Origin of the sequence: Streptomyces sp. NPDC046862 (assembly GCF_040704615.1) — a bacterium.
Classification (GTDB): Bacteria; Actinomycetota; Actinomycetes; order Streptomycetales; family Streptomycetaceae; genus Streptomyces.
On record NZ_JBEYXP010000018.1, the window covers coordinates 1 to 57671 of the forward strand.

Genomic DNA, 57671 nt, shown 5'->3' on the forward strand with positions numbered 1-57671 from the left:
CCAGGTCACGGCTTTACCGACGTGTGCTCTCCCGATCTGTCGGGGGGGGCCCCCCCCAGGGACAGGATGGGACGGGTAGGGGCGGCGGGGGCGAAACAACCCCGCCCTCCACCCACCCCCATACCGCGACCGCAGTACACTGCAACGCCCCCATACCTCTGTGGGAGGTAGACCACTTCCGCCCGGGGGCTGCCCCGGGCACAGACGGGCACCCGTACCGTTGACGCATGGATCTTCGACTGCCCGCATTGCGAGGCCCGAGGCGCTGGGCGGCGACGGCTGCGGCCGCCGCCGTCGTCGTGCTCGCCGGCACCGGCGTGTGGACGGCCGCCGCCTCGGACGACGCCCCGCAGGTGCACAGGGCCGACAGAGTCATGGCCATGGGCGGCGGAGTGAGGATCGACACCTCGTACTTCACCGCGGACTCGGGCGGCGGCCGCCGCCCCGCCGTACTGCTCTCGCACGGCTTCGGAGACAACAAGGACTCCGTACGCCAGCAGGCGGAGGACCTCGCCCGCGACGGCTACGCGGTCATGACGTGGTCGGCACGCGGCTTCGGCAGGTCGACCGGAAAGATCGGGCTCAACGACCCGAAGGGCGAGGTCGCCGACGTCTCCCGGCTCATCGACTGGCTGGCCAAGCGGCCCGAGGTCGAGCTCGACAAGACCGGCGACCCGCGCGTGGGCATCGCCGGCCCCTCGTACGGCGGCGCGATCTCGCTGCTGACCGCCGGATACGACGACCGGGTCGACGCGATCGCCCCGGCCATCACGTACTGGAACCTGGCGGACGCCCTGTTCCCGAACGGCGTCTTCAAGAAGCTGTGGGCCGGCATCTTCGTCAACACCGGTGGCGGCTGCGCGAAGTTCGAGGCCCAGCTCTGCGCGATGTACGACCGGGTCGCCGAGTCGGGGAAGCCGGACGCCCAGGCGGTGAAGCTGCTTGAGGAGCGCAGCCCCAGCGCCGTGGGCGACCGCATCAAGGTGCCCACACTGCTGCTGCAGGGCCAGACCGACTCGCTCTTCCCGCTCGGCCAGGCGGACGCCGCGGCCAAGGCGATCCGCGCCAACGGCGCCCCCGTGGACGTCGACTGGATCGCCGGCGGGCACGACGGCGGCGACATGGAGGTCGACCGGGTGCAGGCCCGGGTCGAGTCGTGGTTCGACCGCTACCTGAAGGACGAGTCCGGAGCCGACACCGGCCCCGCCTTCCGTGTCTCGCGCCAGGCCGGCCAGGCCGACAACGACGGCACGGTGCGGCTGACCGGCGCGGACTCGGACACGTACCCCGGCCTGTCGGACGCGATGCGCCCGGTCGCCCTGGCCGGCCGCGAGCAGACCTTCGAGAACCCCGCCGGAGCGAACCCGCCCGCCATCTCGGCCCTGCCCGGCCTCGGCGACGCCGGCGGCCTGGCCCAGCTGTCCTCGCTCGGTGTCGGCGTGTCCTTCGACTTCCCCGGCCAGTTCGCCGCGTTCGACTCGAAGCCGTTCGCGGAGGACCTGCAGATCACCGGCTCACCGTCGGTGACGGTCCACGTGAAGTCGACCAGCGAGGACGCCGTGTTCTTCGCGAAGGTCTACGACGTCGGACCGGGCGGCAGCCAGCCACTGCTGCCCTCCCAACTGGTCACGCCCGTCCGGGTGGAGGGCGCCAAGGCCGGCAAGGACGTGACGATCACGCTCCCGGCGATCGACCACGAGGTGGACGACGGCCACCGGCTGCGCCTGGTCCTCGCCTCGACGGACCTCGCCTACGCCTCCCCGACCACCCCGGCGACGTACACGGCCTCCGTGAAGGGCGACCTGCGGGTGCCGGCGCCCCTCGGCGAGGACACCGCGGCGGCACCGCTGCCCTCGTGGGTCTGGTGGCTGCCGCTCGCCGGAGCGGTGGTGGCGCTCGCGCTGGTGCTGACGGGCCGCCGACGGACCGCCACGCCCGCGCCCGACCCGGAGCTGGCCGACGTCCCGCTCCAGATCACCGGCCTGAGCAAGCGATACGCGAAGTCGGCGGACCGGTACGCGGTGCGGGATGTGTCCTTCCGGGTCGAGAAGGGCCAGGTGCTCGGCCTCCTCGGTCCGAACGGCGCGGGCAAGACGACCACCCTGCGCATGCTGATGGGCCTGATCAAGCCGGACGGCGGCGAGATCCGCGTCTTCGGCCACGCGATCCGGCCCGGCTCGCCGGTGCTGTCCCGCGTCGGTTCCTTCGTCGAGGGCGCGGGCTTCCTGCCGCACCTCTCCGGCCGCGAGAACCTGGAGCTGTACTGGAAGGCCACGGGCCGCCCGCCCGAGGACGCCCACATGGACGAGGCCCTTCAGATCGCGGGCCTCGGCGACGCCCTGTCCCGCGCGGTCCGCACCTACTCCCAGGGCATGCGCCAGCGCCTCGCCATCGCGCAGGCGATGCTCGGCCTGCCCGACCTGCTGATCCTGGACGAGCCGACCAACGGCCTCGACCCGCCACAGATCCGTGAGATGCGCGAGGTCGTCATCCGCTACGCGGCGGCCGGCCGCACGGTCATCGTCTCCAGCCACCTGCTGGCCGAGGTCGAGCAGTCCTGCACGCATCTGGTGGTCATGGACAAGGGCCGGCTGGTCCGGTCGGGCCCCGTCGGCGACATCATCGGCGGCGGCGACACCCTGCTCGTCGGTCTGGCCTCCGACATCTCCGACCCGGTCGTGGAGAAGGTGGCGGACCTGCCGGACGTGGAGTCGGCGGTACGGACGGAGGGCGGACTGCTGGTACGGCTGGCGCCGCCGGCGCCACCCACTGTGGGCTCCACTGTGGGCTCCGCGGCGGCCGAGGCTTCCGGTCCGGGGGCTACCGGCCCGCGGGCCTCCGGAGCCACAGCGAACGCGGGCGAACCCGGCGGCGTGACCGAATCCGGCGGCGTGACCGAACCGGGCGGCGTCACCGACCGGAGCGCCTCCCTCCTCGTCGAACTCGTACGACTGGAAGTCCCCGTCGCCTCCCTCGGCCCCCACCGCCGCCTGGAGGACGCCTTCCTCACCCTGATCGGAGGTTCCTGATGAGCACGCTCGCCCAGCCGCGCGAGGTGGCCTCCGGCTACCGGGCGGGGCGGACCCTGCCGCTGCGCGTCGAACTCGTGCGGCAGCTGAAGCGGCGCCGCACGATGGTCATGTTCGGCATCCTGGCCGCCCTGCCGGTCGTCCTGCTCGTCGCCTTCCAGGTCGGCGGCCAACCCGGCCAGGGCGGCAACCGGGTGAACCTGATGGACACGGCCACGGCGTCGGGCGCCAACTTCGCCGCGGTGAACCTCTTCGCCTCCGCGGGCTTCCTCCTGGTGATCCCGGTGGCGCTGTTCTGCGGGGACACGGTCGCCTCGGAGGCGAACTGGTCGTCGCTGCGCTATCTGCTCGCGGCGCCCGTGCCCCGCGCCCGCCTGCTGTGGTCCAAGCTCGTCGTCGGGCTCACCCTCAGCCTGGGCGCGCTCGTGCTGATGCCGGTCATCGCGCTCGCCGTCGGCACCGCCGCCTACGGCTGGGGGCCGCTCCAGCTCCCCGTGGGCGGCACGATGCCGACCGGTACGGCCACGGAGCGCCTGCTGATCGTCGTGGCGTACATCTTCGTGTCCCAACTGGTCACGGCGGGGCTGGCGTTCTGGCTCTCCACCCGGACGGACGCCCCACTGGGCGCGGTCGGCGGCGCGGTCGGCCTGACCATCATCGGCAACGTCCTGGACGAGGTGACGGCCCTCGGCGACTGGCGTCACTTCGTTCCCGCGCACTGGCAGTACGCCTGGCTGGACGCCGTCCAGCCGCAGTTGCAGTGGAACGACATGATCCAGGGCGTGTCCGTCTCGATAACGTACGCCCTCGTGCTGTTCGCCCTGGCCTTCCGCGGTTTCGCCCGGAAGGACGTCGTCTCCTAGGTCAACGGAGGATCACCCACCGGTCTCGACGGACCCCCGCCGTGGCCGCTTCGCAATCCATCCGCAACACCCCGTGCCGCACGTTCCGGCCCCCTCCCGCGTCACAGTCGCAGACGTCGACGTCGACGGACCAGTCAACGGACCAAGGGGGCACGGATGCTGGAGCGGTACCGAACACGACGCCTGCGCGCCGGACTGCTGGCGCTCACCGCGGCGGGCGGCCTGCTGCTCACGGGGTGCAGCGGAAGCGAGGGAGGCGCCGGCTACTCGTCGGACGGCGCGAACAAGAGCCGCGGCCAGGCCCCGGCCCCCGCCCCCGCCTACAGCCAGGGCACGGGAGAACAGCGCGACGGCGAGAACGAGGGCGAGAACGAGGGCGAGACCGACGGTGACCGCGAGAGGACCTCGTCCCCCGACTACCTCTCCACGTTCGCGCTCGACGTCGACACCGCCTCGTACGGCTACGCGCGCCGCACCCTCGCCGAGGGCGGCAGGCCCGACCCGTCGACGATCCGCCCCGAGGAGTTCGTCAACAGCTTCCGCCAGGACTACCGCCGTCCCGACGGCAACGGCTTCTCCGTGACCGTCGACGGCGCCCGCACGGCCGGCCCCGACAGCGGGGACTGGTCCCTGCTGCGGGTCGGCCTCGCCACCCGGCCCGAGGAGGACGAGGACGAACGCCCGCCGGCCGCGCTCACGTTCGTCATCGACGTCTCCGGTTCCATGGGCGAACCGGGCCGTCTCGACCTGGTCCGGGACGCCCTCGACGTGATGACGGGGCGGCTGCGCGACGACGACTCGGTGGCCATCGTGACGTTCAGCGACGAGGCCGAGACCGTCCTGCCGATGACCCGCCTCGGCGGGCACCGCGACCGGGTCCACGACGCCGTCGACGAACTGGAGCCCACGGACTCCACCAACCTCGGCGCGGGCGTCGAGACCGGGTACGCCACGGCCGTGGAGGGCCTGCGCGAGGGCGCGACCAACCGGGTCGTCCTTCTCTCCGACGCGCTCGCCAACACCGGCGACACCGACGCCGACACGATCCTCGAACGCATCGCCGACTCCCGCCGCGAGCACGGCATCACGCTCTTCGGCGTCGGCGTGGGCAGCGACTACGGCGACGCCCTGATGGAGCGCCTCGCCGACAAGGGCGACGGCCACACGACGTACGTCTCCTCGAAGTCCGAGGCCCGCACCCTCTTCTGCGAGCAACTCCCGCGCAACATCGACCTCACGGCCCGGGACGCCAAGGCCCAGGTGGCGTTCGACCCGGAGACGGTCTCCGAGTTCCGCCTCATCGGCTACGACAACCGGCAGGTCGCCGACGAGGACTTCCGCGACGACCGTGTGGACGGCGGCGAGGTCGGCCCCGGCCACACCGTCACCGCCCTCTACGCCGTCCGCACCCGGCCCGGCGCCTTGGGCCACCTGGCGACGGCGACCGTCCGCTGGCTCGACCCGGACACCCGGACCCCGCACGAGGAGTCGGCCCGACTGGAGGCCCGGTCCTTCCACGACGACCTGTGGACCTCACCCGAGGGCCTCCAGGTGGCCGCCGTCGCCGCGTACTTCGCCGACGCCCTCCGCGGCGGCGACGACCGCTCGACCTCCCTCCCCGGCCGCCCGTCACTGCGACAACTCTCCGGGTATGCCGAGAAGTTGGCGAAGGACCGGGAGGACAAGGACCTGCACGGCCTCGCGCAGGCGATCGAGACGGCGGACCGGGGCGCACCCAGGTGATCATCGTTTGGGAAGAATGAGCGAAACCCATTGAATTTCCCCTACGCGCCGGTAAGTTGACTCCCCGGTAAGCACAGCGAGTACGGAGCGAGTACGTACGGCAGCACGTCAGCGCAGCCGCGACCGGGAGCCGTCATGGGCGTACGCAGGGACTTGAAGCAGGCGAAGAAGCGCGGTGACCTGGCGGACCGCACCACGGTCGAGGTCGTCCGCGACGGCGACGGCACCGTCCGCGAGGCCCGTACGCCGGCCCTCGCCCGCCCGCCGGCGACCGGCAGCATCGCCGACCTCCCGTTCACCAACGCGGCCGAGGCGCCCGACGCCGTCGTCCTGCGCCGCAAGGAGCAGGACGCCTGGCGCCGGGTCTCGGCCGCCGAGTTCGCCCGTGAGGTCACCGCGACCGCGAAGGGACTCATCGCGGCCGGCCTGGAGGCGGGCGACCGCATCGCGGTGATGTCCCGCACCCGCTACGAGTGGACGGTCCTCGACTTCGCCATCTGGGCGGCCGGCGGCCAGACCGTCCCCATCTACGCCACGTCGTCGTCCGACCAGATCGAGTGGATCGTCCGGGACTCCGGCGCCCGCTTCGTGATCGCGGAGACCGCCGAGAACGCGGAGGCCGTGCGCACGGGCACCGCCGAGCACCCCGAGACCCCGCGCTGCCGGCAGCTCGACGAGGGCGCCATGGCCGAACTCGCCGCCCTCGGCCGGGAGATCCCCGACGAGGAGGTCACCAAGCGCCGGGAGGCCCTCACCCCCGACACGGTCGCGACCGTCTGCTACACCTCCGGCACCACCGGCCGCCCCAAGGGCTGTGTGCTCACCCACGCCAACCTCCACGCGGAGGCCGCCAACACGGTCGAGCTGCTCCACCCCCTCTTCAAGGAGGTCACCGGGGAGGTCGCCTCGACCCTGCTGTTCCTCCCGCTCGCCCACATCCTGGGCCGGACGATCCAGATCGCCTGCGTCATGGCCCGGATCGAGCTGGGCCACTGCCCGAGCATCAAGCCCGACGAACTGCGGCCCGCCCTCAAGGAGTTCCAGCCCACCTTCCTGGTGGGCGTGCCGTACCTCTTCGAGAAGATCCACAACACCGGCCGCGCCACCGCCGAGCGCATCGGCCGCGGCGCCTCCTTCGACCGCGCGCACCGCATCGCGGTGCGCTTCGGCGAGGCACACATGGACAAGTTCCTCGGCCGGGGCAAGGGCCCGGGGCCGGGGCTGTACGCCGCCTGGGCCCTGTACGACCTGCTGGTCTACCGTCGCGTCCGACGCGAGCTCGGCGGCCGCATGCGCTACGCCATCAGCGGCGGCTCCCCGCTCGACCGCGACCTCAACCTGTTCTTCTACGCCGCCGGGATCATCATCTACGAGGGGTACGGCCTTACGGAGACCACCGCCGCCGCCACCATCGTCCCGCCCCTGCGCCCCCGCCCGGGCACGGTCGGCCGGCCGGTCCCCGGCACCGCGATCCGCATCGCCGACGACGGTGAGGTGCTCATCAAGGGCGGCATCGTCTTCGGCACCTACTTCAACGACGAGGCGTCCACCGACGCCGTGCTCACCGACGGCTGGTTCGCCACCGGAGACCTCGGCTCCCTCGACGAGGACGGCTACCTCACCATCACCGGCCGCAAGAAGGACGTCCTCATCACCTCCGGCGGCAAGAACGTTTCCCCCGCCGTCCTGGAGGACCGGCTCCGCAGCCGCCCGCCCGTGGGCCAGTGCGTCGTCGTAGGCGACAACCGCCCCTACGTCGCCGCCCTGATCACCCTCGACCCCGAGGACGTCGCCCACTGGCTCTACGTCCGCGGGATGCCCGCCGACACCCCGCTGTCCGAGCTGGCCTCCGACCCCCGGATGCGCGCCGACGTCCAGAAGGCCGTGGACTACGCGAACCAGGCGGTCTCCCGCGCCGAGTCCATCCGCGAGTTCCGGCTCGTGGAGGGCGAGTTCAGCGAGGACAACGGCCTGCTCACCCCGTCCCTCAAGATCCGCCGCCACGCGGTGACGGCGGCGTACGCAGCCGAGATCGAGGCCCTGTACAGGGGCTGAGGGGCACGCCGGTCCCTGCGCGGCAGGAGACCCGCCGTTGATCCGACAGCGGATCCGACCGCTGATCCGACCGCTGATCCGGCCAGTTGATTTTGGCGCGGCATTCGGGTGAATCCCCGAGTGCCCGCGCGTTCCGTGGTTTCTTCCTTCGCCCATCCCTCGTTTACAGCGCGCAGGCCATGGTTCGAGTCGTTCACGCTGTGCCGGCTCGTTTTCATCCGTCATGGGCGCATGACCGCAAGGAGGAAAACACGGTGTAGCGCGTCAGCCGCCCGGCTGTTTTCCGGCCGGCCTTGGACCGTCTTTTCGGCCGGGGTCGGCCTTTCCCCCTTCTACGAGCAGGAAGAAAACAAGATTGTGCGACAGACCCTGAGCAAGGGAATGGTTGCGGCGGCGGCCGCGACGGGCATCCTGTCCCTGTACAACCCCGCGGCACTCGCGGACTCGAACGCCGAAGGCGTCGCCAAGGACTCGCCCGGCGCTCTGTCCGGCAACACCGTCCAGGTTCCCGTGGAGGTGCCCATCAACCTGTGCGGCAACACCGTCGGGATCGTCGGCGTCGGCAACTCGGCCCTGCGCAACTCCTGCGCCAACGAGTCGGGTTCGGACAAGTCCCACGATGCCTCCCGCCGCGGTTCCTCCGGGCACGACGACGGGAAGGGATCGGGCGGTTCGGAGGGGTCCGGCTCCTCCAACGGCCCCTCGGGAACGCGCGGTTCCGGGGACGAGCGCGGTTCTTCGAGTGAGCGCGGTTCTTCGGACGAGCACGGTTCCTCGGGCGCCTCGGCGCACGCCGTGGCCAAGGACTCGCCCGGGGTGGGTTCCGGCAACGTCGTCCAGGCACCGGTGGACATCCCGATCAACGCGTGCGGCAACACGCTGGACGTGGTCGGCGTGTTCGACGACGTGTTCGGCAACAAGTGCGTCAACGACGAGTCCTCGAAGGGCCGCGAGGACGTGCCCGAGGACCACGAGGACACCCCCTGGACCCCGGGCACCCCGGAGAACCCTGACACCCCGGACACGCCGGACACGCCCCGGCACCAGCCGCCGAAGTCGCCGCGGGCGACCCCGCCCGCCAAGCCGTCCACGAACGAACCGCGCCAGCACACCGCCACTTCGTCCACCATGGCGGAGACCGGCGCCGAGGGCGTCCTCGGGGCCTCGGCCGCAGGCGTCGCGCTGATCGCGGGCGGGGCCGTTCTGTACCGGCGGAGCCGAGCGGCCTCCCGCCGGTGACGCCTCGGGTGCCGGACGCGACGCGTCCGGCACCCGATGTCACACCCGGCCCGTCACCGGCTCCGGCTGACGGCCCCGGTCCGAGCCGTCCGGGACCCGGCCCCGGGCCTCGGAATCCGCCGGCCCGGCACCCCCGAGTACAGCCGTCGCCGTACGCCCCGCACCAGCGTCCCCCCGGTGAACCCCGCGCCGAGCACGAAGCGCATCGCGGGACCGAACCCGGAGGCCGTCGTCAGGCCCGCGAAGAACAGCCCGGGCACCGACGACTCGAAGTCCCGCCCGACCGCGGGCGAACCGTCGGACACGGCCGCCAGACCCCCGCGTACGTCCTCCGCCAGCAGACTCAGCCGGTCGCAGGTGGCCTTGAACCCCGTGGCCGCGATGACGTGGTCGGTCTCCACGATCGCCGGCTCACCACCGCGGCCCACCGTCTCCAGCCGTACCCGGCCGCCCGACTCGTGCGCGGCCGTCACCCGCTGACCCAGCCCCACCTCGACGACCGGCTCGACCCGGTCGCGCACCCACCAGGCGCCCGCCGGTCCGAGGGCGGTCGCCGCGATGTGCGTGCGCTTCGCCTCCGGGAGACGGTGGAACCAGGCCGGCCGCTCGGAGTAGAACCAGTTGCGCCAGCCGATGCCCAGACCGCTCTGCGGTGAGCGGAACGACTGCCAGGGCGAGCGCTCCAACGGCGTGGGCAGGCCGTTCCAGTACAGACGCGGGGCGCGGACCAGCACCCGGGCCCGCGTGCCCTGCTCGGCGAGCAGCGCGGCCGTCTCCAGCGCCGCCTGACCGCCGCCGACCACCGTGACGTCCCGGCCCCGGAAGCGGTCGAGGTCACTGTGGTCACTGCTGTGCGTGACGTACTGCGGCCCCAAGGACCGCAGCGCGGACGGCACTTCGATGAACGGCATGACGCCGACAGCCAGTGCCACCGTCTTCGCGCGCAGCGTCTCACCGTCCTCCAGGACGGCCTCGAAGCCGCCCGGGCAGAACTGAAGGCCCTTCACCATCCGTTCGTCGACGGGCGGTACGGCGTGCTGGGCGAACCACAGGCCGTACGACGCGAACGTCTCGACCGGAATCGGCTCACCGTGCCGGGCCGTCATGCCCAGTTCCGCGCAGTACGCGTCCAGGCTCCACTTGCCGTCCGGGTCCGAGAGGTTGGACGCCCACGGCTCCGACTTCAGGAACATGCCGCGCGGCATGTGGTCCCGCCAGGACGCCATGGGCCGCCCGACGACGCGCAGGCTCAGTCCCGCGGCCGCGGCATGGGCCGCGATGGACAGTCCGTAGGGGCCGGCGCCCACCACCAACAGGTCGTACATCAGAAGTTGCTCGCTCTCTCGTCATCGTTCTGGTAAGTCGGGGCGCCCGTCTGGCGTACGATCCGCACCTCGGGAGCGGGTCTGCGTTCCGACAGGCGACGCACCGCGTGCCGGCACCACAGCGCCCACAGCGCCAGGCCCGGCACGAGGTCGTCCCGGGCGTGCCAGGCCAGTTCGCGCCGGCGGCGCGGACGCAGCGCGGTCAGCGGGGCGTAGTTCTCCACGACGAAGTCCCGGCCGGGCAGGGGTTGGCCGTCCGGGACCGCGCGGTGCGTCAGATCCAGGTGCAGGGCGCGGACGACGTCCACGCCGGCCGTGTCCGCGAAGAGCCGGAACTGGGCGCCCGGGCGCGGATTGAAGTCGAGCAGGTGGTACGCGCCCGCGCCGTCCAGACGGAAGTCGAGGTCGAACACCCCCCGGTAGCCGAGCGTGCTCACCAGCCGCTCGGCCAGCTCCTGCACCTTCGGGTTCGGCGTCCAGCGGCCCACGGTGGTCAGGCCCGCGCCCTGCGGCCAGGCACGCTTCTTGCGGCCGGGGCCGCCGCCGCGCACCACACCGTCCCGGCCGGCGTACCCGTGGAAGAACCAGTCACGGTCCTGGCCGGGTGGCAGGAACGCCTGGAGCAGCAGTCGGCTGCCGCCCTCCTCGCTCCGCCGGAACAGCGCCTGCGCCTCGTCGGCCGTACGCACCACCTGCGTGCTGCGCAGGCCGGTCCCGGCGGGCACCCGCCAGGGCCGGCTCCACTTCGCCACCACCGGCAGCCCCAGCTGCCAGGCGAAGGCGGCCGCCTGGGCCGCGTTCTCCGGGATCAGCGTCACCGGGTGGGGGATGCCCAGGCGTTCGCACACGGCGGCCAGCTCCGCCTTGTCGGCCACCCGCTCGGCGAGGTCGGCCGGCTGGTCAGGGAGCAGGAAGTCGTCCGAGAGCTCGGCGCGCAGCCGGCACACCGCGAGGGCGCTCGCGTCGTCCATGGGGATCAGGACGGCGGGCCGGCCGACCCGGGCCGCCACCGTGTGCAGGACGGCGGCGAACTCGGCGAGGGACGCCCCCGGCGGCGGCGGGGAGTGCGTGGCCGCCACGAAGCGCGACCTGGCGTGCGGGCCGGCGGAATCGGCGACCACGTGCACCTCCACACCGGCCCGGCCGAGGGAGCGCACGGCTCCGAGCGTCCCGTGGTGGAAGGGGTTCCGGTCGGTCCGCAGCAGAACGGCGGGGACGAGGGGATCGAGAAGCGGCACGGGCCACTTCCTTTCTGGGCGTCTGATCGTCTGGGCGTTTGGGCGTCTGGTCGTTCGGGAGGGATCACCGGGAGGGATCACCCGGGCGGGCGAGGGGACCACCCGAAGGCCGGAGCCTCGGCTGGCGGGGTTCGTATTCATATGACTGGGTGTCAATAGGAGAGCTGTGAGAACGAAGCGGCTGAAGCGAACAGCAGCGGGCGACAGCGCAGGAGCTGCGGAGAGGAGCGTGCATGCGTCCACAGCGACGGCGATCCCGAAACGGACGGCTGGCGTGCGTCGCCGGTGTGGCCGCATCGGTCGTGTTCGTCTCGGGACCAGGGAGCGCCATGGGCGACGGAGCCGTGCCGGGCGGCGGCCCTCCGGTACCCCTCCCGGGCGTGCCGGCGGCCCCGAAGGCTCCCAAGGCCCCGAAGAAGCCGGCCAGGAAGGCGCACCCGGCGCGGGTGTCACCCACACCGCTCGCCCCGAAGACGCAGGGCATCCCCGACCAGCGGGCCCCGGCCTTCGGCGCCTACCTCGACTACGGTCCCCAGGGCGTGGACCGTATCGCCCGGCTCAGCGAGTGGCTGGGAGGGACCGAGCTGCGCGTGGCGCACACGTACCTGGCGGGCGACCGGTGGAGCAGCATCGAGGGGCCGCAGGGGTTCCTCGACGCGTGGGCGCGGTGGCGCGGGCAGGACGCCGACCGGATGTTCGTCCTGAACGTGCCGATGATGGAGCGCAACGAGGCGGGCGTCCCCGACGACGAGGTCCGTGCGCTGCTGCGGCGCGGGGTGGCCGGAGAGTTCGACCACCACTTCCGCAGGCTGGCCGAACGGCTCGTCGAGCTGAAGGTGCCGGACACCGTCATCGTGCTCGGCTGGGAAATGAACGGCATGACGTACACCCATCGCTGCGGGCCGGACCCGGAGAACTGGAAGCGGTACTGGAAGCGGATCGTCAGGACCATGCGGGCGGTGCCGGGGCAGAGGTTCCGGTTCGACTGGACGCCGAACCGCGGCCGGGACGCCATTCCCTGGACCGCGTGCTATCCCGGGGACGACACGGTCGACATCATCGGCATGGACTCGTACGACCAGCCGCGCGGCCTGTCGTTCGACGAGCAGGTGAAGGAGCCGTACGGGCTCCAGGCCCATGTGGACTTCGCCAAGGCCCACGGCAAGCCCGTCTCGTATCCGGAATGGGGGCTCTTCCGCAACGGCGACAACGTGGAGTTCATGAAGGGCATGCTCGACTGGATGGACCGGCACCAGCCGCTGTACCACACGATCACCGACTACTGCCCGCACGGCGTGTGGCAGTGCGGGGCCAACCCGAAGGCATCCCAGCTCTACCGCTCGGTGCTCTCCGGCCGCCTCGACCCCACGCCCGTGAATCCCACCCCCGTGAACCCCACGCCCGTGATTCCCACACCCGTGAACCCGCCCGACTGCACGCCGCTGAACCTGGGCGACTGGATCGAGGACTGGCTCGGCGAGAAGCTCTGCCTGCCCACCAACTGGTGGTAGCGCGACCGACGACGCGGGCACGGCGGGCCGGTCACGCCCCGCCGCCGCCCGCTCCACGCGCCGGCGGACCAGCTTCTTGCCCCGGTCGCGGGCGGCCACGTCGCAGACGACCGCCGACAGCAGGGGTGCCGTACGCCGCCGGGCGAGGAGGAGCCGCTGGTTGACCACGGTCTCCGGGCGCCAGTGGAGCTTGTACGCCTCGGTGCCGCGCAACAGGCTCAGCACCTGGTGGCCGCCGACGCTCGCGCGCTCGGCGCAGGCGCGCAGCAGCATGGTGGCGACGTCCGCCTTCCGTTCCCGCAGCCGGGGATGGACGCCGTACAGATAGCCGCACGTCAGCTTCCGCGACAGCAGGCTCACGTCGACGGCCAGGACGTCACCGTCGACCCGGAACTCGGTCACCGCGGCCTCCCCGGCCCTGACCATCGAGCCGACCGAGCGGACCAGGTGCTCGTGGAACCGGGGCCGGACGTGCTCGGGGGTCACCGCGCGGCCCTGCCACTGCAGCCGGTGGAGGTCCAGCATCGTGCGCAGGGCCGTGCCCACCTCGTCCTGCGGTACGGTCCGCGGCTCGACGCCGAGGCCGCCGAGCTTGCGGATCTTGGCCCGGACGCGCTGGGCCCGGGCGGCCGGCAGCCGCGTCAGCAGCTCGTCCAACGGCCGGGCGGGCAGCTCCAGGCACACCGAGTCGGCGACCCGGTGCCGGGGACCGCGCCACAGGTCGTACACACGCTCCACGGCGGCGCCGGGCCGCACCTCGCGGAAGTCGATCAACGCGGTGCGGGCCAGCGTGAACAGCGCCGAGGTCAGCACCACGGCCGCGCGCTCGGCCCGCTCGTCGTCGATGAGGACATCCGCGTAGTCGGAGATCGCGCCGCCCAGGGGGACCAGGGCGGGCAGCGGCGAGCGCACGAGCGTGAGGGGAGCGGCGGCGAGCAGTTCCCCGCCCTCGCGCACCAGCACGATCCGCAGCTGCCCGCGCCTGCCGTACGACAGCCACCACGAGTGCAGCCAGGCATGGCTCTGGAACGGCGTGGCGGCGGAACACCGCCGGTGGAGGCGGGCCCAGGCGGGGCCGAGCCCGGCGAACTCGTGCTCGTCGGTGCAGAGTTCGGCGTACAGGGTGCCGCGAGGGCCACCGGTGCCGTCGGCGGCGTCGTCCACGGCCCGGAGTGTGCCGGTCACAGCTTTCGCTGCGCGTCCGCCGCGGTGGCCGGGCCCGGCACGGACGCGGCCGGGCCGGCGTCGGCGTCGCGCCGGGGGCGGACCAGCAGGAGCAGGCCCCCGAGCAGCCCACCCGCGCTGGCACCCACCAGACCGGTCACCGCCGGCGAGGCCGAGGACGTCTCGGTGGGCGGAGTGGCACGCGCGAACTGGTGGAGCTTGACGTGCGTGCTGCCCTCGGCGTGGTTCGCGTGCCGCGTCAGGGAACGCGAGACGGCGTTGGCCATGTCGGCGGCCACGTCGGCGTGCGAGGAGGTGGCCGAGACGGCGACCATGGGCGCGTCCGGCGAGGTCGCCGTCCGCACGCTGTCCCGCAGCGTCCCGACCGGCACCCCGGCCCACACCTGCGCGTCCCCGAGCACCGCGAGCTGCGTGGCCACACGCCCGTAGGCCTGCGCGAAGCCCAGCGCGGACTGGGTGTCCGACCCCTTGGCGGGCACGGCGACGACATAGTTCGTGGCCGTGTACGTCGCGGGTTTGACGGCGCCGTACGTGCTCCCGGCCACCCCGCCGAGCACGACCCCGGCCACCAGGAGGCACCAGGCGGGCAGGGCCTTCACACGGGCGAGGGCGGCGGTCGCCTGGGAGGCGCCGGGCGTACGGTCGGTCTTGTCGACGATGTCGGTCATGCGGAACTCACTCCCAAAGACGGGCTTCCGGAAGGCGTACTGGAGACGGCGGCGGCGTACACGTCCATGAGCTGGGCGGCGCTGCGGGTGATGCAGTAGTGGTGTGCGGCGGCGGGGACGGCCCGGGACCCCGAGCCCTCGGCGCGGGTGTCGAGCAGGGCGCGTACGAAGGAGTCCGCGCTCCCCGGCACCCGCTTGGCGCCGGGTGCCGTGTCCGGCGCCAGGTCCTCGACCGCGGGGCACGCGACGTAGAGCACGGGCAGCCCGGCCGCCAGGGCCTCCACGACGGCGAGACCGAAGGCCTCCTCGCTGCTGGGTGAGGCGAGGACGTCCATGGCGGCCAGCAGCGAGGGCAGATCGGCGCCCGGCGATCCGCCGGCCGGCCGCTCGCCGGTCAGCAGCACCCGGTCGGCGGTCCCCGCCTGATGGGCGGCCCGCCGCAGCACGCTCTCCTCCGGGCCGCCACCGACCAGCAACAGCCAGACGTCGTGAGGGAGTTGGGCCAGCGCCCGGACGAGGACGTCGAACCGCTTGCCCGCCGTAAGCCGTCCCACGCCCCCGACGACGTACGCCCCCTCCGGCAGCCCGAGCCGTCTGCGGGTGCGCTCGCGCAGCGCGGGGTCGAAGCGGAAGCGGGCCAGATCGATGCCGTTCGGCACGACCTCGATGCGCGGGCCGGGAACGCCCCAGCTCCTCAGCCGTTCGGCGACCGTGGGGGAGACGGCGACCGTGGCGCTGCCCAGGCGCTCGCTGGCCAGGTACAGCGCGCGGACCCCGGCGGAGAGCCGGCGGCCCTCCATCTGCGAGGCGCCCAGGGAGTGTTCGGTGGCGACGACCGCCCGTACACCGGCGAGGCGGGCGGCGACCCGGCCGTACACGCAGGCCCGGTACAGGTGCGTGTGCACGAGGTCGTAGCGGCCCGCGCGGATCAGCCGCACGAGGCGGGGCAGGGCCGTCAGGTCGCGGTTGCCGCTCATGCCGACATGGGTGACGCGCACACCGTCGGTGGTGAGGCCGTCCGCGACCGGACCGGGCGTGGTGAGCGTCACCACGTCGCACTCGACCGGCAGATGGCGCAGCAGCAGCCGGAGTTGCTGCTCCGCACCACCGACGCCGAGGCCGGTGATGATGTGCAGGGCCTTCACGTCGTCAGGCCCCCTCGACGGGGCGACGGCGCAGCCGGTGCAGCCGGTGCTTGAGGAACAGGCGTACGGAGGTGTCGTTCTCCCCGATGTGGACGCGGGGCAGGGCGTGGACGCCGTCCAGCGGGCCGGGGTCGACGGCACAGGCGTAGGCGTACCCGGCGTCGCGCACGGCGTCCATGACCCGCTGGTCGAGGTACCCGTACGGATAGCAGAAGCCCTGGACCTCGGCGCCGGTCAACTCCGAGAGCAGCGCCCTGCTGTCGGCGACCTCGGCGCGCAGCGTCGCGGTGTCCGCCTTGGTGAGGTCGACGTGCGTGAGCCCGTGCGAGCCGATCTCGATGCCCTCCACCGCGGCGGCCGCCAGGATGCCCCGCCGGCCCAGCAGGCGCTTGCGCGGGCCGAGCGGGTCCCAGGCGTTCTCGCCGTCCAGCCGCCCGGGGAGGACGAAGACAGTGGCCCCGCAGCCGTGTTCGCGCAGCAGCGGAATGGCGACGTCGACGAAGTCCGTGTACCCGTCGTCGAAGGTGAGACCCACCAGGTTCCGTCCCTGCCCACGGGCCCGGGCGGCGAGCAGCTCGGCCATGCTCACCCCGCGCAGCCCCCGGCGGCGCAGCCAGCGCAACTGGCGGGCGAGGCGGCCGGGGGAGACGGTGAGGCGGTAGGGGTCGTCGGAGGTGTCGCCCACCGAGTGGTACATCGCCACCCACAGACACGTGCCGAAGGCGGGTCTGGTGCGGGCGGTCGGGTCGGTCGGCTCAGCGGTTACGGACATGTGGAAGCCTTCGTGTGACGGAACGGAGTACGGGGACGGCGCCGGCACCGGTCCATGCCAGCGCGACGAAGACGAGGGACACGACGGCCAGCCCCAGGGCGAGCCCGAGCACGGCTGAGTCCACGCCGCTCGCGCAGAACAGCCCCGCCGCGCAGGCCAGCACGGCCGCCCGCACGGGCCTGCCCATGTCGGCCACCACCTGCCGGACGCGGATCGGCACCCCGCGGCCACCGACGCCGTGCAGCAGGAGCAGCGCCGTGACGGTGATCCCGGCGGCGTTGGCGGCGGCGATCCCGCGCACGCCCCAGGTACCGGCGGTGACGGCGCCGATCAGGGAGGTCACGAAGATCCCGGCGGCCATCGCGGCGAGCGGATACCAGGTCGGCCGCCGGGACGAGAAGTATGAGCGGATGAGCGCGCCCACCAGCGAGTGGCCCAGCAGCCCGAGGGCGTACACCCGCATCACGGAGGCCGTGGCGGCGGTGTCCTGGGCGGTGAACGCACCGCGCTGGAAGAGCAGTTCGGTCATCTGGGGCGCGCACGCGACGATCGCGGCAGCGCCCAGCAGCACGATCGACGCCACCAGGACCAGGTCCTTCTCCACCCGCTTGCGCGCCCGCTCGGTGTCGCCCTCGGCCAGCGCCTGCGCCACCACCGGGAAGGTGACGGTGCACAGCATCAGCGAGAACGTCATCGGGATCTGGGCCACCTTCTGCGCGTAGTTGAGGTGCGAGATGGCCCCGGCCGGAAGCGTCGAGCCGATGAAGCGCTCGATGAGCACCTGGGCCTGACGGCACAGCGCGAAGAGGAGGACCGTGCTGACGAGGACGAGGCTCATCGGGCGCTCCGGCTCCGCCGTTCCCACGGAGGCCGCCGACTTGCGCCGGAGCTCCCTCAAGAGCGACGGAAGCTGGGCCAGGATCATCAGCGCGCCGCCCACCGCGACCCCGACCGCCGCCGCCCGCACGCCCCAGGCCCCGCCGAGGACGAACATCGCCGCGATGATCGCCGCGTTGTACGCCACGTAGATCGCCGCGGGCGCCGTGAACCGCCGGTGGGCCCGCAGCGCGGCGCTGCAGTACCCGGCGAGCCCGAAGGTGAACACACAGGTGGCGGTCAGCCGGGTGCAGTACACGGCGAGCCCGGGATCGGACAGCCCGGGCGCGAGCACCCCCACCACGTACGGCGCTCCGGCCATCAGCACGGCGGCCACCGCCGCGAACGCCAGCGAGAGCCGGGGCAGCGTGGTGGCGACCAGCGAGCGCACCGGATCGCCGGGGGCGCCCTGCGCCCGGCGGGCCACGGCCACGCTGAGCATGGGCACCAGGACGATGGCCATCCCGTCCTCGATGAGCAGGGTGGCCGCGAACTCCGGGATGGTCCAGGCGACCAGGAAGGCGTCCGTCTCGGACCCGGCTCCGAACAGGTACGACAGCGCCTGGTCGCGTCCGAGGCCCAGCAGCGACCCGATGGCCGTGAGCACCGCGGTGACGAGGGTCGCCCGGGCGAGGAACTTGCGCGTCGGCGGGGCGGCCTCGGTGGACTCGGCGGTGGTCCGGGCGGCGGGCACCACGGACCCGGACCCGGGCTCGGGCGCCGCCGCGGCACTGTCGGTCACGGGGGGAGGTGTCGCGGTCATGACGCTGCGGCCTCCTCCGGCTCGGTGGCACCGGCCGGTTGCTGCTCGGAGGGGCGGGGGGAGACGGCCGTGTCGGTGAGGGCCCACCAGGCGGCGAGCCCCAGGGCCACGCCGGTCAGGACGGTCGAGGGCCCGCCGATGTCGGCGTACACGAAGTCGACGAGCTGCCACACGATCAGTCCGCACGCGACGAGCCCGCAGTCGAGGCCGCCGGACCGGCCCGGGGGACCGCTGCCCGGGGGACCGCCGTCCGCGCGCCGTGCCCGGGCCAGCTCCCGCAGCCCGCACACCAGCAGCGCCAGCCAGCTGCCCCCCAGTGCCAGCAGGCCGATGATCCCCTGCTCGCTCAGCACGAGGAGGTACATGTTGTGCGGCGACAGCAGCGGTTGCTTGCGGAAGGTGACCCCGGCGCCCGCGATGTCGGCCCCGGAGGAGAGCGCCAGCGAGGCGCGCCCGTCCCGGTGCTCGGGGAAGCCCTTCAGCCCCACGCCGGTCAGCGGCTGTTCGCGCCACATGTCGACGGCCGCCGACCACATCGTGTACCGGTCGGTGACCGAGTGGTCCGGGGCGTCGGCGACCTGCGTGATGCTGTTGATCCGCTCCTGGAGCAGCGCCGAGCCGATGCCGAGCCCGCCCACGAGGATCACCCCGACGGCGGCCAACGCCGTGAACACCCCGACCGCCCGCCTGAGCCCCGCCAGCGCCACCTGGAGCGCGCACGTGACCGCCGTGGCGATCCACGCTCCCCGGCTGAACGACACCGTGAGCGGCGCCACCAGCGCCACCGCGCACAGCGCTGCGGCCGCCCGATGCCCGGCAGGCGCCGTTCTCGACACGGGCCCCAGCGCCAGCCCGACCGCGCACACCAGACCGAACGAGACGACCGTGGCCATTCCCATGACGTCCGTGGGCCCGAAGGTGCCCACCGCCCGGATGTCCTCGCCCGCGTAGGAGGCCCCGGTCCCGGTGGCGTACTGGTGTACGCCGACGGCCCCCTGCCACAGCGCCAGCCCCACGAACGCCCAGGCCAGCAGCCGGAAGTCCGCCCGGCCCCGCACGCTCAGCAGGACCGCCGCCGGCACCAGCACGAAGATCTGCAGGTACCGGGCGAGCCCGGTGACCCAGGACCCGAGCGGAGCCGCCCCGGCCACCGCCAGCGCGAGCCCCAGGAGGGGCAGCCCCAGCACCACGGCGGCCGTCCGGGACAGCGGGCGCCGGCGGTCCCGTACGAGACGGATCCCGCACCACAGCACCAGCAGCCCGGACACGACGTCGGCCGCGTTGGCCCCGCCCCCGCCGCCGGGGGCGACGGGCAGCGCCAGCATGGCGATCACCGCCACCACCGGCAGGACGGGCAACGCGGCACGAGGGGCGTACCACCCTGCCCGGCCGGGGCCGAGCACCTGGGGGAGGGCCACGGCTCAGCTCCCCGTGGGACGGACGAGCGCGACCGCCGTGCGCAGCAGGATGCAGACGTCCTGCCACAGGGACCAGTCGTCGATGTAGGCGTTGTCGAACCGCGCGCGGTCCTCGATGGAGGTGTCGCCGCGCAGCCCCTTGACCTGGGCGAGGCCCGTGATGCCGGTCCGCATGCGGTGGCGCTCCGCGTAACCCGGGTGGGTCTCGCTGAACTGGCCGACGAAGTAGGGGCGTTCGGGGCGCGGCCCGACCAGGCTCATGTCCCCTCTGAGGACGTTCCACAACTGGAGCAGCTCGTCCAGGGAACTCCTGCGCAGGAAGCGGCAGAACCAGCGCATCTGGTGCTCGTTCGCCACGCTCCACCGGGTCGCCGCCTCGTGCGCGTCGACCGGGCGGTGCGTGCGGAACTTCAGCAGCGTGAACGGCCGCCCGCCCTTGCCGATCCGCTCCTGCCGGAACACCACCCCGGGCCCCTCGGTCAGTCGCAGCACCACGGCGGTGACGAGCAACAGCGGGCTCACCAGAAGCAGCAGGGTCCCGGAGACGGCGACGTCCAGCGCCCTTTTGCCCAGGCCCTCATGACGTTCCGTCAACTCAAGTCGCCGACAGGTGAATCCGGCGAGCCGTTCACCTCCGCGGTCGTACGACGGCGATTCGGCGTCCACCTGCCACAGCGCGCACCCCGCCGCCGCCAGGGCCGCCGGCAACGGCCCGTGTTCGGAGCGGGGCCCCACGAGGAGGGCGGCCTGGACGCTGTTCTGGACGATCGCCCGCCGCACCTCCTCGTCGGTGGTGAGCACCGGCAGTCCTTCCTCCCCGGCCGGCTGGCCGGAGACCACGCCCACGGGCCGCAGCCCGCAGCCGGGATGGCGCAGGAACGCGGCGGCCACGCGTTGCGCGGTCGCCGCGGGGCCGATCACCAGAGCCGCACCGGGCCTGCGCAGCAGTGCCCGGCGCCGTTGCCAGTGCACGGCGCCGCGGCCCGCGCAGCTCGCCGCCGACTGCAGGGCACAGCCGAGGGCGAGGGTGCCCGCGGTCAGCACGTGGTCCGGGGAGTACGCCGCCACAGCCGCCGCGAGCACGGCCCAGCCGACGGCGATCCGCGCGCAGACGGCGGGCAGTTCGTCCAGCACCGCGGGCACGGCGGGCGGCCGGTACAGCAGCGCCCGCGCGTTCAGGCACACGACGGCCAGCAGCATCCCGGCCACCAGCAGCGGACGCCACGGAGTCCGGGCGTCGGTGAGCGCGAGGGCGACCAGGAGCGCGGCGCCGGCGTCCACCGTGAGCAGCGCCAGCCGCGCGACGTGCCGGTGAGGTCCGGGGCGTCGAGCGGCCGGGAACCGGGAGCCGTCGGTGGCCCCGCGCGGAGGAATGACCGAGACAGTCGAGGATCCGTACTCCCGTGGCTCTGCGCCGGGGGAGGGGACGGTACTTTCCGCAGTCACGAGTGGATTGACTCCCTGTACTCGGTGGTTTCCCCGCACGGGGTGTGCTCGACGAACGCGGAGTGCGGCCTCCGTGTCGAGCCGTGCAGCAGTTCGAGGTAGACGTCCGTCACGGCACCGGCGGTGTGCCGTACGTCGTGGTGGGCCAGGACGTGACGGCGACCCAGTTGGCCGAGGGACTCCCGCAGCCGTGGATCGAGCAGCAGCCGGGTCATGGTGCGGGCCAGCGCCTCGGGGTCCTCGGCGGGCACGGGTTCCTGACCCGCCGGCAGACTCTCGCGGGCCCCGTCCACATCCGTGATCACGACGGGCCGGCCGCACGCCATGGCCTCCAGCGGCGCCAGCGCCATGCCCTCCCAGCGGGACGGCAGGACGACGAGATCGGCGGCCTGGTACCAGGGCGCGGCATCGGGGGCGGCCCCGGCGAACAGCACACCCTCGGGCGCGAGCTCCCGCAGCGCAGACGCGTCCGGCCCGTCGCCGACCAGCACGAGCCGGGCTCCGGGCACCTGCCGGATCACCGCCCGCCACGCCGCCAGCAGGATGTCCTGCCCCTTCTGCCGGCACAGCCGCCCCACGCACACGACCAGCGGAGTGTCCGCACCGAGGCCGGCGAGCAGCGGCATCCCGGACCGTGCGGCGCTGAGGGCCGCGGGACGGAAGCGCCCCGGATCGACTCCGTTCGCGATCACCCGCCAGCGGGCCCGTACCCCGGCCCGTTCGCCGGTGACCCGCTCGGCCTCACTCACGCACACCACCCGGTCGGCCCAGCGGGCGCCCCACCGTTCCCACTTCAGGGCGAGTGAGGCGGTGGCCCCGTTCACCGCCTCGAAGGACCAGGCGTGCGGCTGGAAGACGGTCGGGATCCGTCCGCGTACGGCGAGCCGCGCGGCCAGCCCGGCCTTGGCGCTGTGCGCGTGCACCAGGTCGGGTCGTACGTCGGCGAGGACGCGGCGCAGGTGCCGTACCTCCCGTGCGAGCGTGCGCCCCGGCGAACGCGTGGCGTGCCAGTGCCGTACGTCGGCGCCGAGGGCCTTCAGGGCGGGGGCGAGGCCACCGCCGGGGCAGGCGACCGTGACGTGCAGTCCGTCGGCGAGCTGAGCCCGCATCAGGTCCGTCACGACCCGGGCCACACCGCCTTCCACGGGCTGGGTGATGTGCAGGATGCGCGAGGGAGGGGCCGACGGTGACAGGTTCACGGGTGTTCCTTGTTCATGGACCCGGAGTGGGGCGGAGTGCCTCACGGCCTGGCGTCCACGGCCACGAAGAGGGCTCCGACCCAGGCGGGGTCCCGCCGTGAGGCGATCCGGAACGCCAGCTGGTCCCCGCCGCGCCGGATCCCCTCGCGCAGATCGAGGACGTCGGAGTCGTAGCCGAAGGTGTTCGGGTGGTCGGGCGCGCGGTCCGGCCCGGTCCCGCCGAACTCGCTGATCGTCGAGTTCAGTCCGTCGTCCTGGGGGTTGGCCGCGTCGCCCAGCGCGATCGTGTCCTGGCCGCCGGTGGACACGCTGAACGTGTCGCCCGGTGAGCCGCGGTCCCCGTTGTAGGCGACCAGGCCGACCCGCCCGCCCGCGCCCTCCGGGAACGGCATCCCCGAGATGCGGACCTCCTGGTCCCGTTCGGCCGTCAGGGCGCCGAAACCGTCCCACATCGCCAGGTGCCGCAGCGGCTCCGACTCGTGCTCGTACGCGACGACCAGCGTCCAGCCGCCCCAGGTGCCGACGGGGGAGCGGCCGCCGGCCACGTTGATCTGCGCCACGGTGTAGAGCCCCGCACCGCTGGACTGCACCAGCGACGTGACGTCCGCGGTGGCCTGGAAGGCGTCCGCACCGTGCGCCACCTGGTGCCCGACCACCGAGTCCGCGAGCACCTCCTTGTACGCGCCGCCGGCCTCGGCGACGAGCACCCGCCCGTTGTCCTCCGGTGGCTTCTGCTCGCCGACCCGCAGGTTGCCGCCCCAGTACAGGCGCGCGTACGTCACTCGCGCTCCCTTGGGCAGACGCACCTCGCCGTGGCTGGAGTTGTAGGTGTTCGGGTCGCTGTCCACGTCGACGTACGTCATGTCGAAGTCGCCGTTCGCCCCCGCACGGCCCTCTCGGGCGCCGTTGCACGACGACGCGGCCGTGTTGCAGGTGACGGACGAGTTGGCCGCACGCACGATCCCCCCGCGCTGCACCGCGCGGTACCGCTGGGCGAACGAGAGGCTGTACGCCTCCGGTGCGGGCGGCGCGGCCGGGGCTGCTGCCGGGGAACTGCCGGGCGCACACATCGCCGCGAGGGCGAGGACGCCCGCGGCCGCACGGGGAAGCAGCGGACCCAGGGAATGGCGCATGACCGTCGGTGCCCTTTCAGAACGGGGGGCGGTGGCAGCGGCGACACGAGTGCGATGTGCCCGCGCTGAGGAGTGCGTTGGGAGGTTCGCAACTCTAGTCACCAACCGGACAAAGACGGTGATATTCGATGAAAACCGATAAGTGTGTCGGAATAGTTAAACCCGACCATCTCCGGAGCGCCACCGCAGCGGCGCGACCGGTGCTGTGCGTCCGAACGGGGGCCGGTGCGCGGGACATCTGACATATCGTCTGATCAGGCAGGACTCGGCGACCGAGGGACGCGCGGGATCACGAGCGGCGCATGATCGGTTGCGGGAAGCCGTGGGCGCTCTCACGGTGGGCTCAAGACTCAGCGCCCGCCGAAGGGAATGCCCATGCCTGCTCTTTCCGCACGGCACATCGCGTCCAGCGCGCTGTGCGCCGCCCTCCTGGTCGGTGTCACCGGCCCAGCCGCCATGGCGGTCGACACCGCGCGCGAGCGCAGCCATGCGGCGTCGGCCGATGCCCGGCTCCCCCGCGCGGACGCGATCCTGAAGAAACTCAGAAAGGTCAACGGAGGTGAACTCACCCCGGTCGCCGACCTCCTGCTCGCCGTGCTCGAGGCGGACGACGGCCGGCTGCCCGCCGACGAGGCGAGGAAACTGGGGGCCGCCGCGAAGCGCGCCCTGGCCAAGGCGTCCGTCAGGACTTCGACGACCTCGGGCCCGGCGACCTCGGACCCGGCGACCGACCTGATGTCGCCGGCTTCCTCCGGGGCGGCCGTCGGCCTCGCGGACGACGACGACCTGGACGACCTGCTCGATGGCCTGTTCGAAGGCGTGGCGGAGGACCTGCTGGAGGATGTCGGGGAGGCCGTCGACCGTCTCCTGGAGGCCATCACGCACAGCGTGCGCGACGTTCTCCCGGAGGTCGACGACCTGATGAGCGTGCTGGAGGACCTCACCGACGCACTGGCCGACGAAGGCCTGATGGAGACGACCTCGTCCGACGTGAAGGTGTCCAGCACGCAGACGCAGACATCGACCGTGACGCGTCCGGACTCGGACTCGGCCGTCGGCCTCCCCCTGCTCACGCCTCTGACGCAGGTACTGCTGTCAATTCTGTGAGCGTCATACGGTACGGCTAATTGCCCGTCCAGTCCGTCCAGTCGTGGTGTCTTCCCGGCCTCCGGGGCGGCACCACGACTGCTCTCATATGAGGAATTCGCAATTTTCGGCGTTCTGGTTTCCGCCCAGGCCAGGGCTCGTTAGGCACGGCGACAGAATTCCCTTCCGGCGACGAGCGTTGCCGTAAGAAAGGAACACGATGAAGTCTCTGAAGGCCGCCGCCGTGGTCGCCGGGTCCCTGATCGCCGCCGGTTCCGCCACACCCGCGTTCGCCCACGACGCCGCCGCCCAGGCGCCGACCGGCTACAGCGCCCCCGATCAGGCGCCCACCGGTTACAGCGCTCCGGCTCAGGCGCCGACCTACAGCGCTCCGGCCCAGAGTGCTCCGGTTCAGGCCCCGGCCCAGGCTCCGGCTCAGAGTGCTCCGGTTCAGGCCCCGGCCTACAGCGCACCGGCTCAGGCTCCGGCCCAGGCTCCGGTGCAGGCGCCGACTTACAGTGCTCCGGCCCAGGCTCCGGCTCAGAGTGTTCCGGCCCAGGCCCCGGCCTACAGCGCTCCGGCCCAGGCGCCTGCTGTCCAGAGTGCTCCGGCCCAGGCGCCCGCCGTCCAGAACGCTCCGGCTCAGGCCGCTGTCCAGACTGCTCCGGCCCAGGCGCCCGCCGCTGAGAGTGCTCCGGCTCAGGCACCCACCAGCCTCGTTGCCCGCGACCTGGCGACCACCGACCTCAGCGGCGGCATGACCACCAGGATTCCCAGCGGTCTGACCGGCACGGGCCAGGGCGCGCTGATCCCCACGGCGAAGGAGGCCGCGAGCGCGCTGAACGAGGCCAAGCCGGTGCACGGCAACCTGTGGATGTAGGGCTGAGCCCGTTGTACGGAGGCGGCCCCCGGTGAATTCCGGGGGCCGCTCCTCCGTGTGTACGGCCATGCGCCGGTGCCGGCGAACTCGGTGGGCGACGGGCCGTACCAGGTGTACCAGGACTGAACGCGCACGAACTGAGCGATGCGGCCCATGTCATGGGGAAAGCCCCGGCACTCGATGTGCCGGGGCTCTCGGGTTGTGACGACAGGCGTCAGTGGCCCTGGCGGTGGGCCTTCTTCGCGTTCTTCTTGTCGTCCTTCTTGTGGTTCTTCTCGTCCTCGCCGTTCTTGCAGACGTTGCCCGAGGCCTTGTTGAGGCCGCCGATCACGGTGACGGTGTTACCGCACACGTTGATCGGAATGTGGATCGGGACCTGGACCACATTGCCGGACAGGAAGCCGGGCGAGCCGATCGCCGCGGCCTTGGCGTCGGCGTCCGCCGTGGCGAGACCCGCCCCGCTGAGCACCACGGCGCCCGTACCGAGAGCAACAGCGCCAACCTTCGCGATGCGAGACATCACGTTCTCCTTATGGGTTCGATGAGTGCGGCAGCAGTACGCGCGACCGCACTGCCCGTTCAACGCGACGACTCCGTACGAGTCACGACGATCGTCCCGGGATCACCCTTTTGTACAAGCTGTTCGCCGACCCCGAGTCGTCGTGGGCGTTTCATCCGATAAAAGACATAAACGTCCCCTACAGTGACGACTGTAAGTGATCAGCTCACTACGAGCTGTGTCCACTTGAGAAACGGAGAGGTAATGCGCAAGTACCAGAAGGCCGCAGTCGTCGTGGCCATGCTCGGCAGTGTCAGCTTCCTGGGCGCCGGGGTCGGCCACGCCGACGGCGGCGGGAAGTTCAAGATCGACAACAAGCAGAACCAGTCGTGCGAGCAGAACGACTTCACGCAGGGGCTCGTCAACGTCGACGACGTCAACGTCAACGTCGGCCTCCTTCTCGGCCTCGGCAACCAGGACAACAGCGAGAAGGAGATCCTGAGCTGCGTCCAGTCCGCCGGCTAGTGGTCACTGGTCAGGTGGTCTAGCGCCGCATCGGGGAACTTCCTGCCCTGTGGTGACATGACGCGCCGTTCGGATGCCCATCCGGACGGCGCGCTGTCGTGTGCGCGCCCTGGCGGCGGGGGCGTCGAAAGGTCGTCACCCGAGGGGCGGTTGGCGGGGTGCGGCTGTCGGTTCGGCCATCCGGCGTATGCGCGGCCGCGCCGCGCCATGCATTTTTTGGGGGAAAGTTGCGCGACTGGGCGTTTCGCCTGTCAAAAGCCGCATACCTGACTTACTTTAGCGGCTGTCAGTGACCAACCCATCACGGGCTGTGTCCACTTGAGAAACGGAGAAGTAATGCGCAAGTACCAGAAGGCCGCAGTCGTCGTGGCCATGCTCGGCAGCGTCAGCTTCCTGGGCGCCGGGGTCGGCCACGCCGGGGACGACCACGGAAAGGTCAAGATCAACAACAAGCAGAACCAGTCCTGCGAGCAGAACGACTCGGTGCAGGGGCTCATCAACATCGACGACGTCAACATCAACGCTGGCGCCCTGCTCGGCCTGGCCACCCAGGACAACAGCGAGCGTGAGGCGCTGACCTGCACGCAGAACTTCTCCCTCGGTAAGTGATCACTGCTCAGGTGATCTAGGCAGGACTTCGGGGCCCGGACCAGGTGTCCGGGCCCCGATTCCTGTCGTGTGGCTTTTCGCCGGTCCACGTGTCCGGAACGACTCCGCCGTTCAGTCGCGGGGGGTCGACCGTAAAGGAAAAAGGTAGATGTTCAACTCGAAGAAGATCGCGGCGGCAGCGGCAGCGGGAGTCCTGGGGGGCTTCGCTCTGGTCGGCGTCGGAACGGCTCAGGCCTTCGCCGCCGACGGTTCCGGCCAGTGCGTCGACGACGGCAAGGGCCAGGTTCGCTGCGTGGGTGTGCACAAGCGGGAGTTCGTCACCGAATCGCTCGGAAACGTCCTTCTCGTCAACGAATCGGCGCAGTCCTGCCCGACTTCACGCAGTCAGGTCAACTGCGTCAGTGACGTCGTCGTGCCCGGCAAGAAGGCCTGATGTCCTCGGCGGCCGGCGCGGGGTCGGGCGCGGTGTCGTTCGGCTCGTGGGCGCGCGTACGGCCGCCTGTGGTGACGGTGTGCGGGAGGGGCGATCGGGCTGGAGTGCCGCTGAACTGCGGTGGCCCCAAGGGGGGTTGGCGGGGCGCGCTGGTCGATGGCTGCCGCTCGACGCCTGCTCCGAAATGTCGCGATAATACCTTTTTCTCGGAAACTCCCATGTCTGGGCGTTTCGCCTGTCAATAGCCATCGGTGTCGCCTACGGTAAGCGACTGTCAGTGACCACCCATCACGGGCTGTGTCCACTTGAGAAACGGAGCAGTAATGCGCAAGTACCAGAAGGCCGCAGTCGTCGTGGCCATGCTCGGCAGCGTCAGCTTCCTGGGTGCCGGTGTCGGCAACGCCCACGACGATGGCGGCAAGTTCAAGGTCGACAACAAGCAGAACCAGTCGTGCGAGCAGAACGACTCGCAGCAGGGCCTGATCAACGTCGACGACATCAACGTCAACCTCGCCATCCTGGGCCTGGCCAACCAGGACAACAGCGAGCGTGAGGCGCTGACCTGCACGCAGAACTTCTCCCTCGGCAAGTGATCACTGCTCAGGTGATCTAGGCAGGACTCGGGGCTCGGACCAGGTGTTCGAGCCCCGGGGCCTGCCATCTGGCTTTTTGCCGGTCCAAGTGTCCGGAACGACTCCACCGTTGAGTCGCGGGGTCGACCGCAAAGGAATAGATAGATGTTCAACTCGAAGAAGATCGCGGCGGCAGCGGCAGCGGGAGTCCTGGGGGGCTTCGCTCTGGTCGGCGTCGGAACGGCCCAGGCCTTCGCAGCCGACGGCCCCGGCAAGTGCGTCGACGACGGCCAGGGCCACGTGCGCTGCGAGCAGACGAGCAGGTACAAGCTCACCACCGACAAGGCCGGCAACGTCCAGGTCACCCACAACGCGACGCAGACCTGCCCGACTTCGCAGAGCGAGGTCACCTGCGTCAACAGCGTCGTCATCCCCGGCGGCAAGAACTGACGTCCGGCCGAGGCGGCCGGGACGCCCTTCTGCGCGTCGGCACCGTCACGTAAGCCCCCCACAGCGAGGATGGCCGGGCCCCTGTCACAGGGTCCCGGCCATCCTCGTTGGTGTCTGTGGTGTCTGTGGTGTCTGTGGTGTCTGTGGTGTCTGTGGTGTCTGTCGCGGGGAACTGAACGCCCAACGCCCCCTGCGCCAGGACATGGTCGTGGGCTCGGAGACACGCCTCCGAGCCCACGACCATGCGAGACTGCGAGACCGCGGTCAGCCGACGGACACCGGCTCAGGCTTCCGTTCGGCCAGCCGCTGCTCGCGGGCCACCGAGACGATGACGTCCCTCAACCGCTCCGCGTACCGGCTCATGTTCTTGTACGCGATGTCGGTGTCGGGGTAGCGGCAGGCGAACCACACGCCCTCGTGGAGCCGGTTGAGCCACACGCAGGCCTGGTCGCCGTACGACACCCTCATCAGCCCGTAGACCGACAGCTCGGCCCAGCGCTCCGAGCCCGGCAGGCCGCGGGCGTCGACGTAGGAGACGATCGAGTACAGGTCGGGTGAGGTCGGGCGGAAGTCGGCGCCCAGCAGTCGCAGCACGCGGGCCAGGGGAACGCGCGCCAGGGACCGGTTGGCCCGCAACTCGCCCTGCACGGCCCGCAGGGCGCTCGGGAAGTCGGCCGCCCGGGCGAGGGGAACCTCAAGGGGCGCGCCGCCGACGTACCAGCCCACCGAGTCCGACCACCGGGACTTCACCCGGGTGTGGAACGGCACGACCGTGCGGTAGACGGACTGGCCGCCCAGCTGGTGGGCGATGAGACTCGTGGCGGCCAGGACGCCGACCGCGCCTCCGCCGAAGGGCCGGCAGTACGCCTCGAAGGCGGCGGCGTCGTCCGCGCCCACGAGCATCTCGTTCATGAGCCGTTGGGTGGGGAGCTTGCCACCGGGGACCAGGCCGAGGTCGAGCGGGAAGTGCGGCAGTTTCCCGTCACAGCGGCGGATGAAGTCCCGCCAGCGGGCGACGACTTCGTGAGTGGCGTCGATCCGGTCCGCGTCCGCGCGCTCGATCTCGCAGAAGTCGACGTAACTGCCGGGCGACGTCTGCTCCACGCGGCGGCCCTCGACCGCCGCCGTGTACAGCTCGTGGACGTCGGCCGGGAGGCGCTGGATGGAGTACGAGTCGACGTTGCTGTGGTCGAAGGCCAGGTACACGCTGGTGGAGTCGTCCCGGACGACCGCCGCGTAGAGGAAGTTCGGCCAGCACAGCGCGTCCGCCGTGACGTCGAAGCGGTCCTGGAGGTGCTGGGTGAGTTCCGCCGGGTCGGAGAAGTCGCCGACGACCTCGCGGTGCAGGAACACGGCATCGGCGTCGAGTGTGAACCGGCGCATCTCGTCACCGGATTCGCCGCTCCAGCGGAAGCCGCTGCGCAGCGTCTCGTGCCGGAGCGTCCAACTGCGCAGGGCGTCCTGCAAGGTGTCGAGATCGACCCGGCCCGGGATGTCGAACGCCGCCCCCACCCAGGTCGGCACGAACAGGCCGCCCTCCCGCACCGAGCGGACCGTTCTGATGTGCGACTCCTGGATGTAGGCCGGTGGCCGGGAGTCCTCCGGCAGGCGCGCCGCCGCCTCGACGGTCGCCGGACTGAGCGTCCACTCGACGAGCCGTCCAGGTCGGACCTCGCAGCGCTGCATGTCGGTGATTCGCACGGGTTTCTCCGTTCACGGGTGGGGCAGATCCGGTCAACCGGATCAATCAAGGGAATGCCTGACCCACGACCGAAGGGCACCGACACGTGCGGTATCCCGGCATTTCAATGGATCGGGTGGCATGTCGAACAACGATGCCCAGCGGTCTTCGTTTCCCGCGGGCCGATCATTGCGGCGAACGGGTGACACCGCGTGACCGCCCGCGACCGATGTTCTTACCGCCCGTGTCGGCCGGTGTCCGTGCTGCTCGCGCCGACCGGTGTTCGTACCGCCCGCGGCGGTCCGGCGGGGAAATTCGGTTCGGTTCCGGGAACGGTGAGGCTAGCCTCCGCACCATGGCTACCGACCAACTGATCCGTCTGTTCACCGATGAGAACAGGGCCCGCGCCTTCGCCGCCGTCGCCCTCGGAGCCGACACCCCAGCCAAGGTCGGCGAGAGGGCCGGGCTGTCCCCCAAGGACGCCGCCGTGGCGCTGCGCAGGCTCCAGGACGAGGACGTGATCTCGACGGGAGACGACGGGCTGAGCGTCGCGTACGGGCACTTCAGGGAGCGCGTACGGCAGGAGCGCGTCGCCCGGGACGGCGGTGAGGGCGCCGAGGGCCACGGCTCCGAGGGCCCCGGCTCCGGGGACGAGCGGACCGAGGCGGTGCTGCGGACCTTCGTACGCGACGGACGCCTGGTGCGGCTGCCCGCCCAGTGGCAGCGCAAGGTGGTCGTGATCCGCCACATCGCCGAGCGCACCTTCGAGCCCGGCGTCGAGTACCCGGAGCGGGCGGTCAACGAGAAGCTGCAGGTCTGGTGCGAGGACGCGCCGGTCGACCATGTGACGCTGCGGCGGTACCTGGTGGACCTCGGACACCTGCGACGGCAGTTCGGCTTCTACTGGCGGGCGGCCCAGGCCTGAGACACCCGGGCAACGGGGTCCTGGCCCGCCGGGCCCTGACCCACGGGACGGCGGCCACGCAGGTTTCTCCGGCGCGGCACGCGCGTGGCTCCGCCGGTGCTCTGGGCCGCGTAACAACGCCTCGCCTCAGCTCACTCTGAGCGTGAGGGGAAGCGATCTGGTCACAAGGTCATTAGTTGGGCGCAGAGGAGTTCGAGATGCCTGGCACGGCCACCCGTCACCTCTATCTCGTTCGGCATGGCGAGGCATCGCCGGACGAGAACGGGCTGGCAGAGGGCGGCCGTCGTCAGGCCACGCTGCTCGGTGAGCGCCTGCGGGACATCCCCTTCGCAGCCATACACCACGGTCCACTGCCCCGGGCGGAGCAGACCGCACGCCTGATTGGCGACCAGCTGAACAACGTCCCGCTGCACGTCTCGGAACTTGCCGGTGACTACGTGCCCTACACGCCGGGAAAGGAGGAACTTCCGGCGGAATCAGCAGACTTCTATCTCCGCTTTCTCGATGGTGCCACCGACGAGGAGCGGATGCAGGGACCAGAGTTGGCCCGCAAGGCGCTGGATCTGTTCGCCGGGCCGGTGGAGGGCGAAGAGGACCGGCACGAACTCGTCGTCACCCACAACTTCCTGGTCGCCTGGATTGTTCGGGATGCCATGCATGCGCCGAAGTGGCGTTGGCTCGGCCTCCACTACTGCAACGCGGCACTTACCGTCATCCGATACGCGCCCAGCCGACCGGCGTCCGTCCTCATCTCCAACGACATGCGCCATCTGCCGGCCGAGCTGCGCTGGACGGGCTTTCCCTCCGAGTCGCACGTCTGAGTGCGCCCGCGACGCCAATACCTTGGTGATCGCGTCAGACGATGGTCGACAGACGTGTCCCTTCAGCGCGTTGGTCGGGTGACCGGATGTGTCTCGGTTGCACGGCACCGGCGCGCGTGGCCCCGCTCCTGATCCATGCGTCGCTCTGAGGGCCGGTGACCGGGCGCCCGTTCCGTCGGCAGCCCCGGCGATGGCGGCGCAGATTCTGCCGTGGATGCGGGCCGCCTCCGCGTCGAAGGGGATGGGATCGAATTCGTTTTCGGCGCGCGCTGCAGGACGTCCATCGGCTGTGGTCGTGGTGGTTGCTGTACTCCGCCGCTGTACAGCAACCCGCGCCGAGTGCACCGTTCCTCGATCGAGGCGGCAGCACGCTGGTCGCATGCGGTTCGGCTATTTGGCCAACGAAACGAGATGCCGTGCGGGCGTCGAGAGCGCCAAAGGACTTCGACCTGTGATCATGGGGCGTTCATTGAAAGTGATCGACGAGAAGTTCCTGGTCGCGGGGGCCGAAGCGTCGCCGCCGTGGGGCGCGGGCGGAAACACGCTGTAGGTGATCTGATGAACTGGTTGACCTCGTTGCCGGCGGTGGTGCTGGTTGTGGGCGGGCTTTTTCTCGCCCTCCTGGTCGCGGCTGCGGCGCGCATCGGCGTCCGGATACTCGTACCCGTTGGGGAACGGGATCGGGTGCCGCAGATCGCCACACCTCTCATGCCGACACTCGGTGCTGCCTTCGCGATCTTTGCGGCACTCTCACTTTCCAGCGAGGCCGGCTACCTGCGTGCAGCCGAGGGGTTGGTGAGCGACGAGGCGGCCGCGGCCTCCCGCCTGGCATGGGCGGCGACAAGTCCGCGAGTCCAGTCGGAGCCGATCCATGCGGCACTTCTGGACTACCTGCAGACCACGCGTGCCAGGGAGTGGGGAGGCGCAGCAGCGGCGTCCGGTAATGACCCGGCCACCGCTCGCGCGATCGCACGGATGGAGCGGAGTGTTCGCGCCGAGGCGGCCCGGCCCGAGGTGGGAAGTGCGGCAGGGACGGAGTTGCTGTCTTCCCTGGACGGTGTCACCACTAGTCGTCGCGCCCGCGTCGCGGCCGCCTCGCGTGATGTTCCGTCGCTTTACATCGTCACGCTTGTGGTCAGCGGACTGGCCTTGATCGTGAACTCCGGCGCCCTGGTCTTCCGCAGCAGCCTGCGAACGTCGCTGCTCATCGTAGGCGTGGCGAGTGTGGTCGGGCTGAGCCTGGCGTTGCTCTTCGCACTCAGCGCGCCATGGGGCGGACCGTTCATCGTGAGTGGGCATCCACTCGACGCCGTCATGGGGGACCTGAAGTCCGGCTTCTTCGAGGGGCGATAGGCGGCGGGCGCGATCGTACGCCGACAACGCACCCATCGATCCCACAGACCCTGACCTGGTACCTCACTGCCGGGCCGGCGGGATCGAACCCACGACCGGGCTGCCCTGGACACGCTGGGAGGCCTGCCGGCCGTCGAGTGACGCGGTCGTTGCCGTCAGCGCTGGCGTCAGAGACGCGAAACGCCCTGGAGGGGATGACCCCTCTGGGGCGTTTGTGCTGGTAGAAGTGGGCGCCGAGAAATTGTCAATACTTGTGGATGGCTCATCGGCAACGGCAGGTGGTGAGTGACGAGGCATACTGTCAGTCGTGACGAGGTATGACCGCATCGGTGTGACCTACAATCACACGCGACGCCCCGACCACCGGATCGCTGTCAAGATCCGCGAGGCGCTCGGCCAAGCCGGCACTGTCATCAATGTCGGTGCTGGCGCCGGCTCCTACGAACCACCGCAAACCGTGCTGGCAGTTGAACCCAGTGCAGTGATGATCGCCCAACGGCCCGCTGGATCGGCGCGGGCCCTGCAGGCATCCGCAGAATCGATCCCCATCGCCGACGAGTCGGCCGACGCGGCGATGGCCATCCTGACTGTGCACCACTGGACGAACCTTGAAGCCGGTATCGGGGAAGTCCTTCGGATCGCCCGGCAGCGCGTCGTCATCTTCACTTGGGACCAGGCCATTTTCCGCAGGTTTTGGCTGCTGGACGAGTACCTGCCCGAGGTAGCCGCGTTCACCGAAACGCAGACCGTCCCCATCGATCGGCTGATTGCGCTGCTGGGAGACGCCCGCGTCGAGACGGTCCCGATTCCGCACGACTGCACCGACGGATTTGGCGCCGCCTTCTGGCGCCGACCTGAGGCATACCTCGATCCGAACGTGCGAGCCGGCATCTCGATGCTCGCCCAGACCGGCGAGGAGGTTCTCCGCCCGGGTCTGACCCGGCTGTCCAGCGACCTGTCCTCCGGCCTTTGGCACGAACGCCACGCTGACCTGCTCGACTGCGAGACACTAGACGTCGGCTACCGGCTTCTCGTAGCGGACCTTTAGACACAGGCGGGCGGCCCGGCTCAACATCAGGCAGATCTCTACTCTGCAATGGGACGTGTTCACGCCGCGAGGGTCTTGGGTCGTTCGACGTGGTGGCCGCGTTCGAATCGGGCCCCGGCGCGGACAAGAGCAACGAGGTGGGGAGCGTTCACCGTCCGCCAGCGTGCCTGGGCGGATTCGACGAGCTTGAAGACCATGGCGAGGGCGGCGGCCGCGCTGCCGGCGCCCCGGGTGACCTTGGTTCGCAGCCGGACGGTGGCGAAGGTCGACTCGATCGGGTTCGTGGTCCGCAGATGAATCCAGTGCTCGGCGGGGAAGTCGTAGAACGCCAGCAGCTCGTCCACGTCGTCGGTGATCTTCTTGACGGCCTTGGGGAACTTCGCGCCGCACACCTTCTCGAACGCGGTGACGGCCTTGAGCGCGTGGTCGCGGTCCTCGGCGTTGTAGATCTCTTGCAGGGCCTTCTTCGCGCCGGGCTGGGCGCACTGCGGTAGGGCGTTCGCGGCATTGGCGATCTTGTGAACCCAGCACCGCTGATGACGGGTCTCGGGGAACACCTCCGCCAGGGCCTTCCAGAAGCCCAGAGCGCCATCGCCGACTGCGAGGGCGGGAGCCCGCATGCCCCGACGTGTGCAGTCCCGCAGCAAGTCGGCCCAGGAATCGGCGGATTCGCGGTAACCATCTGCCATCGCGATCAGTTCTTCGGTGCCGTCCGCGCGCACCCCCATCAGCACCAGGACGCACGACTTCGCCTGGGCGGCATCCTCGCGGGCTCCGTCATCCGCCGGGCCTGGCGCAGTGCTCGCCGGGGCGGTCCTGGCTCCGCACGTCTTCGAGTCGCCGACAGGGAAGCGCGTGTACGACAACCGGCACACCCGCCTGACCAAGTGGCTCAACGGCGGGATCCCACCTGCTCAGGTGGCCGAGTGGGCCGGAAACGGCGTGCCTGTGTTGCTCGCCACTTACGCCCGGTGCGTTGACGGGCAGCTACCGGACCTGAAGAGGCGGCTCGAAGCTGCCGGGGATCTCCCCGAACTCGGGGCCGGGGCTTTGTCGAGCCGGGCGATACCCGCTCTGAACAGCAAAAACGCCCTCCCGAAGGAGGGCAAAGAGTGGGCGCCCCCGGCAGGACTCGAACCTGCGGCCAAGCGCTTAGAAGGCGCCTGCTCTATCCACTGAGCTACGGGGGCCGGTGTGGTGGCCTGTGTCGTGGTGCCCTGGTGTGGGCTGATCCGTGACGTTGCCGGAGACAAGGATAGGGCTCTCTGGTCCTTGTCCCTGTTGCTTCGCCTCCGTGGCTCAATGTGGAGGTTCGGTGAAGCGGTCCTGATAATCGCAGGCAGGTACGAATCGTGCATCGCTTTTGGCGTCTCGCGCATCGGGTGTTGTGCACTCGTTATGCCTGCGTCCCAGTAGTCCCTTCCGTCCCTTGTGTTCTGTCGGCGCGCTGACATGCTCATATGCTTCAGAATGACCGTAAAATTGGGCATTCTTCGCATGTGGTGACCTTGGACGTACGGCCTCAGCTGCTCGACGCACTCTCCGCGCTGCGCGATCGTGTCGCCGCCGTGCGCTTTCCGTTGCCCCTGGCGGGGGCCCCACGCGCGCGTGCCAACCGCGACGAACTGCTCGCTCAGCTCGACGACTACTTGGTGCCCCGTCTGAGGGAGCCCGAAGCGCCGTTGCTGGCCGTCGTGGGGGGCTCCACGGGGGCCGGCAAGTCGACCCTCGTCAACTCGCTGGTGGGCCGGCGGGTGAGCGAGGCGGGGGTACTGCGGCCCACGACGCGCAACCCCGTGCTGGTGTGTCACCCAGAGGACCACCACTGGTTCACCGGGATGCGCGTGCTTCCCAACCTCAAGCGCGCGTGGGTGCCCCATCAGGAGTCGGGGGGCGAGTCCGTCCCCTCCAGCAGGAACTTCCCGACCAGCAGGGACGACGAGCTGGTTCTGCGGATCGAGACCTCCGAGACCCTCCCGCCCGGGCTCGCGCTCCTCGACGCGCCCGACGTCGACTCCCTGGTCGCCGACAGCCGCAACCTGGCCGCCGAGCTGATCTCCGCGGCCGACATCTGGGTCATGGTCACCACGGCCGCCCGTTACGCCGACGCGGTGCCGTGGCACCTGCTGCGTACCGCCAAGGAACACAAGGCGACCATCGTGACCGTTCTCGACCGGGTGCCCCACCAGGTGGTGTCCGAGGTCTCACGGCAGTACGGCGCGCTGCTCGCCAAGGCCGGGCTCGGCGAGGTGCCCCGGTTCACCGTCCCCGAGCTGCCCGAGTCCGCGTGGGGCGGCGGACTCCTGCCGGCCACCGCCGTCGCACCGCTGCGCACCTGGCTCATCCACCAGGTGACCGACCCCGGAGCCCGGCACCAGGCGATGGCCCGCACGGCCCACGGAGTCCTCGACTCGCTGAGGGCGCGCATGCCCGAGCTGGCCAGTGCGGCCGCCGCCCAGTACGCCGCCGCCCTCCGGCTCACCGCGGCCGTCGACGCGGCGTACGACAGCGAGCACGCGCGCGTGAGGACGCGCCTGCAGTCCGGGGCGGTGCTCGCCGGGGACGCGCTCAAGCGGTGGCGCAGCTATCCGCTCGACTGCACCGCCGGTGAACTCCTCGACGCCCTCGTGGAGAGCCTCTGCGCGCTGCTCCTGTGCGCCGTCACGGCCGCCGACGAGCGCGTCGACGAGGTCTGGCGGCGCGAACCGGCCGCGACGGCGCCAGGGCTGGCCGGTCACGACGCGACGCCCGACAGCGCGGAGCACCGCATCGGGATGGCCGTACGGCGCTGGCGGCGCGTCCTGGAGGAGTACGCCGAGGAGGAGGTGCGCGACCTCGACCGGAGCATCGCGCCGGAAGCCGAGGCCGTGGCCGCGCTCGTGGCCACCGTCCTCCTGGGCGGCCGCCGGGCACGGTCCGCGGGCGAGGGCCTCGCCGAGCGGGTCGGCGCCCACCGGGCGCTCCGGCTGCGCGACCGGGGCGGGCGGCTGCTCACCGAGTACCTCGACAAGGCGCTGCACACCGAGCGCGAACGGCGCCTCGCCCCGCTCGACGCGCTCGACGTGCACCCGGAGCCCCAGGCCGAACTCATCGCCGCGCTGTCCGTACTGCAGAAGGAGAGGTGACCGCGGTGACTGCCGTCACTGACCGCACGGATCACGCCGACCACACGGGGGGCGAGGGCTCCAAGGGGGACGCCGGCAAGTCCTCCGGCAAGTCCTCCGGCAAGTCCTCCGGCAAGTCTCCCAGTGAGTCTTCCCGCGAGTCCTCCGTCGAGTCCTCGGGCAGAGGCTCCGAAGAAGCCTCCCAGAGGGCTCCTGAGCGGCCCTCCAGGGATGGCGAACCCGAAAACGCCCTCCCCGGAGAGAGCCCTTCGGAAAACGGGCTCCCCGTGGAGGGCGCCTCCAACGGCCGGCGGCCAGGGAAGGACGCCCGTGAGAACGCAGGTACTGAAGGCAGGGATCCAGGTTCTGAAGACAACAATGCAGGCCCTGGGGACGGCGCAGGCCCTGAGGACGACGAGCACGCGGCCCACGCGCGCGTGCGGGACGACGACTCGGACTCGCCCGCGTCCGAGGACGACTCCTCCGTGCTCGAGAGGTTCCGCAGGAAGGTCCGCGCGAGAGCCCGTACCGAGCCCCCCACGGATGCCCGCCCACCCGCCTCCGCGGACCGCGAGGCCGAGCCCGCGGGTGACGACTGGGACGACGGCCTGATCGCCCGGCGCGTGTCCGAGGAGGACGCCGCCGAGCAGGCCGCGGCCGTGGAAACGAGGACCTCCGGTTCGCAGGCGGTGCTCCCTCTCGCGTACGACGGGCCGCTGCGGTCGCGGCTCGACGCGCTGCGCGAGCTGGTGGGGCTCTCCCGTACGAGGCTGGACAGCCGGACGCTCGCCGAGGCGGGCCGGGTCCTGGACGAGGCGGCGGCGCGGCGCAAGCTCTCCGGGCAGCACACCGTCGTCGCCATCGCGGGCGCCACCGGCAGCGGCAAGTCGATGCTCTTCAACGCGCTCGCCGGAGTGACCATCTCGGAGACCGGCGTCCGCAGGCCCACGACGGCCGCGCCCATCGCGTGCAGCTGGAGTGACGGCGCGGCCACGCTCATCGACCGGCTCGGCATCCCGGGACGGCTGCGCAGGCGTCCGATCCAGAGTCCGGACAGCGAGTCGCTGCGCGGGCTGGTCCTGGTCGACCTGCCCGATCACGACTCAGCGGCCGTGCAGCACCGCGAGCAGGTGGACCGCGTCCTGGCGCTCGTGGACGCGGTCATCTGGGTCGTCGACCCGGAGAAGTACGCCGACGCCATCCTCCACGAGCGCTACCTGCGACCCATGGCGGGGCACGCCGAGGTCATGTTCGTCGTCCTCAACCAGGTGGACCGGCTCCCCGGGGAGGCCGCCCACCAGGTCCTCGACGACCTGCGCAGACTGCTCGACGAGGACGGGATCGCGCTCGGGGAGTACGGCGAGACGGGCACGACCGTGCTCGCGCTGTCCGCGCTCACCGGCGACGGCGTCGGGGAGCTGCGCGAGACGCTGGGCCAGTTCGTGTCCGAGCGGGGCGCCGCGGCCCGCCGCATCTCCGCCGACCTGGACGCGGCCGCGTGGCGCCTGCGGTCCGTGTACGCGACCGGGCTGCGCACCGGGCTCAGTGAGGAGGCCCGCGACGAGTTCGCCGACCGGCTCGCGGACGCCGTGGGCGCCACCGCGGCGGGTGAGGCGGCCGAGCGCGCGTGGCTGCGCAACGCGAACCGCGCGTGCGGGACGCCCTGGCTGCGGCTGTGGCGGTGGTTCCAGGACCGCTACGACACCCCGACCGGGCGGTTGCCGCTGCGCACGCCGGTGGACGAGGAGGCCACCGCGCGACAGCGCGTCGAACAGGCGGTGCGCACGGTGTCCGAACGGGCCGTCTCCGGGCTGCCCGCGCCCTGGGCGCAGGCCGTGCGCGAGGCGGCCGTACGCGGCGCCCAGGGGCTGCCCGAGGCCCTGGACGAGCTGGCGGCACGCGCAGGGACGCCGCAGGGGAGGCCGCCCAGGCCGGGCTGGTGGCCGGTCGCCGTGCTCGCCCAGGCGTCCATGACGATCCTCCAGGTCATCGGCGGGCTCTGGCTGGTGGGGCAGATCATCGGCGTCATGTCGCCCAACATCGGCGTGCCGGTGCTGCTGATGTCGATGGGCATCGTCGGCGGTCCGGCCGTCGAGTGGAGCAGCAGGCTGGCGGCGCGCGGTCCGGCACGGCGGTACGGGCTCGAAGCGGAACGGAGGCTGCGCGAAGCGGCCGCCGGGTGCGGGCGGGCGCGGGTGCTGGATCCGGTGGCGGCGGAACTGCTGCGGTACCAGGAGGTGCGCGAGCAGTACAGCCGGGTCCTGGGGACCGCCTCGGCCGTGCGGTGAGGGTCCTTGCCGCTGAGGGGTGAGGGAAAGGCGGGCCAGGCAAGGAGAGTTCACCCATTCGGGTGGCGGAGTTGTCCACAAGTCAGGGGTTGTGCACAGCGCTCGGCGGGCCCGGCCGGACGGAGGCAGTCTGATCCCGCGGCGACCGCATCGGACGCGGTCACCGCGGCAGACGCAGCCGTACGGGAGGGGCCCGTACGCGTGTCCACCCGGCGTGGGTGCCGGGCGAAGGAGGGGCTCGCGATGAACGAGACGACGCTGTGCGTGGTGGGGAACGTGGCCACCCAGCCGGTGTGCAAGGAGACGGCCACGGGCACCTCGGCCCGGTTCCGGCTGGCGGTGACGTCGCGGTACCTGGACCGGGAGAAGAACGAGTGGACGGACGGCCACACCAACTTCTTCACGGTGTGGGCCAGGCGGACCCTCTCGGCCAACGTGGCCTCGTCCGTGTCGCTGGGCGATCCGGTCGTCGTGCAGGGGCGGCTGAGGGTACGGACCGAGCGTACGGAGCAGGGCGAGAGCCGCACCTGGGCGGACATCGACGCGGTGGCGATCGGCCACGATCTCGCGCGGGGCACGTCGGCGTTCCGCCGCGCGTCGAGGGGAGAGGCGGGGGCGTCGGCCCCGACGTCCGCCCGGCCCGAGCCCAACTGGGAGACACCACCCGCGAGCGTGCCAGAGACCGTAGCCCAACTACAGCCGGAGCCCGCAGGGGTGACGTGACGTCAGTCGGGAAAAGACCGACCTGGCCGGACTGTGGCTTATCGACGACTGTGTTGCGAACACTCCCGGAGGAAATGTGGATAAGCGCAGCTCAAAGACTGTGTGAGCGATAACGATTCCGAGTCGGATCGGTTATCCGACGAGATGACAGGGAAGCGCGCCGCGCCACGTCCCTAGGATGCCGGGATAGCTCACGGGGCTGATGATGCTGATGTGGGACCCCACCCCCACACGCCAACGGGTCCTGCTCGAAGGGGAATTCTGTGTTTTCTGTGTTCTCTGCGTTGTCCGCTCGCAGGCGAACAGGCAGGCGGCCAGGGGCCGCTCGCCTCGCCGCCGCGACACTGACGGGCGGGATCGTCATGGCGGGTGTGCTCGCCGGCGCGGGCACCGCCGTCGCCGAGGACACTCCGCAGAGCCCCGGCGGCGCGACCGCGACGATAACCGGCCTGAAGACCTACGGAACCGCTGTGATCCGCGAGAACGGCGAGGAACAGCAGGTCTCCGCGGGCCTGTTCGAGATGTCCGTCGAGGGCGGCGGCATGCTGCAGACCTACTGTGTCGACCTGAACAACCCGACACAGCGGGACGCCAGGTACCACGAGACCTCGTGGAGCGGCACGTCGCTGCAGGGCAACAAGGACGCGGGCAGGATCCGCTGGATCCTCCAGAACTCCTACCCGCAGGTCAACGATCTCGCGGCGCTCGCCAAGAAGGCCGGAGCGGCCGGCCTCACCGAGCAGGACGCCGCGGCCGGCACACAGGTGGCCATCTGGCGCTACTCGGACGGCGTCGACGTGGAGGCCACCGACTCCCAGGCGGAGAAGCTCGCGGACTACCTCCAGAAGAGCGCGCGGAACCTGGCGGAGCCCGAGGCCTCGCTGAGCCTCGACCCGCCGGCGGTCTCCGGACACACCGGCGAGAGGCTCGGTCCGGTCACCGTGCGCACCAACGCGGACTCCGTGACGCTCACACCTCCCGCGGCGGCGACGGCGGACGGGGTGAAGGTCGTCGATGACAGCGGCAAGGCCGTGACCTCCGCGGCCAACGGCAGCAGGCTGTACTTCGACGTGCCCGAGAAAGCCGCGGCGGGCTCGGCCGAACTGACCCTGGAGGCCTCCACCACCGTGCCGGTCGGCCGCGCGTTCGCCTCCGAGACGCGCAGCCAGACGCAGATCCTCGCGGGTTCCAGTGAGTCGACGGTCTCCGCCGTGGCGAGCGCGAACTGGGCGGAGAAGGGCGCGATACCCGCGCTGTCCGCCAAGGAGAACTGCGCCGTCGGGGGCGTCGACATCAAGGCGTCCAACGAAGGGGACGAGCCCTTCACCTTCGAGCTCATGGGCATCAAGCACACGATCGACGCCGGGACGACCGAGACGGTGACGGTGCCGCTGCAGGAGGACCAGCCGTACGACTTCACGATCAGAGGACCGAACGGCTTCGAGGAGCAGATCAAGGGCGTGCTCGACTGCGCGACCGAAACCGAGGCGGCCGAATTCGGCGACTCGGTCCAGACGCTCAGCGAGCCGAGCCCCGCGACGGCGGGTGCCGCGTCCGCCTCGGGCACCGACCTCGCCGAGACGGGCAGCTCCGACGCGACCCTGGTGATCGCGGGCGTGGCGATCGCCCTGCTCGTCGTCGGCGGCGGGGCGATGCTCCTGGTCCGCAAGAAGAAGGCGCCCACGCAGGAGTGAGGAACACCTCACACGGCCGAGGGATGCCTGAGCAGGGTTGATGAGAAGCATCGATGACCAGACCCGATGAGCAGGACTGATCCTTGGCAACTCAACAGTGAGTGACCGCGTGGTGACCCACGCGGTCGACGCGGCCCCGGTACGCCTCCCAGGCGCCCGGGGCCGCGTCGTTCGCCGGGAGCGGGCGTCCTCGGGGGCCCCACCATTCGGTTTCCGTCGAGGGCTGGCCGTGCGGCAAGATGGGTGGTACTGCCCACTGCCAGATTTCAAGCTGCCGGACGGTTTCTCTTGGCTGAGTACATCTACACCATGCGCAAGACGCGCAAGGCGCACGGCGACAAGGTGATCCTTGACGACGTCTCGCTGAACTTCCTGCCCGGCGCGAAGATCGGTGTGCTCGGTCCGAACGGCGCCGGTAAGTCCACCGTCCTCAAGATCATGGCCGGCCTCGAGCAGCCGTCGAACGGTGACGCGTTCCTCTCGCCCGGTTACAGCGTCGGCATCCTGCTGCAGGAGCCCCCGCTGAACGAGGCGAAGAACGTCCTGGAGAACGTGCAGGAGGGTGTCGCCGAGATCAAGGGCAAGCTCGACCGGTTCAACGAGATCGCCGAGCAGATGGCGACCGACTACTCGGACGCGCTGCTGGAGGAGATGGGCAAGCTCCAGGAGGAGCTGGACCACGCGGAGGCGTGGGACCTGGACGCCCAGCTGGAGCAGGCCATGGACGCCCTGGGCTGCCCGCCCGGCGACTGGCCCGTCACCACCCTCTCCGGTGGCGAGAAGCGCCGTGTCGCGCTCTGCAAGCTGCTCCTCGAAGCACCTGACCTGCTGCTCCTCGACGAGCCCACCAACCACCTCGACGCCGAGTCGGTGAACTGGCTGGAGCAGCACCTCGCCCAGTACAAGGGCACCGTTGTGGCCATCACCCACGACCGGTACTTCCTCGACAACGTGGCCGGATGGATCCTGGAGCTCGACCGCGGCCGCGCCATCGGCTACGAGGGCAACTACTCCACGTACCTGGAGACCAAGCAGACCCGCCTCAAGGTCGAGGGCCAGAAGGACGCCAAGCGCGCCAAGCGCCTCAAGGAGGAGCTGGAGTGGGTCCGCTCCAACGCCAAGGGGCGGCAGGCCAAGTCCAAGGCGCGTCTGGCCCGGTACGAGGAGATGGCCGCCGAGGCCGACAAGATGCGGAAGCTGGACTTCGAGGAGATCCAGATCCCGCCGGGCCCGCGTCTGGGCAACGTGGTCGTCGAGGTGAACAACCTCAACAAGGCCTTCGGTGAGAAGGTCCTCATTGACGACCTCTCCTTCACGCTGCCGCGCAACGGCATCGTGGGCGTCATCGGCCCGAACGGCGCGGGCAAGACCACCCTGTTCAAGATGATCCAGGGCCTGGAGGAGCCGGACTCCGGCTCGATCAAGGTCGGCGACACCGTCAAGATCTCCTACGTCGACCAGAGCCGCGAGAACATCGACCCCAAGAAGACGCTGTGGGCCGTCGTCTCCGACGAGCTGGACTACATCAACGTCGGCCAGGTCGAGATGCCCTCGCGCGCGTACGTCTCGGCGTTCGGCTTCAAGGGCCCGGACCAGCAGAAGCCGGCCGGGGTGCTCTCCGGCGGTGAGCGCAACCGTCTGAACCTGGCGCTGACCCTGAAGCAGGGCGGCAACCTCCTGCTCCTCGACGAGCCGACCAACGACCTCGACGTGGAGACCCTGTCCTCCCTGGAGAACGCGCTGCTGGAGTTCCCCGGCTGCGCCGTGGTCGTCTCCCACGACCGCTGGTTCCTGGACCGCGTGGCGACGCACATCCTCGCCTACGAGGGCGACTCCAAGTGGTTCTGGTTCGAGGGCAACTTCGAGTCGTACGAGAAGAACAAGATCGAGCGGCTCGGCCCGGACGCGGCTCGTCCGCACCGCGCCACCTACAAGAAGCTGACCCGGGGCTGATCTTGCGGCACATCTACCGCTGCCCGCTGCGCTGGGCGGACATGGACGCGTACGGCCACGTCAACAACGTGGTCTTCCTTCGCTACCTGGAGGAAGCCCGTATCGACTTCCTGTTCCGCCCGGAGAAGGACTTTAAGCAGGGGTCCGTGGTGGCGCGCCATGAGATCGACTACAAGCGGCAGCTGGTCCACCGGCACACGCCGGTGGACATCGAGTTGTGGGTCACCGAGATAAGGGCGGCGTCGTTCACGCTGACCTACGAGGTCAAGGACCCGGACCAGGTCTATGTCCGGGCCTCGACGGTGATAGTGCCGTTCGACTTCGAGGCGCAGCGGCCGCGCCGGATCACCTCCGAGGAGCGGGAGTTCCTGCGGGAGTACATGGACGACGCGGACAAGGCCGTCGCGGCATGACGATGCTTCACCTCTCCGACGACGGGGAGGCGGCGGACCTCGCCGCCTTCCTCGGACGGCTCGTCCACTACGACCGGGCAGCGGCGGTGCGTATCAAAGGCGCCGGGACGACACTCGCGGTGTTCGGGCGACCCCCGTCGTTCGAGGTCCTCGCGATCCGGGCGGTGCGGCTCGCGAAGCCGTACGAGAACGGGCTCGACGTCACGCTCGACGTGACCGTCTCCGCGGGTGAACTCCTCGAGAGCATCGACGAGTCGGCGGCCACCGCGGTGGTGCCGGCCGCCGTCACCGGCCCGCCGTGGGCGGGAGTGCTCCCCCCGCGCGGTGGCTGGCGGGCGGAGCCGGGGCTGCCGGCACCGGACGCGGTACGGGCGATGGTCGGTGCCGCCGTGGCCGAGTTCCGGTCCCGTACTCAGGAGTTGGCGCCGGAGCGACGGACGAGGGCCGAACTCGACCGGATCGGGCGGGAGATCTGGTCCCGGCCGATCGGTGACACCGGCCTTCCCGTGCGGGTCGCGCACGCGGCGCAGTCGCTCGGCTTCCTGCGTCCCGCACGGGCGGCCGAGCGGCCCGGTGAGGAGCCGCTGAAGCTGTTCTCGTCGGGCGCGTGGCTCAGGCTGCGCACACCGTACGGGTCGATCGCCCTGCGCAGGGCGGGACTCGGGGCGCTGGACGTCAGCGTGCGCTGATCACCGGGTGCCATGCGTTCGGGTACTCGGGTGTCCGTGTGCTCCGCTCATGACTCGCTGTCGTCCGGCCACACGCCGATGTGATCACGTTCCAGTTCCAGGGCGACCCGGTCGCGCATACCGAGGGCTTCGGTGTACTCGGCGGGGAGCTGGAGCCGGCCGGCCCGGTCGAGCGTGGCGTACTCGCGGGCGACGACCGCCTCCTGCCCCGTGGCCGCGTCGATCTCGGTGCGGCGCAGGACCTCCGTCGAGGTGCGGCCGTCACGGATGGCGACAGTGCGCCGGACCTCGCCCGCCACGGCCTGGTCGTGAGTGACGATCACGATGGTCGTGCCCAGGTGTTCGTTGGCGGTGCGGAAGGCGGCGAAGATCTGTTCGCCGGTGTGGGAGTCGAGTTCGCCGGTGGGTTCGTCGGCCAGCAGCACCTTCGGGTCGCACGCGAGAGCGACCGCGATCGCCACGCGCTGTTGCTGCCCGCCCGACATCTCGTGGGGGCGGCGTTCGCGGCAGTCGGCGACCTCCAGCAGCTCCAGGAGCTCCAGCGCGCGTTCGGACCGGGCGCGGCGGCGGGTGCGGGAGCCGCCCAACTGAAGTGGCAGGGCCACGTTCTGGGCGGCCGTCAGGTAGGGCAGGAGGTTGCGGGAGGTCTGCTGCCAGACGAAGCCGACGATCTCGCGCCGGTAGCGGAGCCGGTCCTTGGCGGTCATCGTCAGCAGGTCGCGCCCGGCGACACGGGCCGCTCCGGCGGTGGGGGTGTCGAGGCCGGCCAGGATGTTCATCAACGTCGACTTGCCGCTGCCGGACGCGCCCACCAGGGCGAGCAGCTCGCCCTCGCGGACGAGGAGGTCGAGGCCCTGGAGCGCCTGCACCTCGACACCGTCCGTGGAGAAGATCCGGACCAGGCGGTCGCAGGTGATCAGGGCGTCATGGCCGTAGGCGGGGCGGTCGCGACGGGCGGCCGCGCGGTGGGCGAGGTCGGCGAAGGTGGGGCCCGGGGTGGTCATGGGACGGCTCCCTCAGCGGTCATGGGACGGCTCCCTCAGCGGTCGGGGGGTGGCTCGCGTGGCGGTTGTCCGGTGGCTGCCGTGGTGGTTGTCCCGGTGGCTCCGGTGGTGGTTGCCCGAGGGCTTCGGTGCTCGTCGGGTCGAAGAAGGCATGGGTGGGCGTCGGGTCGCAGGGCGGCGGCCCGGTCGGGTGGGCGTCATCGGGGATCGCCCGCTCTCAGCTCCCTGACCGAACTCCGTCTCCCGGTCCACCACGCCTGCGCCGTCGCGACGCCCGTCGTCAGGGTCACGACGGCGAGGGCCGGAACCAGCAGGGACCACGGATCTGCGCGCAGGTGGGTACCGGCCGGCGCGGAGTCGGTCGCCGTCGCGAGGGCGACCGCCGTCAGATCGATGCCCGGGGAGAGGAGGCCGACGACGGCCCAGCCCGTGAGGGCGCCGCCCAGCGCGGCCGGCAGGGCCTGCGGCAGGGACTCCAGGATCAGCAGACGGCGGCCCTGGGCGCGTGTCAGGCCCATGGTGCGCAGGCGGGCCAGGAGAGCGGAGCGTTCGGGGGCGGAGCGGATCAGCGTCAGCAGCAGGGCCAGGGTCGCGTAACCGGCGCCCGCCGCCACCGCCGCCGTGTAGACGCGTTCGGCGCCGGCCTGCAGCGGCGAGTCGACGTAGCGTGCCCGGGCCTCCGACCGCAGGCGGACGTCGGCGTTGTGGCCGGCCAGCTTGCGCAGCGCCGCGCCGTCCAGGTGGGACCCGGTTACCAGCAGCGTGGTCGGGCGGGCGCCTCCGTCGGAGGACTTGGCGAGGCCGGGGACCGCGGAGCGGTCGACCACCAGGAAGTCCGCGCCCGGGGCGGCCGGAGTGGTGTCGCGCACCACGGTGATCCGGAGGGTGACGAGGTTGCCGTCCTCCAGCCGCACGGAGAAGGTCCCGCCTTCGAAGCGCTCGGCGAGGGACGGGGACGCGAGGGCGGGGAGGACGTCCGACCGAGGCGAGCCCGAGCGCTTCAGCGCGTCCGCGGGGAACGCGCCGAGGGTGGTCCGGCGGGCGAGTGACGCGTACGAGTCCGGGGCGACGCCCACCAGCGTCACCGGTTCCGCACCGTCGTCCGGGGTCACGTCGTACGCGATGTTCACCGGGCTGACCTCCCGTACTCCCGGACTCCGGCGGACCTGGCCCGGCAGGGCGTCGGGCAGTGCCCGCGGTGACTCGATGCGGGCGTCCGCACCGGTCGTGGACAGCGCGGCACGGTCGCGCACGTCGGCGATGCCCGCGAGGACAGAGCCACCGAACGCGGCGGTGGTGAGGGCCGTCAGCAGGGCGAGCAGCGGGAGTACCGCGGAGACCGACGTACGGCCGGCGCGGGCCAGCGACAGATACCCGACCGCACCCCGCAGCCGCCCCACACGGCGTGCCAGCCGGCGCAGCGGCAGCGGGTACAGCCGCACCAGCACCAGTGCGGCGATGATCCCCACCAGCACGGGCGCCAGAGAGACCAGTTGGTCGGCAGAGGCACCCGAAGCACCCGACGCGCCCGGAGCCCCGGAGATCTGCGAGTCGGCGGATCCCGACCCGTCCGTCCCTCGTTGCCGCAGCGCCACGACCGCGCCCAGCGCGAGCACCACCAGCGTGACCTCGGCGACCGTGCGGCGCCGTGAGGGGCGTACGGAGGTCAGGTCCTCGCGGGCGCCGTGGACCCGTACGACCGCATGTCGGGCAGCGGCGCGCAGCGGCAGTACGGCGCAGGCGAGGACCGTGACGGTCGCGGCAGCGGCCACCGCGTATGTACGGCGCGGGGTGGGGAGTGCGAGGAGGGCGACCACGAGGCCGACCACGCCGGCGGGAACCGCCACGACCGCCGTCTCGGCCAGCAGCCGTCCCATGACACCGCGCAGGGAGCCGCCGCGGGCGCGCAGCAGGGCGAGTTCCGTACGGCGGCGGTCCGCGGCGAGGCCGCCCGCCATCAGCAGCACCACGGCCGCGACGGTCCCGGTGCCGTAGGCGGCGACGGACACGAGCGGGGCGATGCCGTCGCGCAGGCGCTGGTGGGAGAGGAACACGTCGTCCAGGCCGGTGTTCGCGTCCGTCGCCGGGTCGGTGGTGGCCTGGCGCACCTTCAGCAGTCCGGGCCCCGCCGTGAGCGAGGCGAGGGAGGACGAGAGGCCGGACAGGTCGCGGGCGTTCAACGAGGCGGCGGAAGGGGCGAGTTGCCAGTAGCGCTCGGGGCCCCCTTCCGTGGCCAGCAGGGCGGGTGCCGCGTCCGGAGGCAGGAGCAGGGCGCCCAGCCAGTACGTGTTGGCGCCCGGGAGTGCATCGGGCTTCCGCATCAGGGAGGGGGCGCGCAGCAGGGGTTGTGTCGACCAGTACGCGCCGTCGGGTTCGCGCGGGGCGACGATGCCGGTCACGCGCACGGCCAGGGGTTCCCGCGCGGGAATGATGAGGTGGATCACGGAACCCACCTTGATCCGCAGGCGCTCGGCGGTCTCGGTGGTGACGGCGGCCTCCACGGAGCGGCTGCGGGCGGTGACGGTTCCGGTGGTGCGCGGCAGACGGCCCGTGCGCAGCCGGGCGTGGTCGGCGAGACCGTTCTGCGCGACGAGTGACATCTGGGCGGGCAGCCCGCTGGGCTGCGGCAGCCAACGGTCCGGTGCCTCCGCGGGGGTTGTAGTGCGCACCCCGTAGGACGACTGCGCGCGGTCGACGGCCAGGGGCCGATGGACGGCGGCCAGCACCTGTGCGTACTGCTCGCGCAGCGTGTCCGCGCGAACGGCCGACTCCCACTCCTCCGGCGGGAGTTCGGTCGAGGACTGCTGGGCGTAGAACTGTACGGTCGTCCGCTCGGCGGGGGCCTCGGTGACGGCACTGCGCAGCCCCGCGTCCTCGTACCGGTCCACCGCGCGCGGGAGGGCCGCGGCCAGACAGGAGGTGAGCGCGACCAGCAGGGCCAGCGCGCAGGCCGCTCCGGGTGCGGCCCGCAACCGGGTCCGCACCCAGGGCGCCACGACGGACGACTCGTTGGAAGAGCGAGTACGCACCGGGTCACTCACCCCCCTGGTGCCGCAGCGTGCCGGCCGCGTCGGGGCGCCGTGCCGCGAGGACGGCCGTGACGGCGAGCGGGGCCACCGTCACCGCGGCCAGCAGCAGGACCACGGGGGAGACGGGCAGTTTCACCAGGACCTCGGGCAGCGGACGGGTCGCCTGCGGAGTGAGGACGATCAAGGGGATCACCGCCCGGGTCAGGACCGTGCCGAGGGCGACACCGACCGTCAGGGACAGGGCCACCAGTACGCCCTGTTCGGCGGCGATGAGACGCGCCAGTTGCCGGCGGGGAGTGCCGAGCGCGCGCAGGACCGCGAACTCGTCGGTCCGCTCGCGCAGGGACCCCGCCGTGCTCACCGCGAACCCGACCGCGGCCAGCGCGGCCGCGACGACGGCCGCCGCGGCGAACGCGGCTTCGGGTCCCGCCCCGAACGGGTCGTCCCGCAACTGCTCCGCGATCTCGTCCCGTACGACGACCTGCGAGGGCTCGACATCGGGGCGTGCCCGCACCTGCGAGGCCACTCGCGCGGCCGCGCCCGGCTCCGTCCGCAGCCACCACTCGGTGGGCTGGGCGATGTCCTTGTCCCGGGCGTCCAGCACACGGTTCACGGACCGCAGATCGACCAGCAGCGCCCCGCCGTCGCTGTCGTCGTCCTCCTCGGTCGTCGGCAGCGCCCTTACGCTCCGCACGATCCGTACCGGTACTTTCGCGTCCCCGAAGGCGACGTCCATCCGCTGCCCGGTCCCCGAGAGCCCGGCCGACGCGAGGAACCGGTCGGTGGCGATGCCCGTCACCTCGGACGCCGAGGGTTGTGTCACCCGCAGGCGGACCGTGAACGTCTCGGGCTGTGAGGAGAAGTCGCGGGGCACGTAGCCGGTGCCGTAGCGGACCGTGAGGGAGCCCGGTGGCGACTCCTCCCTGTGCGGGGTCGTCGGCAGCGTGGAGTCGTCCGGTGCCGGCGACAGGCTGTCGGACCGCGCCGTGAGCGTCCAGGAGGTGGGCAGCGGCAGCGGTCCTTCCGGTCCGTCGGCGGGCACGGCGCTCACCTTCTCCAGGGACAGGCGGTGTTGTTCGGGGCTGCCGACCGGTTGCTCCATGGTCAGCCGCACGTCGGTGAGCGTCAGGGGCTCGGCCGCCCGGCCCGTCGGGGCCTCGGCCGCGCGAGCGAGGTCCAGCGTGAGGAAATGGAGCCGTCCGTCGGCGGCCAGCCGGCCGACGGGGAGCCGGTACGGCACGTCGCGGCGGTCCTGCAGGGTGACCGTCACGTCCGCCGTGGTGCTCTCGCCGCCCTCGTCGGTGCCCGCCGCGTCGTCTCCACCACCGCCAGTGTCCGCCTCGTTGTCGCCCCGGTCGCTGCGGAGCCGCAGGGCCAGGCGGAGCTCCGTCGCGCCCGTGGGCAGCCGTGCGCCCGCCGTCTTCCCTTTCGGGGGGAGGTCCGCCAGCAGGGGCCGTACCGGCTCGGCGGCCAGGTCGCGTCGCAGCAGAAGTCCGTCGGCGGCGGAGGCCGTGTCCAGGGCCAGGACGGTCGCCGTCCGGTCGCCGGACAGCGGCAGGGTCGTGCGGACGGCGGGAGCGGAGGAGCGCACGCCGTCGACGGCCGCGTAGCGCCCGGAGCCACCGAGGCCGCTCGCGCTGCTCGTGACGACACGGACGTCCGTACCGGCCCGGAAGTCGGCCTGGTCGTCCTGCGAACGGTTCCAGGAGGCGCCCTCGCCGATCGCCAGCATCCCCAGGGCGACCGTGAGAACGAGGAGCAGCACCGCGCCGGCACCGCGCGACGGGCGGCGGCTGAACTGCCAGCCGGCCAGGGCACTCGGCAGCCCCCGGCCGGCCGCCGCGCGGCGCTCGGCGAGCCGGGCCACGAGCGGCAGCAGCCGCAGGGTGAGGACGGTACCGGCGAGCAGGGCGAGGGCGGGGGCCGTGACCAGGAGCGGGTCGATGCCGAGGGCGCCCGTGCCATCGCCGGTGCCGACGGCGCTGAGGGCACCGGTGCTGCGGCGGTCCAACTGCCAGTACGCGACCCCGGCGACGAGCAGCAGGCCGACGTCGGCTCCGGCGCGCACCGGAGCGGGCAGCGCGCGGGCCCGCCGCACCGTGAAGGCACCGGAGGTCAGCGTCGGCGCCGCCACCGCGAGCGCGCATCCCAGCGACACCGCCGCCGCGACCAGCCACACCTCCGCGCGCGCGCCGGAGGAGTCCAGGCGCAGCCCGATCCGCGCCAGCGCTCCCTGCTCGGCGAGCAGCCGTGTCAACGGCCCGGCGAGCAGCGGCGCGCAGATCGCCGCGGGCACCGCGAGCAGCAGCGCCTCAAGGGCGGCGAGCCCCGCGATCCGGCGGGGCGAGCCGCCGCGCGCCCTGAGCAGCCGAGTCTCTCCCGCCCGTTCGGCGCTCAGCAGCCGGGCCACCAGGAACAGCGCGTACGCCGAGAGGAGGCCGAGCAGCAGCGCCACGATCAGCAGGGTCGAGCGGGAGACGAGGAGGGAGCGTTCGACGTCGTCCAGGATTTCGGGCAGTGAGGTCGTCGCGGCCGTGGTGCCGCTCAGCGCGTCGGACTTGCGCAACGCGGCGGTGCCGTCACGGGCCGCCTGCCGCAGCGCGCCGATCCGGTCCGTCGTCAGCGTGGAGAAGTCGGCGGAGACGAGCCAGGCGGACTCCCCGCTGCTCACCTGGTCGCCCAGGAGCACGGACGGGTCGGTGAGCAGGGGGCCGTACGTCGTGAAGGACAGCTTGTGGACACCACGGCCGCGGAGGTCGTCCACCTGCCAGTACGGGGCGGTGATCCGCTCGGGCCGGTACAGGCCGGTGATCAGGACGCGCACGTCGGGGCCGCGGAAGCGGTCGGTGAGGGTGAGGCGGGCGCCCGGTCTCAGCCCGAGCGGCTCGGCGGCGGTCTGCGGCAGGGCCACCTCGATCCGGCTGCCGCCACCGCTGCTGCCACCGCTGCCGACACCGCGCGGCGGGCGTCCCTCGGTGAATCGCACCTGGGTGCGGTCCAGGGCCGCGAAGTGGGTGAGATCGGGGTTGCCCGAGCGTGCGGCGGGCGGCTGGAGGGAGCGTGGGAGGGCGTACGGGCCGGATCGCTGAAGCGTGCGCACGGTCACCGGCATGCCGTCGAAGGTCCGTCGGGCGCCTTCCCGTACGGCGCGGTCGGCGGCCGCGCGCCGGTTCGCGGACGGGGTGTCCGCCTTGACGATCATGGCGGTGTCGACGGCGTTCCCGGGGTCGGCGAGTGAGTGGCGCAGGGCCGCGTCGCCGATCGCGCCCGAGTACGCGGTGAGGGTCGTCGGCACCGCTGTGGTCAGCAGAACGGTGAGCAACGCGGCGGCGAGCAGCAGTCGATGTGCCCGCGCGCGCAGTAACACGAACCCCGTCACTCGGCCCCCCCGTCAGCCGCCCCCGCCCCCGCCTCCGGGGTCACCCGGAGATCTCCGGGTGATGCTGTCAGACGACGGTGACCGCGGGTAAGCGCTTGTGGGTCGGACTTGACCGGATTGTGACCGGAATTCGGTGCCGAGCGGTCGGAATGCGTACGTCCGGAATGCGCGCAACCGGAATGTGTATATCCGGAAGCGTGCGTCCGGAGGGAGGGGCGACCTCAGCCCGCGGTGTTCACCATCGAAGCCGCCGCGTACGTGAGGTAGTTCCACAGCGTGCGCTCGTGCTCCTCGGAGAGGCCGAGCTCGTCGACGGCGGCCCGCATGTGCTTCAGCCAGGCGTCGTGCGCGGCCCGGTCGACGGTGAACGGGGCGTGACGCATCCGGAGGCGGGGGTGCCCGCGGTTCTCGCTGTACGTGGTGGGGCCGCCCCAGTACTGGATGAGGAACAGCGTCAGGCGCTCCTCGGCCGGGCCCAGGTCCTCCTCCGGGTACATGGGCCGCAGCAGCGGGTCCTCGGCGACGCCCTCGTAGAAGCGGCGCACGAGCCGCCGGAAGGTCTCCTCGCCGCCGACCTGCTCGTAGAAGGTCTGCTCCTGAAGCGTGCCGCGCCGAATCTCATTCACGCACCCATGGTCTCAGACGGGGGGACGGAGGACTCAAGGCCTAGGACCGCGGACGAATGGCGCATTGCGGAACGTCCCGCCGGGGTGCTCGCCTCGGCGCCGATCAGGCAGCACAGTGGATATATGGGCACACATGCGCTCGACCGGGACCTGGGCGACCTCGCCGCGGAGGCCAGGGCGGCCATGGTGCGCGAGATCGGCGCGAGCGGGGCCTTCGACGCCGACCCGGTGTGGCGGGAGGTGTTCGGGGCCGTTCCGCGCCACCTCTTCGTGCCGTACTACTACGTGGGCGGGCCCGCCCCCACGAGGGCAGGGAACCAGGGCGGGAACGGCCCGGTCGGCGGCGGGCGGGTCGGCAGCGGCCCGGGTGGGAACGGCTCGGGTGGGAACGGCTCGGGTGGGAACGGCTACGAGCGGCTCTGGGGGGAGGAGCGCGATCCGAGACGTCGTGAGCGCTGGCTGCGCGGCGCGTACACCGACGTTCCCCTCGCCACCCGCCTGCGCGACGGGGAGTTGATCTCCTCCAGCAGCCAGCCCTCGCTGATGGCGAACATGCTGACCGAGCTGGAGGTGGAGGACGGCAACCGCGTCCTGGAGATCGGCGCCGGCACCGGCTACAACGCGGCTCTGCTCGCGCACCGCCTCGGGGACGACCTGGTCACCACGGTGGATCTGGACCCCGACATCACCGAGGGGGCGCGCAGACACCTGGCAGCCGCCGGGTACCACCCGACCGTCGTCACGGGCGACGGCGCACGCGGGGCGCCCGAACGCGCCCCGTACGACCGGATCATCGCCACCTGCACGCTGCCCTCGATCCCGCGTGCCTGGCTCGCCCAGTGCGCACCCGGCGCCCGTATCCTCACGCCGCTGGCCACGGGCCTGGTCGGGCTGCGGGTGCGGGACGCCGAGTACGCCGAGGGGCGCTTCCTGCACACGCCCGCGTACTTCGTGCCGTTGCGCGGCGACCGGGGAGGCCGGGAGCGAATGCATCCCCATGTGGGCGGGCTGCCGGGCCGGGCCAGGGATCACGAGCTCTTCCGGTTCCTCGTGAGCCTGAGTGCGGGCAGTCTCGACCCGCACGAGGCGCTCGCGCTCTGGGACCGCGAGGGGCAACCGGAGCGCGACCGGTACGGGATCACGGTCAGCGCCGACCGTGCGTGGGCGTGGCTGGACGATCCGGAGGGGCCGTACGCCTGGCCCCTTCCGTGAACCGTGAACCGTCCGGCCGGGCCGTGAACCGCGCTCCGGCTCAGCCGCGCCGGATGGTGATCGTCGTCCAGGCCCCCACGTGCACCCGGTCCCCGTCCTGCAGGGGTACTGGGACGAACGGCTGGATGGGCTCCTCGGAGCCGTTGACCGTGGTGCCGTTCGTGGAGTTCTGGTCGACGACCGCCCAGCTGCCGTCCGGCTGCTGCACCAGCACCGCGTGCTGGTGCGAGACCCCCGGGTCCTCCGGCGGCACCGACAGATCGATGTCGGGGGTGTCACCGGTGGAGTGGCGGCGGCGGCCGATGGTCAGCTGGTTGCCGACGAGGGTGCGCTGCTGCTCCGGGGAGTACGCGGGTAGGTTGAGCCCCGCGGCCTCGGGGCCGGAGCGCTGCATCATCGACATGAAGTAGTCGCGGTCCGGGCCGATCGTCGCCGTCCAGGTCGCCGGCTGTTGCGAATACGCGGGACCGGGCGGAGCCTGGGTGGCGCCCGGCTGCGGGTATCCGTAGCCGCCGGGAGCCCCCGGTCCACCGGCTCCGGGAGGAGCGCCGGGGCCGGACGTCGGCGGGGAGATCACCCAGTCGTCCTCCCCGCCCCCGAAGGACGGGCCGCCGGGCTGGGGACCGCCGGGCCCGCCGGGACCGGGCGCACCGGGCTGCCCCGTCTCGCGCGGGAAGGTGGGCGGAGCGGGCGGCCCCGCCTGCTGGAACGCCTGCGGCAGACCACCGCCCGGACCGGGGCCGCCCGGACCGGGGCCGCCCGGACCGGGGCCACCGAAGCCTCCGGGACCTCCATGACCTCCAGGACCGGCCGGTCCGCCAGGTCCGCCAGGTCCACCGGGGCCCCCGGGTCCAGGAGGTCCACCCAGGCCGCCGGGCGCGGTCCCGGGCGGCGGGGCCTGACGCGACGGATCGCCGCCGAAGCCACCCGGCCCGGAGGGCTCGCTGCCGAAGGGCGGCCCCGGCGGAATGGGCTCCGCGGGCCGGTTCACCTGAGAGGGTCGCGAGCTCTGGTAGTCGTACGAGTCACCGCCGCCGAAGGACGGCCCCGGCCCGGGCGGCTGCTGGAACCGGAGCGCAGGGTTCGGCCCACCGGAACCGCCGGGTCCACCAGGACCGCCGGGAGCACCAGGCCCACCAGGCCCACCAGGCCCACCGAGTCCGGTCGGCCCGCCAGGTCCAGCCGGCCCACCGGGCCCACCGGGTCCGCCGGGCCCGTCGAACGGGGAGGGTCCACCGGGTCCACCAGGCCCGTCGAACGGGGAGGGTCCACCGGGTCCACCAGGCCCGTCGAACGGGGAGGGTCCACCGGGTCCACCAGGCCCGTCGAACGGGGAGGGTCCACCGGGACCACCAGGCCCCCCGAAGGGGGAGGGCCCGCCAGGCCCGCCGGGACCACCAGGCCCACCAGGGCCCGACGGCCGGGGCGCGGCCGGGGTGTACGTGGTGGCCGTGTTCGTCAGGAAGTTCCACCGGCACTCCTCGCAGAAGGGCGCGCCGCCCTCACGGGGCGTACGGCACTGCGGGCAGAGCTCCGGTGTGTGCTGCTGGGGTACGGCGGACGGATACGGGCTTCCGGGCTGACCGCCCCCACCCGGAGGTGGGGGAGGGGAGCCGGGCGGCGGATAGCCGTAGCCGGCGGCCGGCGGCGGGGGCGGAGGTGGCGGGGGCACGGCACCGGCCATGCGGTGACCGCAGACCTCGCACCAGTCGTCGGAACCCGACTGGTGTCCGTTCGGGCAGGTCGGCATGTCGGCGCGTCCCCCTTTCCTTTCCGGCCGTCCGGGCCGGGTTTCTCGGCCACGATGGGCCAGTGTGACCGATTTTCTCCGATCCCCGGGGCGGGGTCGGCCTCGCTATTTCTTTACACGAACAGTCTTGGTGGACCGTGTCTCGAGAGTCATCTCGTCGGCTTCCGCGACCTTCGCCTTCAGTCGCACAGTACCTGCCGCCGCATCCACGACGTCCACCACCTTCGCAAGCAGTTTCGCAGTATCGGCGTTCCCCGACTCGCTCGCGAGCTGAACGGCCCGGCCCAGTTTCGCTGTTGCTCCGTCCATATCCCCCGATTTGCGTGCGTCCAGTCCCTGTTGGATGACTTGTGCCAGTTCGGCCTGGCCCGTGTAGTGCGCGACCTGGGGGTTGATGGAGGTCGAGGCCACCATGTCGTCCGTCCACACGGCCCGTACGAGACCCTGCGCGCCCAGGTTCTGCACGGTTCCGTCGGGTTGCGGGATCACCAGGGAGACGCGGGCGGCCAGCATCTCCTGGCCGAGTCCGGCGGCGGGCACCTCCACACACACGTGGTAGTCGCGCGACTCGTCGCCCCAGGAACCGGTCGGGTAGTCCCCGGCGCGAGGGCCCGCCTCGGTGCGGCGGCCGGTCAGGTCCTCGACCGTGGGGGCCACCTGCTTCACGAACTTGATCTCGGTCCCCAGGGGCGTCCACAGCCGCAGCGCCACGTCCGCGACCTCCTTGCCCATGGCCGTCTCCATCATCTGCGCGAAGTCGGCGGCGAGGCCGGCGGGGTCGGCGACGATGTCGGCTGTGCCGAGCAGCGCGGACGCGATCGCTGTGACCTCCTTCACCTCCCAGTCGGTGCCCACACCCCTCGCGTCACAGGTGTAGCGCCCGGCCGACGCGTCGAGGGCGGCGCGCAGGTCCTCCGGGGACTCGTGCTCGTTGCGGCCGTCGGTGAGCAGGATGCCGTGCCGGATGGCGACGTCCGCCGAGGCGAGCAGACGGTCGGCGAGCTTCAGCCAGGTGCCGATCGCGGTGCCACCGCCCGCGCTCAGCTTGCGCAGGGCCTGCTTGGCCTGGTCGCGGGTGGCGGCGTCGGCGATCGCGAGGCGTCCGCCGCCCGGGTAGACCTCCTTGGCGACGTGCGTGCCGCCGATCACCGCGAAGTGCACACCGTCGCGCAGCGCGTCGATCGCGGCGGCCGTCGCGTCCCGCGCCCCGCGCATCTTCGTCGGCGGGTAGTCCATCGAGCCCGAGCAGTCGACCATGATCGCCACAGCCGCGGAGGGACCCTGTCCCGGCGAGTACAGGTGCGGGGCGGCGACGGC

At 71.8% G+C, this 57671-nt stretch carries 44 protein-coding genes, 1 tRNA gene and 3 pseudogenes (1 of these 48 running past the window's edge); 26 read left to right on the forward strand and 22 right to left on the reverse strand.

What is annotated here, in order from left to right; translation table 11 throughout:
• The first annotated feature begins 227 nt into the window (after positions 1 to 227).
• The 5 genes from AB0959_RS21045 to AB0959_RS21065 all read left to right on the forward strand — a co-directional run bounded on the left by AB0959_RS21045 (position 228) and on the right by AB0959_RS21065 (position 8929).
• Positions 228 to 3029 (forward strand): alpha/beta fold hydrolase, encoded by a 2802-nt coding sequence (locus AB0959_RS21045; RefSeq protein WP_366827951.1) that lies wholly within the window; start codon positions 228 to 230, stop codon positions 3027 to 3029.
• Complete coding sequence (locus AB0959_RS21050; protein ID WP_366827952.1) at positions 3029 to 3892, forward strand: ABC transporter permease; 864 nt, start codon at positions 3029 to 3031, stop codon at positions 3890 to 3892. The genes AB0959_RS21045 and AB0959_RS21050 overlap by 1 nt, the downstream gene beginning before the upstream one ends.
• Positions 3893 to 4048: 156 nt before the next feature.
• Positions 4049 to 5635, forward strand: coding sequence for a von Willebrand factor type A domain-containing protein (locus AB0959_RS21055; protein WP_366827953.1), 1587 nt, complete (start codon positions 4049 to 4051; stop codon positions 5633 to 5635).
• 135 nt (positions 5636 to 5770) lie between these two features.
• Positions 5771 to 7690 carry an AMP-dependent synthetase/ligase gene (locus AB0959_RS21060; protein ID WP_366827954.1) on the forward strand — a complete coding sequence of 640 codons (1920 nt, stop codon included), beginning with the start codon at positions 5771 to 5773 and terminating at the stop codon, positions 7688 to 7690.
• A gap of 357 nt (positions 7691 to 8047) precedes the next feature.
• Entirely contained in the window at positions 8048 to 8929 is an 882-nt protein-coding gene (locus AB0959_RS21065) for a chaplin (RefSeq protein ID WP_366827955.1), read from the forward strand.
• A 53-nt stretch (positions 8930 to 8982) separates the two neighbouring features.
• Here AB0959_RS21065 and AB0959_RS21070 read toward each other — a convergent pair whose 3' ends face one another.
• Both AB0959_RS21070 and AB0959_RS21075 read right to left on the reverse strand, forming a co-directional pair.
• A complete protein-coding gene (locus AB0959_RS21070; protein ID WP_366827956.1) occupies positions 8983 to 10254 on the reverse strand; it encodes an NAD(P)-binding domain-containing protein in 1272 nt (423 codons plus the stop codon).
• A complete protein-coding gene (locus AB0959_RS21075) occupies positions 10254 to 11492 on the reverse strand; it encodes an ATP-grasp domain-containing protein (protein ID WP_366827957.1) in 1239 nt (412 codons plus the stop codon). Before AB0959_RS21075 ends, AB0959_RS21070 begins: the two co-directional genes overlap by 1 nt.
• 233 nt (positions 11493 to 11725) lie before the next feature.
• On the opposite strand from AB0959_RS21075, the gene AB0959_RS21080 reads away from it, so the two are divergent.
• On the forward strand, positions 11726 to 13003 hold the full coding sequence (locus AB0959_RS21080) for a glycosyl hydrolase (RefSeq protein ID WP_366827958.1): 1278 nt from the start codon (positions 11726 to 11728) through the stop codon (positions 13001 to 13003).
• A gap of 48 nt (positions 13004 to 13051) precedes the next feature.
• On the opposite strand, the pseudogene AB0959_RS21085 reads toward AB0959_RS21080, so the two are convergent.
• From AB0959_RS21085 to AB0959_RS21125, 9 genes and pseudogenes are all read right to left on the reverse strand, one after another.
• A pseudogene (locus AB0959_RS21085) lies at positions 13052 to 14125 on the reverse strand (GNAT family N-acetyltransferase); the annotation flags it as partial.
• Between the two features lie 59 nt (positions 14126 to 14184).
• On the reverse strand, positions 14185 to 14856 hold the full coding sequence (locus AB0959_RS21090; protein WP_366827959.1) for a lipopolysaccharide biosynthesis protein: 672 nt from the start codon (positions 14854 to 14856) through the stop codon (positions 14185 to 14187).
• Entirely contained in the window at positions 14853 to 16001 is a 1149-nt protein-coding gene (locus AB0959_RS21095; RefSeq protein ID WP_366827960.1) for a glycosyltransferase, read from the reverse strand. The genes AB0959_RS21090 and AB0959_RS21095 overlap by 4 nt, the downstream gene beginning before the upstream one ends.
• A 4-nt stretch (positions 16002 to 16005) precedes the next feature.
• Positions 16006 to 16698, reverse strand: coding sequence for a polysaccharide deacetylase family protein (locus AB0959_RS21100; RefSeq protein ID WP_366828083.1), 693 nt, complete (start codon positions 16696 to 16698; stop codon positions 16006 to 16008).
• Between the two features lie 58 nt (positions 16699 to 16756).
• Positions 16757 to 18412: a lipid II flippase MurJ gene (locus AB0959_RS21105; protein WP_366827961.1), complete on the reverse strand. Its 1656-nt coding sequence runs from the start codon at positions 18410 to 18412 to the stop codon at positions 16757 to 16759.
• On the reverse strand, positions 18409 to 19737 hold the full coding sequence (locus AB0959_RS21110; RefSeq protein ID WP_366828084.1) for an O-antigen ligase family protein: 1329 nt from the start codon (positions 19735 to 19737) through the stop codon (positions 18409 to 18411). The genes AB0959_RS21105 and AB0959_RS21110 overlap by 4 nt, the downstream gene beginning before the upstream one ends.
• Before the next feature lie 96 nt (positions 19738 to 19833).
• Complete coding sequence (locus AB0959_RS21115; RefSeq protein ID WP_366827962.1) at positions 19834 to 21276, reverse strand: exopolysaccharide biosynthesis polyprenyl glycosylphosphotransferase; 1443 nt, start codon at positions 21274 to 21276, stop codon at positions 19834 to 19836.
• Positions 21273 to 22475 (reverse strand): glycosyltransferase, encoded by a 1203-nt coding sequence (locus AB0959_RS21120; protein WP_366827963.1) that lies wholly within the window; start codon positions 22473 to 22475, stop codon positions 21273 to 21275. The genes AB0959_RS21115 and AB0959_RS21120 overlap by 4 nt, the downstream gene beginning before the upstream one ends.
• 41 nt (positions 22476 to 22516) lie before the next feature.
• Entirely contained in the window at positions 22517 to 23608 is a 1092-nt protein-coding gene (locus tag AB0959_RS21125; protein WP_366827964.1) for a DUF3344 domain-containing protein, read from the reverse strand.
• Positions 23609 to 23983: 375 nt separating this feature from the next.
• Between AB0959_RS21125 and AB0959_RS21130 the strand changes: the two genes are divergently transcribed.
• Both AB0959_RS21130 and AB0959_RS21135 read left to right on the forward strand, forming a co-directional pair.
• The gene (locus AB0959_RS21130) at positions 23984 to 24715 is read left to right on the forward strand and encodes a hypothetical protein (protein WP_366827965.1); all 732 of its coding nucleotides are present in this window, start codon (positions 23984 to 23986) and stop codon (positions 24713 to 24715) included.
• A 199-nt stretch (positions 24716 to 24914) separates the two neighbouring features.
• Positions 24915 to 25574 carry a hypothetical protein gene (locus AB0959_RS21135; protein WP_366827966.1) on the forward strand — a complete coding sequence of 220 codons (660 nt, stop codon included), beginning with the start codon at positions 24915 to 24917 and terminating at the stop codon, positions 25572 to 25574.
• A gap of 214 nt (positions 25575 to 25788) precedes the next feature.
• Here the strand turns inward: AB0959_RS21135 and AB0959_RS21140 are convergent, their stop codons facing one another.
• Positions 25789 to 26094 carry a chaplin gene (locus AB0959_RS21140; RefSeq protein WP_366827967.1) on the reverse strand — a complete coding sequence of 102 codons (306 nt, stop codon included), beginning with the start codon at positions 26092 to 26094 and terminating at the stop codon, positions 25789 to 25791.
• 243 nt (positions 26095 to 26337) lie between these two features.
• On the opposite strand from AB0959_RS21140, the gene AB0959_RS21145 reads away from it, so the two are divergent.
• The 5 genes from AB0959_RS21145 to AB0959_RS21165 all read left to right on the forward strand — a co-directional run bounded on the left by AB0959_RS21145 (position 26338) and on the right by AB0959_RS21165 (position 28662).
• On the forward strand, positions 26338 to 26598 hold the full coding sequence (locus tag AB0959_RS21145) for a hypothetical protein (RefSeq protein WP_366827968.1): 261 nt from the start codon (positions 26338 to 26340) through the stop codon (positions 26596 to 26598).
• A gap of 336 nt (positions 26599 to 26934) precedes the next feature.
• Positions 26935 to 27207 (forward strand): hypothetical protein, encoded by a 273-nt coding sequence (locus AB0959_RS21150; RefSeq protein ID WP_366827969.1) that lies wholly within the window; start codon positions 26935 to 26937, stop codon positions 27205 to 27207.
• A 148-nt stretch (positions 27208 to 27355) separates the two neighbouring features.
• Entirely contained in the window at positions 27356 to 27640 is a 285-nt protein-coding gene (locus AB0959_RS21155) for a hypothetical protein (RefSeq protein WP_366827970.1), read from the forward strand.
• Positions 27641 to 27963: 323 nt separating this feature from the next.
• Complete coding sequence (locus tag AB0959_RS21160) at positions 27964 to 28233, forward strand: hypothetical protein (RefSeq protein ID WP_366827971.1); 270 nt, start codon at positions 27964 to 27966, stop codon at positions 28231 to 28233.
• A gap of 144 nt (positions 28234 to 28377) precedes the next feature.
• Positions 28378 to 28662: a hypothetical protein gene (locus AB0959_RS21165; RefSeq protein WP_366827972.1), complete on the forward strand. Its 285-nt coding sequence runs from the start codon at positions 28378 to 28380 to the stop codon at positions 28660 to 28662.
• Between the two features lie 264 nt (positions 28663 to 28926).
• Here AB0959_RS21165 and AB0959_RS21170 read toward each other — a convergent pair whose 3' ends face one another.
• Positions 28927 to 30363 carry a condensation domain-containing protein gene (locus tag AB0959_RS21170; RefSeq protein WP_366827973.1) on the reverse strand — a complete coding sequence of 479 codons (1437 nt, stop codon included), beginning with the start codon at positions 30361 to 30363 and terminating at the stop codon, positions 28927 to 28929.
• A 335-nt stretch (positions 30364 to 30698) separates the two neighbouring features.
• On the opposite strand from AB0959_RS21170, the gene AB0959_RS21175 reads away from it, so the two are divergent.
• Both AB0959_RS21175 and AB0959_RS21180 read left to right on the forward strand, forming a co-directional pair.
• Complete coding sequence (locus AB0959_RS21175; RefSeq protein ID WP_366827974.1) at positions 30699 to 31268, forward strand: DUF2087 domain-containing protein; 570 nt, start codon at positions 30699 to 30701, stop codon at positions 31266 to 31268.
• Between the two features lie 197 nt (positions 31269 to 31465).
• Positions 31466 to 32089 (forward strand): histidine phosphatase family protein, encoded by a 624-nt coding sequence (locus AB0959_RS21180; protein ID WP_366827975.1) that lies wholly within the window; start codon positions 31466 to 31468, stop codon positions 32087 to 32089.
• A gap of 189 nt (positions 32090 to 32278) precedes the next feature.
• Here the strand turns inward: AB0959_RS21180 and AB0959_RS21185 are convergent.
• Positions 32279 to 32385: pseudogene (locus AB0959_RS21185) on the reverse strand (VapC toxin family PIN domain ribonuclease); the annotation flags it as partial.
• Between the two features lie 83 nt (positions 32386 to 32468).
• On the opposite strand from AB0959_RS21185, the gene AB0959_RS21190 reads away from it, so the two are divergent.
• From AB0959_RS21190 to AB0959_RS21200, 3 genes are all read left to right on the forward strand, one after another.
• On the forward strand, positions 32469 to 32639 hold the full coding sequence (locus AB0959_RS21190) for a hypothetical protein (protein WP_366827976.1): 171 nt from the start codon (positions 32469 to 32471) through the stop codon (positions 32637 to 32639).
• Between the two features lie 8 nt (positions 32640 to 32647).
• The gene (locus AB0959_RS21195; protein WP_366827977.1) at positions 32648 to 33442 is read left to right on the forward strand and encodes a hypothetical protein; all 795 of its coding nucleotides are present in this window, start codon (positions 32648 to 32650) and stop codon (positions 33440 to 33442) included.
• 307 nt (positions 33443 to 33749) lie between these two features.
• The gene (locus tag AB0959_RS21200) at positions 33750 to 34490 is read left to right on the forward strand and encodes a methyltransferase domain-containing protein (RefSeq protein ID WP_366827978.1); all 741 of its coding nucleotides are present in this window, start codon (positions 33750 to 33752) and stop codon (positions 34488 to 34490) included.
• A 59-nt stretch (positions 34491 to 34549) separates the two neighbouring features.
• Here the strand turns inward: AB0959_RS21200 and AB0959_RS21205 are convergent.
• Positions 34550 to 35245, reverse strand: a pseudogene (locus tag AB0959_RS21205) (IS256 family transposase); the annotation flags it as partial.
• Between the two features lie 362 nt (positions 35246 to 35607).
• Positions 35608 to 35680: transfer RNA gene (locus tag AB0959_RS21210), tRNA-Arg, on the reverse strand.
• Positions 35681 to 35989: 309 nt separating this feature from the next.
• Between AB0959_RS21210 and AB0959_RS21215 the strand changes: the two genes are divergently transcribed.
• From AB0959_RS21215 to AB0959_RS21245, 7 genes are all read left to right on the forward strand, one after another.
• Positions 35990 to 37615, forward strand: a complete 1626-nt coding sequence (locus AB0959_RS21215) for a dynamin family protein (RefSeq protein ID WP_366827979.1) — start codon at positions 35990 to 35992, stop codon at positions 37613 to 37615.
• A 5-nt stretch (positions 37616 to 37620) separates the two neighbouring features.
• Positions 37621 to 39882 carry a GTPase gene (locus AB0959_RS21220; RefSeq protein WP_366827980.1) on the forward strand — a complete coding sequence of 754 codons (2262 nt, stop codon included), beginning with the start codon at positions 37621 to 37623 and terminating at the stop codon, positions 39880 to 39882.
• A 243-nt stretch (positions 39883 to 40125) separates the two neighbouring features.
• Positions 40126 to 40605: a single-stranded DNA-binding protein gene (locus AB0959_RS21225; RefSeq protein WP_366827981.1), complete on the forward strand. Its 480-nt coding sequence runs from the start codon at positions 40126 to 40128 to the stop codon at positions 40603 to 40605.
• Between the two features lie 263 nt (positions 40606 to 40868).
• Positions 40869 to 42299, forward strand: a complete 1431-nt coding sequence (locus AB0959_RS21230; protein ID WP_366827982.1) for a Cys-Gln thioester bond-forming surface protein — start codon at positions 40869 to 40871, stop codon at positions 42297 to 42299.
• 288 nt (positions 42300 to 42587) lie between these two features.
• Positions 42588 to 44252 carry an energy-dependent translational throttle protein EttA gene (gene ettA, locus AB0959_RS21235; RefSeq protein WP_366827983.1) on the forward strand — a complete coding sequence of 555 codons (1665 nt, stop codon included), beginning with the start codon at positions 42588 to 42590 and terminating at the stop codon, positions 44250 to 44252.
• A 2-nt stretch (positions 44253 to 44254) separates the two neighbouring features.
• A complete protein-coding gene (locus AB0959_RS21240) occupies positions 44255 to 44665 on the forward strand; it encodes a thioesterase family protein (protein ID WP_366827984.1) in 411 nt (136 codons plus the stop codon).
• Positions 44662 to 45354 carry a hypothetical protein gene (locus AB0959_RS21245; protein ID WP_366827985.1) on the forward strand — a complete coding sequence of 231 codons (693 nt, stop codon included), beginning with the start codon at positions 44662 to 44664 and terminating at the stop codon, positions 45352 to 45354. The genes AB0959_RS21240 and AB0959_RS21245 overlap by 4 nt, the downstream gene beginning before the upstream one ends.
• 47 nt (positions 45355 to 45401) lie before the next feature.
• On the opposite strand, the gene AB0959_RS21250 is transcribed toward AB0959_RS21245, so the two are convergent.
• The 4 genes from AB0959_RS21250 to AB0959_RS21265 all read right to left on the reverse strand — a co-directional run bounded on the left by AB0959_RS21250 (position 45402) and on the right by AB0959_RS21265 (position 53392).
• Entirely contained in the window at positions 45402 to 46358 is a 957-nt protein-coding gene (locus AB0959_RS21250) for an ABC transporter ATP-binding protein (protein WP_366827986.1), read from the reverse strand.
• Between the two features lie 197 nt (positions 46359 to 46555).
• Entirely contained in the window at positions 46556 to 49387 is a 2832-nt protein-coding gene (locus tag AB0959_RS21255; protein WP_366827987.1) for an FtsX-like permease family protein, read from the reverse strand.
• Positions 49388 to 49391: 4 nt separating this feature from the next.
• Entirely contained in the window at positions 49392 to 52766 is a 3375-nt protein-coding gene (locus AB0959_RS21260; RefSeq protein WP_366827988.1) for an ABC transporter permease, read from the reverse strand.
• 221 nt (positions 52767 to 52987) lie between these two features.
• On the reverse strand, positions 52988 to 53392 hold the full coding sequence (locus AB0959_RS21265; RefSeq protein WP_366827989.1) for a globin: 405 nt from the start codon (positions 53390 to 53392) through the stop codon (positions 52988 to 52990).
• 123 nt (positions 53393 to 53515) lie between these two features.
• Here AB0959_RS21265 and AB0959_RS21270 point away from each other — a divergent pair, with 123 nt between their 5' ends.
• Positions 53516 to 54604 (forward strand): methyltransferase domain-containing protein, encoded by a 1089-nt coding sequence (locus AB0959_RS21270; RefSeq protein WP_366827990.1) that lies wholly within the window; start codon positions 53516 to 53518, stop codon positions 54602 to 54604.
• Positions 54605 to 54644: 40 nt separating this feature from the next.
• Here AB0959_RS21270 and AB0959_RS21275 read toward each other — a convergent pair whose 3' ends face one another.
• Both AB0959_RS21275 and AB0959_RS21280 read right to left on the reverse strand, forming a co-directional pair.
• Complete coding sequence (locus AB0959_RS21275; RefSeq protein WP_366827991.1) at positions 54645 to 56354, reverse strand: FHA domain-containing protein; 1710 nt, start codon at positions 56352 to 56354, stop codon at positions 54645 to 54647.
• Positions 56355 to 56459: 105 nt separating this feature from the next.
• Positions 56460 to 57671, reverse strand: the 3' portion of a protein-coding gene (locus tag AB0959_RS21280; RefSeq protein WP_366827992.1) for a VWA domain-containing protein. Its footprint extends 135 nt past the window's final position; 1212 of the gene's 1347 nt are visible here — the last part of the coding sequence; its start codon lies beyond the right edge, outside the window — the gene reads right to left on this strand; its stop codon occupies positions 56460 to 56462.

Coding starts and splice junctions, on each gene's coding strand:
- AB0959_RS21140 (WP_366827967.1), bottom strand. CDS start 26,094: ATGTCTCGCATCGCGAAGGTTGGCGCTGTTGCTCTCGGTACGGGCGCC.
- AB0959_RS21180 (WP_366827975.1), top strand. CDS start 31,466: ATGCCTGGCACGGCCACCCGTCACCTCTATCTCGTTCGGCATGGCGAG.
- AB0959_RS21155 (WP_366827970.1), top strand. CDS start 27,356: ATGTTCAACTCGAAGAAGATCGCGGCGGCAGCGGCAGCGGGAGTCCTG.
- AB0959_RS21225 (WP_366827981.1), top strand. CDS start 40,126: ATGAACGAGACGACGCTGTGCGTGGTGGGGAACGTGGCCACCCAGCCG.
- AB0959_RS21100 (WP_366828083.1), bottom strand. CDS start 16,698: ATGTACCACTCGGTGGGCGACACCTCCGACGACCCCTACCGCCTCACC.
- AB0959_RS21190 (WP_366827976.1), top strand. CDS start 32,469: ATGCGGTTCGGCTATTTGGCCAACGAAACGAGATGCCGTGCGGGCGTC.
- AB0959_RS21160 (WP_366827971.1), top strand. CDS start 27,964: ATGCGCAAGTACCAGAAGGCCGCAGTCGTCGTGGCCATGCTCGGCAGC.
- AB0959_RS21045 (WP_366827951.1), top strand. CDS start 228: ATGGATCTTCGACTGCCCGCATTGCGAGGCCCGAGGCGCTGGGCGGCG.
- AB0959_RS21125 (WP_366827964.1), bottom strand. CDS start 23,608: ATGCGCCATTCCCTGGGTCCGCTGCTTCCCCGTGCGGCCGCGGGCGTC.
- AB0959_RS21145 (WP_366827968.1), top strand. CDS start 26,338: ATGCGCAAGTACCAGAAGGCCGCAGTCGTCGTGGCCATGCTCGGCAGT.
- AB0959_RS21250 (WP_366827986.1), bottom strand. CDS start 46,358: ATGACCACCCCGGGCCCCACCTTCGCCGACCTCGCCCACCGCGCGGCC.
- AB0959_RS21130 (WP_366827965.1), top strand. CDS start 23,984: ATGCCTGCTCTTTCCGCACGGCACATCGCGTCCAGCGCGCTGTGCGCC.
- AB0959_RS21195 (WP_366827977.1), top strand. CDS start 32,648: ATGAACTGGTTGACCTCGTTGCCGGCGGTGGTGCTGGTTGTGGGCGGG.
- AB0959_RS21135 (WP_366827966.1), top strand. CDS start 24,915: ATGAAGTCTCTGAAGGCCGCCGCCGTGGTCGCCGGGTCCCTGATCGCC.
- AB0959_RS21090 (WP_366827959.1), bottom strand. CDS start 14,856: ATGACCGACATCGTCGACAAGACCGACCGTACGCCCGGCGCCTCCCAG.
- AB0959_RS21165 (WP_366827972.1), top strand. CDS start 28,378: ATGTTCAACTCGAAGAAGATCGCGGCGGCAGCGGCAGCGGGAGTCCTG.
- AB0959_RS21110 (WP_366828084.1), bottom strand. CDS start 19,737: ATGCTGGCGCTGCCCGTCGCCCCCGGCGGCGGGGGCGGGGCCAACGCG.
- AB0959_RS21055 (WP_366827953.1), top strand. CDS start 4,049: ATGCTGGAGCGGTACCGAACACGACGCCTGCGCGCCGGACTGCTGGCG.
- AB0959_RS21275 (WP_366827991.1), bottom strand. CDS start 56,354: ATGCCGACCTGCCCGAACGGACACCAGTCGGGTTCCGACGACTGGTGC.
- AB0959_RS21080 (WP_366827958.1), top strand. CDS start 11,726: ATGCGTCCACAGCGACGGCGATCCCGAAACGGACGGCTGGCGTGCGTC.
- AB0959_RS21245 (WP_366827985.1), top strand. CDS start 44,662: ATGACGATGCTTCACCTCTCCGACGACGGGGAGGCGGCGGACCTCGCC.
- AB0959_RS21060 (WP_366827954.1), top strand. CDS start 5,771: ATGGGCGTACGCAGGGACTTGAAGCAGGCGAAGAAGCGCGGTGACCTG.
- AB0959_RS21105 (WP_366827961.1), bottom strand. CDS start 18,412: ATGACCGCGACACCTCCCCCCGTGACCGACAGTGCCGCGGCGGCGCCC.
- AB0959_RS21175 (WP_366827974.1), top strand. CDS start 30,699: ATGGCTACCGACCAACTGATCCGTCTGTTCACCGATGAGAACAGGGCC.
- AB0959_RS21150 (WP_366827969.1), top strand. CDS start 26,935: ATGCGCAAGTACCAGAAGGCCGCAGTCGTCGTGGCCATGCTCGGCAGC.
- AB0959_RS21070 (WP_366827956.1), bottom strand. CDS start 10,254: ATGTACGACCTGTTGGTGGTGGGCGCCGGCCCCTACGGACTGTCCATC.
- AB0959_RS21270 (WP_366827990.1), top strand. CDS start 53,516: ATGGGCACACATGCGCTCGACCGGGACCTGGGCGACCTCGCCGCGGAG.
- AB0959_RS21050 (WP_366827952.1), top strand. CDS start 3,029: ATGAGCACGCTCGCCCAGCCGCGCGAGGTGGCCTCCGGCTACCGGGCG.